Annotated in this window: 58 protein-coding genes and 2 pseudogenes; 32 read left to right on the top strand and 28 right to left on the bottom strand. The window is 70.3% G+C overall.

All coding sequences use genetic code 11. The features are described from left to right. Positions 1-344 precede the first annotated feature (344 nt). Positions 345-581 (top strand): hypothetical protein, encoded by a 237-nt coding sequence (locus tag AB0J69_RS48230; RefSeq protein ID WP_364132571.1) that lies wholly within the window; start codon positions 345-347, stop codon positions 579-581. Between the two features lie 137 nt (positions 582-718). Here AB0J69_RS48230 and AB0J69_RS48225 read toward each other — a convergent pair whose 3' ends face one another. The 4 genes and pseudogenes from AB0J69_RS48225 to AB0J69_RS48210 form a co-directional block, all read right to left on the bottom strand. Then, positions 719-1,768: an alpha/beta hydrolase gene (locus AB0J69_RS48225; protein WP_364132570.1), complete on the bottom strand. Its 1,050-nt coding sequence runs from the start codon at positions 1,766-1,768 to the stop codon at positions 719-721. Then, complete coding sequence (locus AB0J69_RS48220; RefSeq protein WP_364132569.1) at positions 1,765-2,256, bottom strand: MarR family transcriptional regulator; 492 nt, start codon at positions 2,254-2,256, stop codon at positions 1,765-1,767. The genes AB0J69_RS48225 and AB0J69_RS48220 overlap by 4 nt, the downstream gene beginning before the upstream one ends. Positions 2,257-2,487: 231 nt before the next feature. Beyond that, positions 2,488-2,613: pseudogene (locus AB0J69_RS48215) on the bottom strand (FAD-dependent oxidoreductase); the annotation flags it as partial. Between the two features lie 52 nt (positions 2,614-2,665). Next, complete coding sequence (locus tag AB0J69_RS48210) at positions 2,666-3,214, bottom strand: TetR/AcrR family transcriptional regulator (protein ID WP_364132567.1); 549 nt, start codon at positions 3,212-3,214, stop codon at positions 2,666-2,668. 119 nt (positions 3,215-3,333) lie between these two features. On the opposite strand from AB0J69_RS48210, the gene AB0J69_RS48205 reads away from it, so the two are divergent. Continuing rightward, positions 3,334-3,555: a hypothetical protein gene (locus AB0J69_RS48205; RefSeq protein WP_364132565.1), complete on the top strand. Its 222-nt coding sequence runs from the start codon at positions 3,334-3,336 to the stop codon at positions 3,553-3,555. Positions 3,556-3,693: 138 nt separating this feature from the next. Continuing rightward, the gene (locus AB0J69_RS48200; protein ID WP_364132564.1) at positions 3,694-4,527 is read left to right on the top strand and encodes an endonuclease/exonuclease/phosphatase family protein; all 834 of its coding nucleotides are present in this window, start codon (positions 3,694-3,696) and stop codon (positions 4,525-4,527) included. Positions 4,528-4,637: 110 nt separating this feature from the next. Here the strand turns inward: AB0J69_RS48200 and AB0J69_RS48195 are convergent, their stop codons facing one another. After that, positions 4,638-5,219, bottom strand: a complete 582-nt coding sequence (locus AB0J69_RS48195; protein ID WP_364132562.1) for a TetR/AcrR family transcriptional regulator — start codon at positions 5,217-5,219, stop codon at positions 4,638-4,640. A gap of 95 nt (positions 5,220-5,314) precedes the next feature. Here AB0J69_RS48195 and AB0J69_RS48190 point away from each other — a divergent pair, with 95 nt between their 5' ends. The 6 genes from AB0J69_RS48190 to AB0J69_RS48165 all read left to right on the top strand — a co-directional run bounded on the left by AB0J69_RS48190 (position 5,315) and on the right by AB0J69_RS48165 (position 10,741). Then, positions 5,315-5,794 (top strand): hypothetical protein, encoded by a 480-nt coding sequence (locus AB0J69_RS48190; protein WP_364132561.1) that lies wholly within the window; start codon positions 5,315-5,317, stop codon positions 5,792-5,794. Between the two features lie 134 nt (positions 5,795-5,928). Then, positions 5,929-6,888 carry a nitronate monooxygenase gene (locus AB0J69_RS48185; protein ID WP_364132559.1) on the top strand — a complete coding sequence of 320 codons (960 nt, stop codon included), beginning with the start codon at positions 5,929-5,931 and terminating at the stop codon, positions 6,886-6,888. Beyond that, positions 6,882-7,523, top strand: a complete 642-nt coding sequence (locus AB0J69_RS48180; protein ID WP_364132558.1) for a hypothetical protein — start codon at positions 6,882-6,884, stop codon at positions 7,521-7,523. The genes AB0J69_RS48185 and AB0J69_RS48180 overlap by 7 nt, the downstream gene beginning before the upstream one ends. Before the next feature lie 18 nt (positions 7,524-7,541). After that, positions 7,542-8,219 (top strand): response regulator transcription factor, encoded by a 678-nt coding sequence (locus tag AB0J69_RS48175; RefSeq protein WP_364132556.1) that lies wholly within the window; start codon positions 7,542-7,544, stop codon positions 8,217-8,219. After that, a complete protein-coding gene (locus AB0J69_RS48170) occupies positions 8,216-9,619 on the top strand; it encodes a HAMP domain-containing sensor histidine kinase (RefSeq protein ID WP_364132554.1) in 1,404 nt (467 codons plus the stop codon). The genes AB0J69_RS48175 and AB0J69_RS48170 overlap by 4 nt, the downstream gene beginning before the upstream one ends. A gap of 69 nt (positions 9,620-9,688) precedes the next feature. Further along, the gene (locus AB0J69_RS48165) at positions 9,689-10,741 is read left to right on the top strand and encodes a serine hydrolase (RefSeq protein WP_364132552.1); all 1,053 of its coding nucleotides are present in this window, start codon (positions 9,689-9,691) and stop codon (positions 10,739-10,741) included. A gap of 196 nt (positions 10,742-10,937) precedes the next feature. On the opposite strand, the gene AB0J69_RS48160 is transcribed toward AB0J69_RS48165, so the two are convergent. Then, positions 10,938-12,380 (bottom strand): OmpA family protein, encoded by a 1,443-nt coding sequence (locus tag AB0J69_RS48160; protein WP_364132551.1) that lies wholly within the window; start codon positions 12,378-12,380, stop codon positions 10,938-10,940. Positions 12,381-12,681: 301 nt separating this feature from the next. Here AB0J69_RS48160 and rph point away from each other — a divergent pair, with 301 nt between their 5' ends. After that, positions 12,682-15,330, top strand: a complete 2,649-nt coding sequence (gene rph, locus AB0J69_RS48155; protein WP_364132584.1) for a rifamycin-inactivating phosphotransferase — start codon at positions 12,682-12,684, stop codon at positions 15,328-15,330. A gap of 103 nt (positions 15,331-15,433) precedes the next feature. Here rph and AB0J69_RS48150 read toward each other — a convergent pair whose 3' ends face one another. Continuing rightward, positions 15,434-15,880, bottom strand: coding sequence for an ester cyclase (locus AB0J69_RS48150; protein WP_364132550.1), 447 nt, complete (start codon positions 15,878-15,880; stop codon positions 15,434-15,436). 886 nt (positions 15,881-16,766) lie between these two features. On the opposite strand from AB0J69_RS48150, the gene AB0J69_RS48145 reads away from it, so the two are divergent. From AB0J69_RS48145 to AB0J69_RS48130, 4 genes are all read left to right on the top strand, one after another. Continuing rightward, positions 16,767-17,357 carry a Chromate resistance protein ChrB gene (locus AB0J69_RS48145; protein WP_364132548.1) on the top strand — a complete coding sequence of 197 codons (591 nt, stop codon included), beginning with the start codon at positions 16,767-16,769 and terminating at the stop codon, positions 17,355-17,357. Continuing rightward, the gene (locus tag AB0J69_RS48140) at positions 17,354-17,782 is read left to right on the top strand and encodes a DUF1232 domain-containing protein (protein ID WP_364132547.1); all 429 of its coding nucleotides are present in this window, start codon (positions 17,354-17,356) and stop codon (positions 17,780-17,782) included. Before AB0J69_RS48145 ends, AB0J69_RS48140 begins: the two co-directional genes overlap by 4 nt. 7 nt (positions 17,783-17,789) lie before the next feature. Beyond that, the gene (locus AB0J69_RS48135) at positions 17,790-17,963 is read left to right on the top strand and encodes a hypothetical protein (RefSeq protein ID WP_364132546.1); all 174 of its coding nucleotides are present in this window, start codon (positions 17,790-17,792) and stop codon (positions 17,961-17,963) included. A gap of 67 nt (positions 17,964-18,030) precedes the next feature. Continuing rightward, positions 18,031-18,771, top strand: a complete 741-nt coding sequence (locus AB0J69_RS48130; RefSeq protein WP_364132545.1) for a MerR family transcriptional regulator — start codon at positions 18,031-18,033, stop codon at positions 18,769-18,771. 192 nt (positions 18,772-18,963) lie between these two features. Here AB0J69_RS48130 and AB0J69_RS48125 read toward each other — a convergent pair whose 3' ends face one another. Beyond that, complete coding sequence (locus tag AB0J69_RS48125; RefSeq protein WP_364132543.1) at positions 18,964-20,004, bottom strand: NAD(P)-dependent alcohol dehydrogenase; 1,041 nt, start codon at positions 20,002-20,004, stop codon at positions 18,964-18,966. A gap of 96 nt (positions 20,005-20,100) precedes the next feature. Here AB0J69_RS48125 and AB0J69_RS48120 point away from each other — a divergent pair, with 96 nt between their 5' ends. Beyond that, positions 20,101-20,688 (top strand): TetR family transcriptional regulator, encoded by a 588-nt coding sequence (locus tag AB0J69_RS48120; protein ID WP_364132541.1) that lies wholly within the window; start codon positions 20,101-20,103, stop codon positions 20,686-20,688. A gap of 92 nt (positions 20,689-20,780) precedes the next feature. On the opposite strand, the gene AB0J69_RS48115 is transcribed toward AB0J69_RS48120, so the two are convergent. The 3 genes from AB0J69_RS48115 to AB0J69_RS48105 all read right to left on the bottom strand — a co-directional run bounded on the left by AB0J69_RS48115 (position 20,781) and on the right by AB0J69_RS48105 (position 22,788). Further along, positions 20,781-21,704 (bottom strand): SDR family oxidoreductase, encoded by a 924-nt coding sequence (locus AB0J69_RS48115; protein WP_364132539.1) that lies wholly within the window; start codon positions 21,702-21,704, stop codon positions 20,781-20,783. Between the two features lie 134 nt (positions 21,705-21,838). Next, positions 21,839-22,315: a DUF488 domain-containing protein gene (locus AB0J69_RS48110; RefSeq protein WP_364132583.1), complete on the bottom strand. Its 477-nt coding sequence runs from the start codon at positions 22,313-22,315 to the stop codon at positions 21,839-21,841. A gap of 77 nt (positions 22,316-22,392) precedes the next feature. Then, a complete protein-coding gene (locus AB0J69_RS48105) occupies positions 22,393-22,788 on the bottom strand; it encodes a RidA family protein (protein ID WP_364132582.1) in 396 nt (131 codons plus the stop codon). Between the two features lie 131 nt (positions 22,789-22,919). Here AB0J69_RS48105 and AB0J69_RS48100 point away from each other — a divergent pair, with 131 nt between their 5' ends. Then, positions 22,920-23,894 carry a WYL domain-containing protein gene (locus AB0J69_RS48100; RefSeq protein WP_364132537.1) on the top strand — a complete coding sequence of 325 codons (975 nt, stop codon included), beginning with the start codon at positions 22,920-22,922 and terminating at the stop codon, positions 23,892-23,894. Positions 23,895-23,929: 35 nt separating this feature from the next. Here the strand turns inward: AB0J69_RS48100 and AB0J69_RS48095 are convergent, their stop codons facing one another. From AB0J69_RS48095 to mdcA, 9 genes are all read right to left on the bottom strand, one after another. After that, entirely contained in the window at positions 23,930-24,961 is a 1,032-nt protein-coding gene (locus AB0J69_RS48095) for a glycerophosphodiester phosphodiesterase family protein (RefSeq protein ID WP_364132580.1), read from the bottom strand. Between the two features lie 142 nt (positions 24,962-25,103). Further along, positions 25,104-26,174 (bottom strand): phosphate ABC transporter substrate-binding protein PstS, encoded by a 1,071-nt coding sequence (gene pstS, locus AB0J69_RS48090; RefSeq protein WP_364132535.1) that lies wholly within the window; start codon positions 26,172-26,174, stop codon positions 25,104-25,106. Between the two features lie 90 nt (positions 26,175-26,264). Further along, positions 26,265-27,224, bottom strand: coding sequence for an acyltransferase domain-containing protein (locus AB0J69_RS48085; protein ID WP_364132533.1), 960 nt, complete (start codon positions 27,222-27,224; stop codon positions 26,265-26,267). Further along, positions 27,209-27,829: a malonate decarboxylase holo-ACP synthase gene (locus tag AB0J69_RS48080; protein ID WP_364132532.1), complete on the bottom strand. Its 621-nt coding sequence runs from the start codon at positions 27,827-27,829 to the stop codon at positions 27,209-27,211. The genes AB0J69_RS48085 and AB0J69_RS48080 overlap by 16 nt, the downstream gene beginning before the upstream one ends. Continuing rightward, a complete protein-coding gene (gene mdcE, locus AB0J69_RS48075) occupies positions 27,820-28,626 on the bottom strand; it encodes a biotin-independent malonate decarboxylase subunit gamma (protein ID WP_364132531.1) in 807 nt (268 codons plus the stop codon). Before mdcE ends, AB0J69_RS48080 begins: the two co-directional genes overlap by 10 nt. Then, on the bottom strand, positions 28,623-29,498 hold the full coding sequence (locus tag AB0J69_RS48070) for a biotin-independent malonate decarboxylase subunit beta (protein WP_364132530.1): 876 nt from the start codon (positions 29,496-29,498) through the stop codon (positions 28,623-28,625). The genes mdcE and AB0J69_RS48070 overlap by 4 nt, the downstream gene beginning before the upstream one ends. Next, positions 29,495-29,788 (bottom strand): malonate decarboxylase subunit delta, encoded by a 294-nt coding sequence (locus AB0J69_RS48065; RefSeq protein WP_364132529.1) that lies wholly within the window; start codon positions 29,786-29,788, stop codon positions 29,495-29,497. The genes AB0J69_RS48070 and AB0J69_RS48065 overlap by 4 nt, the downstream gene beginning before the upstream one ends. Next, complete coding sequence (locus AB0J69_RS48060; RefSeq protein ID WP_364132527.1) at positions 29,776-30,690, bottom strand: triphosphoribosyl-dephospho-CoA synthase; 915 nt, start codon at positions 30,688-30,690, stop codon at positions 29,776-29,778. The genes AB0J69_RS48065 and AB0J69_RS48060 overlap by 13 nt, the downstream gene beginning before the upstream one ends. Before the next feature lie 4 nt (positions 30,691-30,694). Beyond that, entirely contained in the window at positions 30,695-32,362 is a 1,668-nt protein-coding gene (gene mdcA / locus AB0J69_RS48055; RefSeq protein ID WP_364132525.1) for a malonate decarboxylase subunit alpha, read from the bottom strand. A gap of 198 nt (positions 32,363-32,560) precedes the next feature. Here mdcA and AB0J69_RS48050 point away from each other — a divergent pair, with 198 nt between their 5' ends. Together AB0J69_RS48050 and AB0J69_RS48045 are read left to right on the top strand one after the other, a co-directional pair. Continuing rightward, the gene (locus AB0J69_RS48050; RefSeq protein ID WP_364132524.1) at positions 32,561-32,935 is read left to right on the top strand and encodes a VOC family protein; all 375 of its coding nucleotides are present in this window, start codon (positions 32,561-32,563) and stop codon (positions 32,933-32,935) included. Between the two features lie 187 nt (positions 32,936-33,122). After that, positions 33,123-34,340, top strand: coding sequence for a low temperature requirement protein A (locus AB0J69_RS48045; protein ID WP_364132522.1), 1,218 nt, complete (start codon positions 33,123-33,125; stop codon positions 34,338-34,340). Positions 34,341-34,408: 68 nt separating this feature from the next. On the opposite strand, the gene AB0J69_RS48040 is transcribed toward AB0J69_RS48045, so the two are convergent. Continuing rightward, on the bottom strand, positions 34,409-34,996 hold the full coding sequence (locus AB0J69_RS48040; RefSeq protein ID WP_364132521.1) for a TetR/AcrR family transcriptional regulator: 588 nt from the start codon (positions 34,994-34,996) through the stop codon (positions 34,409-34,411). A 114-nt stretch (positions 34,997-35,110) separates the two neighbouring features. Between AB0J69_RS48040 and AB0J69_RS48035 the strand changes: the two genes are divergently transcribed. From AB0J69_RS48035 to AB0J69_RS48015, 5 genes are all read left to right on the top strand, one after another. Next, positions 35,111-35,758, top strand: coding sequence for a class I SAM-dependent methyltransferase (locus tag AB0J69_RS48035; protein WP_364132519.1), 648 nt, complete (start codon positions 35,111-35,113; stop codon positions 35,756-35,758). A 213-nt stretch (positions 35,759-35,971) separates the two neighbouring features. Beyond that, a complete protein-coding gene (locus tag AB0J69_RS48030) occupies positions 35,972-36,253 on the top strand; it encodes a metal-sensitive transcriptional regulator (RefSeq protein WP_364132517.1) in 282 nt (93 codons plus the stop codon). Positions 36,254-36,270: 17 nt separating this feature from the next. Continuing rightward, positions 36,271-36,480, top strand: a complete 210-nt coding sequence (locus AB0J69_RS48025) for a cation transporter (RefSeq protein WP_364132516.1) — start codon at positions 36,271-36,273, stop codon at positions 36,478-36,480. After that, positions 36,477-37,454 (top strand): hypothetical protein, encoded by a 978-nt coding sequence (locus AB0J69_RS48020; RefSeq protein WP_364132514.1) that lies wholly within the window; start codon positions 36,477-36,479, stop codon positions 37,452-37,454. Before AB0J69_RS48025 ends, AB0J69_RS48020 begins: the two co-directional genes overlap by 4 nt. 32 nt (positions 37,455-37,486) lie before the next feature. Beyond that, complete coding sequence (locus tag AB0J69_RS48015) at positions 37,487-39,706, top strand: heavy metal translocating P-type ATPase (RefSeq protein WP_364132512.1); 2,220 nt, start codon at positions 37,487-37,489, stop codon at positions 39,704-39,706. Between the two features lie 116 nt (positions 39,707-39,822). Here the strand turns inward: AB0J69_RS48015 and AB0J69_RS48010 are convergent, their stop codons facing one another. Together AB0J69_RS48010 and AB0J69_RS48005 are read right to left on the bottom strand one after the other, a co-directional pair. Beyond that, the gene (locus AB0J69_RS48010) at positions 39,823-40,773 is read right to left on the bottom strand and encodes a M56 family metallopeptidase (RefSeq protein ID WP_364132511.1); all 951 of its coding nucleotides are present in this window, start codon (positions 40,771-40,773) and stop codon (positions 39,823-39,825) included. Then, positions 40,770-41,144 carry a BlaI/MecI/CopY family transcriptional regulator gene (locus AB0J69_RS48005; RefSeq protein ID WP_364132509.1) on the bottom strand — a complete coding sequence of 125 codons (375 nt, stop codon included), beginning with the start codon at positions 41,142-41,144 and terminating at the stop codon, positions 40,770-40,772. The genes AB0J69_RS48010 and AB0J69_RS48005 overlap by 4 nt, the downstream gene beginning before the upstream one ends. Before the next feature lie 175 nt (positions 41,145-41,319). On the opposite strand from AB0J69_RS48005, the gene AB0J69_RS48000 reads away from it, so the two are divergent. The 4 genes from AB0J69_RS48000 to AB0J69_RS47985 all read left to right on the top strand — a co-directional run bounded on the left by AB0J69_RS48000 (position 41,320) and on the right by AB0J69_RS47985 (position 43,888). After that, entirely contained in the window at positions 41,320-41,715 is a 396-nt protein-coding gene (locus AB0J69_RS48000; RefSeq protein WP_364132507.1) for a DUF6153 family protein, read from the top strand. A gap of 166 nt (positions 41,716-41,881) precedes the next feature. Then, positions 41,882-42,406, top strand: coding sequence for a DUF305 domain-containing protein (locus AB0J69_RS47995; protein WP_364132506.1), 525 nt, complete (start codon positions 41,882-41,884; stop codon positions 42,404-42,406). Positions 42,407-42,829: 423 nt separating this feature from the next. Next, entirely contained in the window at positions 42,830-43,270 is a 441-nt protein-coding gene (locus AB0J69_RS47990) for a DUF4396 domain-containing protein (RefSeq protein ID WP_364132504.1), read from the top strand. Between the two features lie 237 nt (positions 43,271-43,507). Continuing rightward, entirely contained in the window at positions 43,508-43,888 is a 381-nt protein-coding gene (locus AB0J69_RS47985; protein ID WP_364132502.1) for a VOC family protein, read from the top strand. Between the two features lie 19 nt (positions 43,889-43,907). Here the strand turns inward: AB0J69_RS47985 and AB0J69_RS47980 are convergent, their stop codons facing one another. Beyond that, complete coding sequence (locus AB0J69_RS47980) at positions 43,908-44,906, bottom strand: Ppx/GppA family phosphatase (protein WP_364132501.1); 999 nt, start codon at positions 44,904-44,906, stop codon at positions 43,908-43,910. Positions 44,907-44,982: 76 nt separating this feature from the next. After that, the gene (locus AB0J69_RS47975; protein WP_364132499.1) at positions 44,983-45,168 is read right to left on the bottom strand and encodes a cytochrome c oxidase assembly protein; all 186 of its coding nucleotides are present in this window, start codon (positions 45,166-45,168) and stop codon (positions 44,983-44,985) included. A 759-nt stretch (positions 45,169-45,927) separates the two neighbouring features. On the opposite strand from AB0J69_RS47975, the gene AB0J69_RS47970 reads away from it, so the two are divergent. The 3 genes from AB0J69_RS47970 (at position 45,928) to AB0J69_RS47960 (ending at position 48,886) form a co-directional block, all read left to right on the top strand. Continuing rightward, on the top strand, positions 45,928-47,010 hold the full coding sequence (locus AB0J69_RS47970) for a hypothetical protein (protein ID WP_364132498.1): 1,083 nt from the start codon (positions 45,928-45,930) through the stop codon (positions 47,008-47,010). 608 nt (positions 47,011-47,618) lie between these two features. Continuing rightward, a complete protein-coding gene (locus tag AB0J69_RS47965; RefSeq protein ID WP_364132497.1) occupies positions 47,619-48,398 on the top strand; it encodes a hypothetical protein in 780 nt (259 codons plus the stop codon). A gap of 173 nt (positions 48,399-48,571) precedes the next feature. Beyond that, on the top strand, positions 48,572-48,886 hold the full coding sequence (locus tag AB0J69_RS47960) for a hypothetical protein (RefSeq protein WP_364132495.1): 315 nt from the start codon (positions 48,572-48,574) through the stop codon (positions 48,884-48,886). A gap of 387 nt (positions 48,887-49,273) precedes the next feature. On the opposite strand, the gene AB0J69_RS47955 is transcribed toward AB0J69_RS47960, so the two are convergent. After that, positions 49,274-49,759 (bottom strand): hypothetical protein, encoded by a 486-nt coding sequence (locus AB0J69_RS47955; RefSeq protein WP_364132494.1) that lies wholly within the window; start codon positions 49,757-49,759, stop codon positions 49,274-49,276. Between AB0J69_RS47955 and AB0J69_RS47950 the strand changes: the two genes are divergently transcribed. Then, entirely contained in the window at positions 49,740-50,249 is a 510-nt protein-coding gene (locus AB0J69_RS47950) for a hypothetical protein (RefSeq protein ID WP_364132492.1), read from the top strand. The genes AB0J69_RS47955 and AB0J69_RS47950 overlap by 20 nt on opposite strands. Positions 50,250-50,532: 283 nt before the next feature. On the opposite strand, the gene AB0J69_RS47945 is transcribed toward AB0J69_RS47950, so the two are convergent. Together AB0J69_RS47945 and AB0J69_RS47940 are read right to left on the bottom strand one after the other, a co-directional pair. Next, positions 50,533-51,075 carry an SUKH-4 family immunity protein gene (locus tag AB0J69_RS47945; RefSeq protein ID WP_364132490.1) on the bottom strand — a complete coding sequence of 181 codons (543 nt, stop codon included), beginning with the start codon at positions 51,073-51,075 and terminating at the stop codon, positions 50,533-50,535. A 70-nt stretch (positions 51,076-51,145) separates the two neighbouring features. Beyond that, positions 51,146-52,678 carry an ISL3 family transposase gene (locus AB0J69_RS47940; RefSeq protein WP_364132488.1) on the bottom strand — a complete coding sequence of 511 codons (1,533 nt, stop codon included), beginning with the start codon at positions 52,676-52,678 and terminating at the stop codon, positions 51,146-51,148. Positions 52,679-53,012: 334 nt separating this feature from the next. On the opposite strand from AB0J69_RS47940, the pseudogene AB0J69_RS47935 reads away from it, so the two are divergent. Beyond that, positions 53,013-53,538: pseudogene (locus AB0J69_RS47935) on the top strand (transposase); the annotation flags it as partial. Positions 53,539-54,382: the final 844 nt, after the last annotated feature.

Raw genomic sequence — 54,382 nt, 5'->3', positions numbered from 1 at the left:
ACCGGAGGTTGCGCATCATGGATGGTGCCGCTGCCCACCGCTGCGTCCACGAAACGAAAGGCGCCGGGGGACGGGTGCCGTGGAGAACCTCGACTCGCACGCGGAAGGAACGAGGACCGCCGTCGAGTCCGGTTTCCAGGAGGGGATGGCGCGGACATCGCGTACGAACTCGGCATGGAGGTCGCGCACCGGCCCGACCGCACAAGACCGATGGGCCGGACACAGGAGGTGGCCTGGCGAAGGCATAGGACCCCGACATTGGGAAAGGGGGAGCCCTCAGAGCGGCCGCGCGAGAGCGCCGGCCGGCGAGGCGAACCCGACCAGTCGAGGCAGAGGAAAAGCAGATGGATCCGACACGACAGGAGACCGGCGGCGTCACCGGAACTCAGGACAAGGACTACAACCTGATCTGGTTCGTCGAGCAGTGCCTGAGCAACGTGCTGCGGTTGGAGAACTACATCGCCGACGCCGAACGCGCCGGGGACGACAAGCTCGCTGACTTCTTCCGCCGCGCTCAGGCCGAGAGCCGCAAGGGAGCCGAGCAGGGCAAGGACCTTCTGCGCCAGCACCTCGCCGGGTAGTGCGGCATGTGCTGACGACGCCGAGAGCCTCTCCCCGTCCGGGGTGGAGGCTCTCGACGGGTCATGGCGGGGGTGACGGATCGAAGGGGCACGCGACTGGCCAAGCGCTGGTTTCTCTTACTCTGACCTGGTCTTCTCTAGGCGCGTCGAGCACCATCCCCCGCAGGGGCCGTCTCCGACAGGAAGGTCTGGACCGCGTCCACGAATTGGCGTGGTCGGAACATGTGGATCACGTGGTTGGCGTGAATCTTCTTGTACTGGCTGTGCGGTACCAGCTGCTTGATCCGGGCCGCGTCATCGTCGTCCATCGCGCCGATGAGACCGTGCGAGGGCAGGCGACGCCAGTCGGCGTGAAGCACCAACAGCGGGCAGGAGACGCGGGAGAGGGCGTCGGCGTGGTCGAGCCCGTCGTAGAGGCGGCCGTCGACGAAGGCGCGCGCGAAGTCTGGGTCGAACATGGACAGCGACTTGAGCAGGAGGCGCAGGTTTCGGGGAAAGAAGCGGATGTCCACCGGCCGGCCGGGGTGGCGGGTCTGGAAGGCCCGGATGCGTCGGGACAGGAACGATACGAACCAGTCCGGCACGCTCCGCTCGCGCGTTTCGGAAACCGGCAGGGTCAGTCCGCGAAGGTAGTTGGCCAGGTCGCGTTCGTGCAGGTTTCCGAGGGTTTCCACGAGGTGTCGCAGTCCCTGGTACACGTAGCGATCGCGGTCGCGGAAGCGGGGCATCTCGGCCGAGAAGACCGGGGCATCCTCAAGGATCACGGCGGCGACCCGATCGGGGATGTTGGCCGCGCACCAGAGTGCGACCAGCCCGCCGGAGGAATTGCCGGAGATGACGGCCGGGGCCCGTACGACCTCGGTCAGGAAGGCGGTCATGTCCGCGCCGAGGTGCCGCCACGAGTATGCGCCCGGGGTCCAGCTCGACTTGCCGTGGCCACGTACGTCGACCGCGTAGACCCGCCACCGGCGTGACAGCGGCCGCAGGACCCGTTGGTAGCTTTCCCAGGTCCCGGTCTGCGCCGGCACCAGGACCAGCGGGGGACCCGTGTCCGGCCCCTCGACGTAGTTGATCCGCAGAGTCCCGGTGTCGAACCGGCGCTCGTGGAAGCCGGCGTCCCGGACGGCCCGGATGCCGATCGTCCCGGACAGATCCTCGAAGGGGTTGCGGTACTGCTGCGTGTTCATGGTCGCTCCTCGTCGGTACGGCCTGGAGTGGCGGTGGCTGCCGGGCTCTGCGGGATCCCGGACGACATGAGCTCGATCAGTTCCATCAGGGCAGTGGCCAGCGCGTCGCGTCCCTGCGGGCTCATCCGGCCCAGGATCGCGGCGAACCTGTCCGTCGACCTCCGGTCCACCGCGGTCAGCATCTGCTCGGCGTCGTCGGTGAGTTCCAGCCGGACCCGCCGGCGATCCTCCTGGTCGGGCACGTGCCGCAGCAGCCCGGCGCGGACCAGCCGGTTCGCCAGGGCGGAGGCCGCCGCGAGCCGCTGTCCGAGGCTCTCGGCCAGCTCCGACACCGTGCAGCCGGATCGCCGCCGGACGGCGAACAGGGCACGCAGTTGCGGCATCGTGAGGTCGAGTTCCAGCCAGGCGCCCTGCTGTTGCAGGACCAGGCCGCGCAACTGCCCCGCAAGCCCTGCGACATCAAGATCACGACCATCTTTACTCTCCATGAGAGAGATAGTCTACATCGCGTTGAGTATTCTGCTCCATGCCTCCACCCCGCCGACAGCCGCGGCTGGACGGCGGGCAGGCAGGCGGCCGCGGCCCGGATCGCACCGCGGACGGCCGGGGGGATGTCCCGGGCTCACAGCACACCGCCGCTGAGCAGCGGGGCGGGGCGGTCGGTGGCGAAGCTCCGCAGCCGGCCGCCGGTGAGGATCGCTGTTCGCCCGGACACCGGCACCACCTGGCCGGCGCTCGGCTTCGAGCACGGTCACCTCGATCCCGGCGACGGCGAGCCGGTGGGCGGCCGTCAGCCCGGCGATGCCGGCGCCCACCACGACCACGCGTTCGGCATCGCCGGTCATCCGTGCGCACCTGCCGCCCGTCGCGCTGGTCCGGCGGGCGGCAGGAGCCGGTTCACGAGATCGGCTCCTCGGCGCGCAGGGTGTCGATGGCGGCCCGGCTTCCGGCGGTGAGGTCCACCCCGAGCGCCTGCAGCATCACCACGAGCGCGCCGTCGGCGAGGTTTCGCGCCAGGCCGTCCGTCCCTGCGTCCGTCAGCCGCGCGGCTTCTGCCAGGACGCCGGAGATGACGGCGCGGCAGCGCGCTGCCACCGTCTCGTCCCTGCGGGCGGTGGCGCATGCCTGCAACCACAGGCCGGTGATGACCCCGTCGGTGAGCATCTTCCGGAAGCCGGTGCGCATCGCGGGCAGCGGGTCGTCCGGGGAGGTCGCCGCGGCCTGCCGGAAGACCTCCCGCACCTGACGTTCCAGCTCGTCGAGGCAGGCCAGGAAGAGTGCTTGCTTGCTGCCGAACAACCGGAAGACGTACGGCTGCGACACCCCGATCTCGTCGGCGACCTGCTGGATCGATGAGGTCGTCAGCCCGTGGTCGGCGAAGGCCCGCATGCCGGCCGCGATGGCCTCCGCGCGTCGTTGGTTCGCGGTGCTGTGTCGCGCTTTCATGGTCACATAGTAACCACTTACTAACAATGCGCGTCGGCAGCGACATCGGCCTTTCATTGAGGTCTATGTCACTCTGCAGAATGTTGTTAGTAAGTACTTAATAGCTTCATGATGCACCCATGGGATCCATGCGGGTAAACCATCTCAATTGCGGCACGATGCATCCCGCCAGCCGACGCCTGACCAACGGGACGGGCGGCCTGTTCGCGGCGGCGACCCTGGCTCTTCTGCGCGAACTTCACGCCTCGCACCCGCCTCGGCTTGAGGTGTTCTGTGCCCACGACCCGGTCGAGCTGGCGCGGTACGACCAGAACCCCACGGAGGACCTGTCATGCCCATGATCGAGCTCGCCACCGGCATGGGCGCGTTGACCGAGGACGCCAAGCCGTGACGGGCAGGCGAGCCGTCGACGATTCGCACTCGAAGTGGAGGCCGTGCCGGCGAGCACGTCAGCAAGCGAACGCGAGCAGGTGAGCAGTTTGATCCGGATACTGACCTGGAACGTGTGGTGGCGATTCGGCCCCTGGCAAGCTCGGCGGCAGGCGATCGCGGCCACCCTGGAGAATGCCGGTTGCGACCTCATCGGCCTGCAAGAAGTCTGGGCGGATGCCGATGAGAACCTGGCCGAATGGCTCGCCGACCGGCTTGGCATGCACTGGACCTGGGCGGCCTCGGACCGGCCCGGCCGCTGGCACGAACGGCTCGGCGATGCGACGGCCGACGTCGGCGACGCCATCCTCAGCAGGTGGCCGATCATCGACCGCGCAACGCTTCGGCTGCCCACCGCGGGCGGCCGCGACGATGGCCACCAGGTCTTGTACGCCCTGGTGAACGCCCCCGTACATCCGGTCGCCTTCTTCACCACCCACCTCAACTCCGCCCCGCACGAATCGGCGGTCCGGTGCGCCCAGGTCACCGCCTTGGCCCGGTTCGTCGCCGCCCGGCAGGGCCACACGGTCTTTCCCGCCGTGGTCACCGGCGACCACAACGCCCTGCCGGACTCCGACGAGATGCGGCTGCTGGCCGGGTACAGAACCGCCCCCGCCGTCCCCGGCCAGGTCTTGCTGGACGTGTGGGAGTACGCCGATCCCGCCGCGCCCGCGGTCACGTGGGACCCCATCAACCCGTACGCCGGGCGCACATGTGAACCGCCCGGGCGCATCGACTACATTCACGTCGGCCCGCCGGGTCCCGGCGGCCTCGGCCACGTCCGCTCCGTACGCCGTGCAGGTGATCGCCCCGTCGACGGCGTGTGGCCCTCCGACCATGCTGCCGTGCTCGCCGACCTGGCCACGCAGCCCGGCGAAGAGTGATCTCGCCTACGCCGTCCCACCACACCACCGCCGGGCGTTCGTCATGAACGCCGCTCTGATCGTCAACGGGTTCCCGCGCGACGGTGATGATCACCACGCGGATCCCGAGGTCAGTCAGGGTCCGGGGCGAACCCCGACGGGAGGCGGTTGAGCAGCAGGTCGGTGGCGCGGGCGAGGACCTGGGCTCGGGTGCGGTCGCCGTGGTCGGCGGCGAGGAAGTGCTCGCCGATCGCTACGCAGAACGCGAGCAGGCTGCGGGCCTCGACCTCGTCGGCGTCGGAGCAGAAGGTGCCGATCATTTGGCGCAGCAGTGCCATGCGCCGGTTGTCCACCCGCCGCAGGCGCTCGGCGACCGCCTCGTCGCGCCGGGCCCAGTCCCGGATCGCGAGGTCGATCGGCAGCAGGCGGTCGCTGGAGAAGGTGAGCACGCCCGCGCGCCGGATCTTGGTCCGCGGATCGCCGCCCTCGCGCTCGACGCGGTCGATCACCTCGTCGATGCTCTCCCGCTCCCAGGCGTCCAGCATGGCCTCCAGCAGCGCGTCGCGGTCGGCGAAGGACCCGTAGAACCCGCCTTTCGTGACGCCGAGCCTCTTCGCCAGCACCTCCACGCGGACGGCATCCGGGCCGCCGGCGGCCAGCGCCCGCAGGCCCTCCTCGATCCACCTGTCACGCGGCGTGCGAGTCGCTCCCATGATGTGTCTCACCCACCTCCCCCCTATATACGCCACCGTATAAATGGGCTAGCCTGGTTTTATACGGCATCGTATAGGTGAATGGAGGCAGTGGGATGTCCGTCGGCTTTGTCGTCAGTGCGGTGGGGACGCACAACATCCCCGAACCCGTCCGCGCGCTCACCTCGTTGCCCGGCATCGACTACGCCGACCGATTCACCCTCTCCGCGGACGTGGACGCGACACCGGAGGAGTGGGCCCGGGCGATGTTCGGTGACGCTCCCAGCGCCGCGGAAGTGCTGATCTGGCGCGGCCTCCTCGGCCTCCGCCTCAGCCGGGGACGATCGCCGGCCACCGTGGGCGGATGGCGGATCGGCGAGCGTGGCGCGGGTTGGATCCGGCTCGAGGCCGCTTCCTGGTTCCTGACCGGCAACTTCCTCGTACACACAGCCGCCGGGCGGGTGTCGCTGGGGACCTTTCTGCACTACGACGGGCTCCTGGGCCATGGCTGGTGGCCCCCGTTGTCCGTCATCCACCGGCGGCTGATCCCCGGATTGCTCCGCGACGCCGCGGCGAGGATTCGAGCATCCCGATGACGGTGGCCGCCGAACCGGGCACGGGGGCCGGTTCGGTGGTGGCCGGTTCGGCGGGCGGGGCATGGCCGGTCGCGGTGGGCCGGCCGGCGCTGCCTGATGTCCTGTCCATCGGAGTTCGGAGATGAGTGGTTCAGGTGTTGTCGACGCAGTTCACGAGGTTGTTCGGGGTGCGGCAGCCGATCGCGCTGGCGCCGATGGGCGGCTCGGCCGGCGGTGCGCTGGCGGCGGCCGTCTCGCGGGGCGGCGGGCTCGGGATGCTGGGTGCCGGGAACGGGGATCGGGCGTGGCTGGACCGTGAGGTGTCGATCGTCGCGTCGAGTACCGATCAACCGTGGGGTGTCGGTTTCCTGACATGGGCGATCGATGTCGATGCGGTGAAGCACGCGCTGGAGTACGCCCCCCGGGCGGTCATGTTGTCCTTCGGCGACCCGAGCCCGTTCGTGGAGCCCATCCGTCAAGCGGGGGCCGCGTTGATCATTCAGGTCACCGACATGGAGGAGGCGCGGCGGGCCGTGGACCTGGGCGCCGATGTCATCGTGGCGCAGGGCACCGAAGCGGGTGGCCATGGCGCCGGGCGCGGGCGGTCCACGTTGCCGTTCGTACCCGTCGTGGTGGATCTCGCGGATCCGGTGCCGGTGCTGGCGGCCGGCGGGATCGCCGACGGTCGCGGCCTGGCCGCGGCCCTGGCCCTGGGTGCGGCCGGAGCCCTGATCGGCAGCCGTTTCCAGGCCACCGTCGAGGCTCTGGTCGACCCCGCGATCGCCAGGGCGATCGTCGAAGGACAGGGGGAGGACACCGAGCGCAGCACCGTGCTGGACATCGCGCGCGGCTCCCGATGGCCATCGAAGTACCCCGCCCGCACCCTCGGCCACCCCTACCTCGACCGATGGCGCGGCCGCGAGGCGGAGCTCGCCGACGACTCCCAGGCCAGACAGGAGTACCAGAACGACGTGGCGCGAGGCGCCATACCTGCGCTACCGGTCTGGGCCGGCGAGGCCATCGACCTCATCACCGACCTGCCCTCAGCAGGAGACCTGGTCACCACCTTGGCCACGCAGGCCGAGGAGGCCCTGGCCAGGGCCGGAAGATGCTGACCGGCGATGACCCCATGTCGCGATCGCTGACAGCGAGGGCGGGTCTACCGGAGAACGCTTCCCTGGCGGAGGTCGTGGAGGCGGTGCGCTCGATGCCCTACGGGCGTCCCACGAAACGAAGCGCGCAAGGGGCGCTCGCCGAATGGCGAGGAACGTGCTCGACGAAGCACGCGCTGCTGGCAGCCGTCCTGGCGGAACACTGGCCGCACACGGAACCGCGGCTGGTCCATCGCGTCTATCGGTGCACGCCCGAGGACGCCGCCCGCCGCTTCGGCCCGGCCGCAGCCGCCGCGGTGCCGGAGGAAGGCTTGTGGGACGTGCACCGCTACCTGACCATCAACCTGAACGGGAACCGGGTCGTCATCGACGTCACCTTTCCGTCCGGTCCGGGCTGGGACGGAGCCGGCTCGATGCAGGTCGCGTGCGGGCGTGGCACCGACCACGCGGCTGGGTCCGACCCCGACGCGGACAAGCGAGCCTTGGAGGAGGCCCACTGCGACCCCCGCGTCCGCGAACCCTTCATCGCCGCCCTGGGTGACTCGTCCGGCCCAGGGGCCCAGGATCGCGGTGACGATGACCATCTGGGGCTCGGCGCCGCAGCCACGGCAGGGCGATCGGCATCGCGGCGGGTCTGACCCGTTTAAACTGCGGCGATGACGGCGTATCGGATCCTGGCCGTGGACGACGATCCGGCCATCCTGCGCTCGCTCCGCCGTGGCCTGCGGCTGGAGGGCTTCGCCGTGGACACCGCGGAATCGGGGCGGCAGGCGCTCGAGCGGGCGGCCGGGCGGCCCGACGCGATCATCCTCGACGTGTCCATGCCGGAAATGTCGGGCATCGAGGTGTGCAGCCGATTACGTGAGTCAGGGTCGCAGGTGCCGGTCCTGATGCTGTCGGCCATGGAGGAGGTGGCCGACCGCAGGGCCGGGCTGGCGGCGGGGGCCGACGACTACGTCGTCAAGCCCTTCGACCTGGGAGAACTGGTCCTGCGCCTGCGCGCCCTGTTGCGCCGCGCCGGACGCGCCCCGGGCACGGCGGTACGGGTCGGGCCGCTCGTCGTCGAGCCGGACGCGCGCCGGGTCACGTTGCGAGGCCGTGAGGTGGAGGTGACGCGGCGGGAGTTCGACCTGCTGGAGGTGCTGACCAGGAACGCCGGCGTCGTGCTGACCCGGCCCGTGCTGCTGGAGCGCGTCTGGGGCTACGACTTCGAGGTGACCGACAACGCGGTGGACACGTTCGTCGGCTATCTGCGGCGCAAGCTGGAGACGGGCGGCGAGCCGCGCATGCTGCACACAGTGCGCGGCGTGGGGTTCGTGCTGCGAGAGCCATGAAGCTGTCCACGCGTTTCGCGCTCTGCCTGGCGGTCGCCATGCCGCTGCTGGTCGCGTTGGCCGGCCTGGTCGTGCTGGGGTTGGTCGCGCGGGACCTGCGCGACCAGCGTGACGAACAGCTCACGTCGCAGCTGAAGGCGCTGAGCCCCATGGCGGGGTCGTTCGCGTGGCGGGCCCGCGTGCTGCCTGCCGTACCACCCGGCTTCCTCCAGCAGCGGCTGGCCGCGGCTGCCGGCGCTGGAGGGGTGTGCGTCGCGGCGGGCGGCGAGAAACTCCTGGTCATCGGGGACGTACCGGACAGCCTGCCGTCCGGTGCCGGTCCCGGCGACCACGCCGAAGGGGCGCGGCATTGGCGGTTCGCGGCCGTCGAACTGGGGCGGCAGGGGGAGGCGCGGCTGATCCTGTTCGAGCCGCACGAGCGCCTCAGCGACCAGATCGCGCTGCTGGCCCACCGGCTGGTGTCCGTCACGCTGGCCGCCGCCGTCGTGGGCGTGGTCACGGGGCTGGCCCTCGGCAGGTTCGCCGTACGGCCGCTGTCGCGGCTGGGCGGTCAGGCTCGGGCGATCGACACACCCGCCCGTACGGAGACGCGCCTGGCGACCACGGCCGGCGTCGCCGAGATCGACGAGCTGGCCCGCCTCCTCAACGACCTCCTCGACCGGCGCGACGCGGCCGTGACCCGCACGGGCGAGGCCCTGGAGACCTCGCGCGCCTTCGCGGCCACCGCCGCGCACGAGCTGCGCACGCCGCTCACCAGCATGGGCACCAACCTCACCCTCCTGGACCACCCCGATCTCGGCCCCGCCGACCGCGCCGAGATCGTCGCTGACCTGGTCGCCGAGCACGGGCGCATCCAGCGCCTGATCACGATGCTGAGCCGCCTCGCGCGTGGCGAGCTGCTCGACGCCACCTCCTTCGCCGAGACCGACCTGGCGGCGATCGTCGACGAGGCGGCCGAGGACGCCCGGCGCCGCCACCCCCACGCCACGATCAGCGCCCGCACGGCTGAGGGCGCCCGGGTACACGGCTGGGCGGAGGGGCTGCGCCTGATCGTCGACAACCTCCTCGACAACGCCGCGGTCCACGGCGCCGACGCCTCCGGCCGCGCCGCGATCACCGTGACCCTGGATGTGGGGGAGGAGATCGCCCTCGCCGTCCAGGACACGGGCTCCGGCATCGCGCCGGAGCACCGCGACGCGATGTTCACCCGCTTCCGCCGCCGCTCCGGCAGCCCAGGATCCGGGCTCGGGCTCACGCTGGTCAGGCAGCAGGCGGCCCTCCACGGCGGCATCGCCACGCTGAGCGCCTGCCTCGAAGGCCCGGGGACACGCGCTGAGGTACGCCTGCCCATGACCGGCCAGGAACCCGCGCGATCCGCCGCACGGTCCTGGCTGGAGTAGCTCGTTTGCCAGAGAGATGCCAGAAAGGTGCGTCACGATCCGCCGGAGCGATCCTTCGGAGGAGATGACATGCGCATCATCCATTACGCGGCCGCGCTGGCGCTCATGCTGGCGGCGCCGGGTGTGAACGCGGCCTCGGCCAGGACCGCCGACGTGCTGAGACCGTCGGCACATCCGGTGGAGCTGCGTACCGCCCCGAGAGAAATCGCGGTGACCTACACCTACAAGGGGCAGGAACGAACCTTGGACGACTTCCTCAGCCGGACGAAGACCAACGGCTTCCTCGTGCTCGACGGCCAGGACATCGTCGTCGAACGCTACACCGGTGCCAGCCGGGTCACCCGGTTCCAGTCCTGGTCCGTGGCCAAGTCGTTCACCTCGGCCGCCGTCGGCATCGCGCTCGGCGAGGGGCGCATCCGCTCGATCGACGATCCCGTGGACAGATATCTGCCCGAGCTGGCCGGCTCCGGCTACGCCGGAGTGCCCATCCGCGCGTTGCTGCGCATGTCCTCGGGCATCGACTGGGACGAGGCACGAGACGCGCCGCGCCTGCAGGTCGCCGCCAACAAGGGTTACCCGATCAAGAAGATGGCCGCCCGGCAGGAGCGCGGGTGGGACTGGGGCGAGAGGTTCGAGTACACGAGCATGAACTCCTTCGTCCTGGCCCGGCTCGTCAGCAAGGCCACGGGGGTTGCGTACCACGACTACGTGGAACGGAAGCTCTGGCAGCCCGCCGGCATGGAGTACACAGCCACCGTGGGCAACGACTCGCACGGCGACGGTCTCGGCTACTGCTGCTACCACGCCACCGACCGCGACTTCGCCCGCTTCGGCCTGCTCTACCTGCGCGGCGGCAAAGCCAACGGCCGCCAGGTCGTGCCGGCCTCCTGGGTCAAGGCGTCCACCAGGCCGTCCCCTGCCAACCCCCGGTACGGCCTGCACTGGTGGCTCGGCGAAGGCGGGGACTTCACCGCCGCCGGGTTCGGCGGCCAGTACATCTACGTCTCTCCCCGACACGGCGTGGTCATCGTCAAATCGACCACCGCCGCGATTCGCCCCGACCAGGAAGAGGCCCTGACCGCCTTCCGCGCCGTGGCCGCCGAGGTGGCCAGAACCCGCTGACGCCGTGCTCTCCCGTCACGCGTGCAAGGCCACCGCACTACCTTGATCACCATCTGGACGCAGGAAGGGCGGGCCCGGCCGGTCGGCTCACCGGCCGGCCGGGATGAACAGCGTCGCCGGGCTCTCCACCGGCCGGCCACTCCGACCGCCTCCCGATCCCAGCGCTGACCCAGCCCGGATGATCGGTCGGCACGGCTCAGATTGTCGTGGAAACGACCACCCGGCGGTTCTTGGCGCGTCCTGCCGGATCGTCCGAGCCGTTCGACTTGGTGTTCGGCGCGACCGGCTTGGCCTCACCGTATCCTCGCGCCTTGAGCCGTGACCGCGCCAAGCCGCCCTCAGCAGCCAGCCACTCGACGACCGCCTGGGCTCGTCGTTCGGACAGCGGCTGATTGTAGGAGTCCTCGCCCTTGGCGTCGGTGTGCCCGTCGACGGCAATCGGCGCGCCTGCCTCTGCCTTCTCCTCGATCTCCTGGGCGATGCGCCTGAGCTCGGCGGCGGCCGCCGGCTTGATGGTTGCCTCGTCGAAGTCGAACAGCACGTCGGCCTTGATGCTGAAGGCGATCGAGTCGTCCCCCTGCAGGACCTCGCTCTTGCCGACCTCGTACGACTTCAGCTCCGCCGCCGGAATCTCCACCGCGCCCACCTCGACCGCGGGCACTTCGACCGCGGGCACCTCGACGGCGGGGACGCATTCGTTGCGATCGTTGCAGGCGCCCGGGCGGATCACAAAGGGCCGGATGATGAATGGTCTGATGATGACCGGGCGGATGATGAACGGCCTGATCACGTACGGCACGGTGCCCCCGGCCTTCGGTTCGACCTGGCACACCTCGGGCGTCGACACGCCTTCGGCGTGCTGCTCCTCGGCCCGTCTCCCGTCGGCCCGAACCGGGTCGAGCTTGATCCCACCCGCGTTGACGCCGGGAATTTCGACCGGCGGAATCTCCACGGCGGGAATCGACACCGGTGGGATCGACGCCGCGCCGAGGCAGCCTCCAGGGGCCGAGGCGATCTCGGTGCACTGGGCGGGAATGTGCAGGGCGGGGATGTCGACGCCGGGGATGGTGACGGCGGGAATGACCGTGCCGCCGACCTTCGCCTCCGGGATGACCACCGGGTCGGCATGCACCGCTGGGCTGTCCACCGCCGGGATGAGCTTCCCGTTCGGGCAGCTTGCCGGCTCGGCTCCGGTCGGTGTGGGCGCCGGCGAGGTCGGGCTCGTCGGCGGATCGGTCGTCGTGGTGGCACTTTGCGAGCTCGCGTTCGCCGGTGTCTGACGCTCCTCCCCGCCCCCACCGGTCGTACCAACGCCACACGCGGCCATCACCAGGACCAGCAATGGTGTCAAGAGCCATGTTCTCGTCATGATGGATCTCTCCGATGCTGCCCACATGAGCCTTGACGGTAGAACATCCACCTTCAGAATTCGCATAGTGCGCCGTTGACCGAGCTCGGCGAGCTTCAGGACACCTGCCTCGCACAGGCACAGGTGGCGAGCGGCGAGCCCGACCGTGCGGCGGCCGTCGCTCGCGAGCTCGGTATGCCACGTGTCCTCGCGGACGTGCGGCAGCAACAGGCCCACCTCACCGGCGACCCCGACCTGCACCACGAGGCACTGGCCATTCGCGTCGCCCACGGGCTGCGCACGTTCTGGGTGGACAGCCTGGACGCGATCGCCGCGAATCGCCTGTCGCACCGGCCGCCAGCAGACGGCGCCCGTCCAGTTGCCGGCCCAGCGGAGTGTTCGCACCGGTCGACGCCTGGAGTTCGGCCATGGTGCCGGGGGAAGGGGGTCAGGCTGCGCAAGCGGCGCGCACCTTTCCTCACCATTTTCACTGTATAGCAGATTCGCGCGCCTCATGAGGCGCCAGAAAGTGCTTCATACTTGCCCGTTGCGAACGACCCCAACGAACGATGGAGCAACGGAATTGGGCTACGTGCTGGGTTTCGAGCAGATCGACTCGACGAATGTCGCAGACGTCGGCGGAAAGGGAGCGCATCTGGGCGAGCTCTCCCGAATCGATGGCATCCGCGTGCCGGACGGCTTCTGCGTCACGACGGACGCCTTCCAGCGGGTCCTGGCAGAGGTGCCGTCGATCGACGCTCAGCTTGATCTGCTGTCGCGCGTGGAACCGGACGACCACGCGGCGATCCGCACCCTGAGCGCCGATGTCCGCCGCGCCGTCGAAGGTGCCGCGGTGCCCGACGATCTCGTCGCCGCGATCAGCGAATCGCTCGCCCGGCTCGGGGAGCAGGCCTCCTACGCGGTGCGTTCCAGCGCGACGGCCGAGGACCTGCCGACGGCGTCCTTCGCCGGCCAGCAGGATTCGTACCTGAACATCGTGGGGCCGGCGGCGATCCTTCGGCACGTCCGGCGGTGCTGGGCCTCGCTGTTCACCGAGCGGGCAGTGACCTACCGGCTCCGTAATGGCTTCGACCACCGGAAGGTACGGATGGCCGTGGTCGTACAGCGGATGGTGTTCCCGGACGCGGCCGGGATCCTGTTCACCGCGGATCCCGTGACCTCGAACCGGAAGATCGCCACCGTGGAAGCCGGTTGGGGGTTCGGCGAGGCGCTGGTCTCCGGTCTGGTCACCGGGGACGTCTACACGGTGCGCGACGATCGGGTCGTCACCGCAGCGGTCGCCACCAAGCAGCGGTTCGTCCAGGCGTCGCCGGGAGGCGGCACCCAGGACGTACCGGTCGAGCCGCGGCGGCAGGCGCGGCCGGCTCTGACGGATGCCCAGGTCGTGCGCCTGGTGCGGCTGGGCCGGCGTATCGAAGCGCACTTCGGCCGGCCCCAGGACATCGAATGGTGCCTGGTCGGCGACGACTTCCACGTCGTCCAGAGCCGGCCGATCACCACCCTGTTCCCCCTCCCCACGACCGATGACCAGGAGAACCACGTCTACATCTCCGTCGGTCACCAGCAGATGATGACCGACGCGATGAAGCCGCTGGGACTCTCCCTGTGGCAGCTGACGACTCCACGGCCGATGCACGAGGCGGGCGGACGGTTGTTCGTGGACGTGGCCCCCACCCTGGCGACGCCTGCGGGCCGCGCGAACATCCTCGGGGCCCTGGGGAAGTCCGACCCGCTGATCCTGGACGCGCTGCAGACCGTCCTCGACCGCGGCGACTTCATCCGCTCGCTTCCGGACGAAGATTCCGGCGCCGCCCCCGCACCCGCCGGCGCCGCACCCGCCGCCCCCGCACCCGCCGGCGCCGCTCCCTCCGGTGACTCACCCGCCCCGATCGAGACCGATCCGGCCGTCGTCACCGAGCTGATCCGACACAACCAGGCGTCGGTCGCCACCCTGCGGCGCGAGATCCAGGGTCTGTCCGGGCCGGCGCTGCTCGGCTTCATCCTGGCCGACATCGAGGAGCTGAGGCGCATCCTGTTCGATCGCCGGAGCTTCCAGGCGATCATGGCGGGGATGGAGGCGACCTGGTGGCTCAATGACCACCTCGAGGCGTGGCTGGGCGAGAAGAACGCGGCCGACGCGCTCACGCAGTCCGTCCCGCACAACGTCACGTCGGAGATGGGGCTGGCGCTCCTCGACGTCGCGGACACGATCCGACCGCACGCGGACGTCGTGGCGTTCTTGCACCGCGTCGTGGACGAAGGCCGCGAGGGCGACGGCTTCCTGGACGAGCTGGCCGGGCTGGCCGGCGGACGGGAGGCACGTGAGGCCATCCGGGGCTACCTCGACGAGTACGGCATGCGCTGCACCGGCGAGATCGACATCACCAGGACGCGCTGGAGCGAGGATCCCGTCACACTCGTGCCCACCATCCTCGGCAACGTCAAGAACTTCGAGCCGGGCGCCGGCAAGCGACACTTCGAACAAGGACTCCAGGAGTCACGACGGAAAGAGCAGGAACTGCTGACGCGATTGCGCGCCCTGCCCGACGGGGAGCAGAAGGCCGAGGAGACCAAGCGGATGATCGACCGCGTCCGCACCTTCGCCGGATACCGGGAGTACCCCAAGTACGGCATGGTCAGCCGCTATTTCGTCTACAAGCAGGCGTTGCTGCGGGAAGCCGATCGCCTCGTCCGGTCCGGCATCCTGCGCGAGAAGGAGGACATCTTCTTCCTCCGGTTCGAGGAGTTGCAGGAAGTCGTGCGCACCGACGACGTGGACGCCGAACTGGTTCGGGCGAGGCGGGAGGCGTTCCGGTCGTACGAGGCGCTCACACCGCCCCGGGTCCTCACGTCGGACGGCGAGGCCATCACCGGCCAGTATCGGCGCGAGGACGCCCCGCCCGGCGCGCTGGCCGGCCTCCCGGTCTCGGCCGGGACCGTCGAGGGCCGGGCCCGTGTCGTCACCGACATCGCCCGGGCCGACCTCGAGGCGGGCGACATCCTGGTCACCGCCTACACCGACCCCAGCTGGACCCCGCTGTTCGTCACCGTCGCCGGACTGGTGACGGAGGTAGGCGGCCTCATGACGCACGGGGCGGTGATCGCGCGTGAGTACGGCTTGCCGGCCGTGGTGAGTGTGCAGCACGCCACCCGGCTGATCCGGGACGGGCAGCGGATCCGCGTCCACGGCACCGACGGGTACGTCCAGATCCTCGACTGAACCGTCCCACCGGACCCCGCAGCGGGACGTCGACGCGGCGATCGCGACGCGCGCTGGGGCGCTGGGTGTCCGTCGTGATGGCAGGGCGTTTCGTGCGCCTGCGTTATCTGGTCGGGATCCGGTCGAGTTCCACCAGGCCGAAGCCCAGCTGGCTGTACAGCTCGAGCTGGTCGTAGTACTCACGGTGCGAGTCGATCTTGCCGTCGGAGACATGGGCGCTGCAGGTGGCTCTGATGGCGATGCGGCGGCCCGTTCCCGCTATCGTGCGCCCGTCGGGCAGCAGGAGCGGGCCGGTATGGGTGCCGGTGTAGGTCCATTCGGTGACGGCCGGGTTGTCGCAGTCGCCCAGCTCGAACCACGCTGCCATCTGAAAGTCCGGGAACCCCTGGAAGAGCTGCTGGTACAACCAGCTGATCTCGTCGTGTCCCTGCGCGACGCCCGCCGGCGTGACGAGGACGGCGTCCGGGCTGTAGCAGTCGAGCACGCCCTGCAGGTCGTGCGCGTTGACGGCGTCGCAAAATCGGTGTTTGAGCTCCCAGTAGGTCGACACGGGGCACCTCCAAGCGATTCGAGCGGGTGAGCGAGTCCGTACGCCCCGGCGAGCGTCACGGCCTGGGTGGAACGTACGGGAAGGTCGTGGTCGGGCGGCTGGTGACCGATTCCTGGTCGATCCCCAGCGTGACGGGTGTGTTGGCGGCGAAGGAGAACATGACGTCGGGCGCGTTGTCGGTCCGGGCACGGCCGTTCCAACAGCGGGTGGATCACCGACAGCCCGGCGCGGTCGATCGGTCGCCGGCCGCCCGCGTCGGTGGCCAGGCTCGCCGGCGCCCACACCCCGATCCGGCGGTCCTGCCCGGCGGCCGGAAGCAGTTCGGCGTCGTCGAGTTCCAGCGCGTCGCCGTTAGCGTCGATCTTGAACCCGTACCTGCCCTCGGGGTGCAGGCCGCGCGGGGAGCCCTCGCCGGCGGCGGACCGGCTGTGGTCGCTGACCAGGACGGTGCCGCGTTCCTTGCGGAAGACGTACAAACCGGTGATGTCCAGACGTGGGTCCTGGTGGGCGATCGGAGAGTCGAGGTGATGGGACATGGTGGCGCTCGTTCCTCTGGGCTCGGGTTCGGGAGCCGGCATGCGGGCATCGAGAGGCGTTCGGCCTCACGGATGTCACCCGCGCGGCCGCGCGTCCTCGCCGACGCTTTCGTCGTTCCTCTAAGTCTCGGCGCGAGGGGCTGGACGGCGCTGCCAAGCGCCCGTCAAAATCGCCTTCCCCGTCGGCCCGGTACGCAATTGCGAAGTCATCATCCGGTCGGTCTCGTCAAGTTCCAGCATGTTCGTGCCCGCCGTTTCCCTTGGGGCCGTCGTCGTCACCGGCGGCGGACCGTGTTCCAACCAGAACGACCCTCCGTTGCGCGTCGTTGTTACGGATGTAACATGGGAGTGTGGCGGACAAGCCGGATGTGTCGGGCTGGTTGCTGGTCAGCGTGTCCACCGCCGGGGCCGCCCCGACCCTGCGCGTGCAGGTGTGGCGCAAGTTGCGCTCGCTGGGCGCGCTGTATCTGCAGCAGTCGGTCTGCCTGCTGCCCGAGCGCGAGCAGACCGTGCGGCAGATGCGCCGGCTGCTGGACCGGGTGCACCAGCAGGGCGGCTCCGGCCGGATGCTCCATGTGGCGCTCACGGATGTGGGCGAAGAGCGGCAGATCGTCGGCGAGTTCAACGCTGCCCGCGATGCCGAATACGCCGAGGTGCTGGAGCGGCTGCCTGCCTTCCGGCAAGAGCTGGCCGCGGAGCGGGCCCGGGGCCGGGCGACGTATGCCGAGGTCGAGGAGTCCGAGGCCGACCTGGAGCGCTTTCGCTCCTGGATGGCCAAGATCGCGGCCCGTGACTACTTCGCCGCCCCGGCCGGTGCCGTGGCGCGGGCCGCGGTCGAGGACGCGGCCGCCGATCTGGCCGCCTTCGAGCAGGCCGCGCTCACGGCCGAAGACCCCGCCGAGGCGATCGAGACCGGCGAGCAGGAAGGCGGCCGGCGGTGACCGGAGCGTGGGGATGGGATCTGCTGATCGGGCTCGCCGTCGCGTTGCTGGTCGCGTGGCTGGCGCTGATCGCGATGCTGGCGATCGTCCGGCCGCGCGGCGGGCTGCTGCGTGAGGCGCTTCGGCTGCTGCCGGACGTGCTGCGCCTGGTGCGGCGCCTGGCCGCCGACCCCGACCTGCCCCGCGGTGTCCGCGTCCGGCTCGTCCTGCTGCTGGCCTATCTGGCCTTCCCGATCGACGTGGTGCCCGACTTCATCCCGGTCCTGGGCTATGCGGACGACGCCATCATCGTGGTCGCCGTGCTGCGCTCGGTGGTGCGCCGCGCCGGGCTGCAGGCCGTACGCCGGCACTGGCCCGGCACCGACGACGGCTTCACCGTCCTGACCCGGCTGGCCGGGCTCGGCAAGCCGCCGGCCGTTCCCTGATCCCACCATGGACTGCACGCTCGGCTCGTTCAACGACGTCGGGCCCCGGGACGTCACCTTCGACACCGGCGGCTCCCTCGACTTCGCCGGACGCGCCGGAATCGAGCTCGGCGGGCCCGAGCAGGGAAGGGGCGGCGAGCGTTGTGGCAGGTGGAGCCCTGTGACCGTACCGCGATGCTGAACGCACCTCGGGGTGCCGCCGTTCTGGAGTTGCGGCTGACGCGACGTCAGGTCATAGCGTCCCTGCTGTGACCGAACAGTGCTGGAAGATCGGGGAGCTCGCCACCGCGACCGGGCTGACAGTGCGGACCTTGCGCCATTTCCACCAGATCGGGCTGCTGTGTCCGGCCGGCCGCTCGCCGGCCGGTCATCGCCTCTACACCGGCGATGACGTACGCCGCCTCTACCGGATCCTGGCGCTGCGCGAGCTGAACATGCCGCTGGGTGAGATCGCGAACCATTTGGACGGCGACGGCGCCGATCTGCCGGCGGCCATCGAGCGGCAACTCGCCCAGGCCGAACGGCAGATTGAGCTGCACCGCAGGCTGCACCGGCAGCTCCAAGGTCTCGTCCAGGCTCTGCGCGAGGCCCGTGAGCCATCGATCGACCAGCTCATCCAGGCAATGGAGGCGATGATGCAGGCCAAGCACCTATCTCCCGAACACTTCGCCAGCCTCAGGCGGCGGCACGTGGAGGTCGGCGACGCGGGGTTCGCCCGCTGGCGCGATCGCATGGCGGAGCTGGCCGCGCGGGCGGCCGAATATGCCGAGCGCGGCACGGACCCGGCCGATCCAGAGGTTCAGGACCTGGCGGGGGAGTGGTTCACGGCGGTCACCGAGATGACCGGGGACGACAGGAGCGTGCTGTCCGCGCTCTACTCCAAGATCGATCGGCAGGGGGCGGAGGCCGCGACGAAGGGTCTGCTCACGACAGCGGCCTGGGAATACCTCAAGCGGGCCTTCAGCGTGGGCTTCGGAGGCTCCCGGTGATCACGGTGCGCGACGCATGAGGCGCGGCCGGCCCCGTTCGCTGCCACCACGACGGCCCGGCCGGCACAAGGAAAGCACGGTCTGGTCGAAGCGCGACATGAAGGGCCTCGGGTCCTCCGGCAGGACCGGCCCGCGCCAACGTCGCCGGACGAGGTCCCGCGCTCGCCGCAGGAGCCTTCGCGCCCGGCCCGCTCAATTCAGGTCGGACAGGTCGAGTACGAAGCGGTAGCGGACGTCGTTGCGACGGAGGCGGTCGAGGGCCTCGTTCACCTGGGCCGAGGGGAGCAGTTCGATCTCGGCGGTGATGCCCTTGGCGGCGCAGAACTCCAGCATGGCGGCGGTCGCAGGACGGCCCCCGCTGCCTGCGGAGCTGAGTTTCTTGCGGCCCAGGAGCAGGTCCATGGTCTCCACGGAGACCGGTCCGAGATATCCGAGGCTGCTGAGCGTGCCGTCCATGGCGACCAGGCGCAGATACGGGCCGAGGTCGTGCGGGGTGGCGATGGTGTCGATGACGACGTCGAACCCGTCTCGGGCCGCGGCCATCTGTTCCGGGTCCGTGGACACGACGAACGAGTGGGCGCCGAGACGGCGTGCGTCGTCGGCCTTGTCGGGTGAGCGGCTGATGACCGATGTGGTGGCGCCGAGGGCCACGGCCATCTTGACCGCGAGATGCCCCAGGCCGCCCAGCCCTGCCACGGCGACGCGGCTGCCGGGACCCACTCCCAGAGCGTGCAGTGGTTCCCAGACGGTGACGCCGGCGCAGAGCAGAGGAGCCGCGGCGGCCGGGTCCAGGCCAGGGGGAAGCGGGTAGACGAACCGGTCGCGGACGACGTACTCGCGGGAGTACCCGCCCAGAGTGGTCGATCCGTCCTGCCGGTCGGTGCCGCCGTAGGTCAGGGTCGGGAAGGAGTGACAGAAGTTCTCCTGACCGGCCCGGCACATGGGGCACTCGCCGCATGAGTCGACGATGTTGCCGACCGCGACCCGGTCGCCGACGGAGAAGCCGGTGACCGCGGGCCCGGTCTCGGTCACCACGCCCGTGAACTCGTGCCCCGGCACCAAGGGACCCGCCGCGCCGTCGTGGTCCCGGAGCGCATGCACGTCGGTGTGGCAGACGCCGCAGTAGTCGATCTGGACCGCGAGATCGTCGGGGCGCAGGTCGCGGCGCTCCAGCAGCGTGCGCCGCAGCGTCGCCGTCGGGCCGTCCACCTGCCAGCCGGTTGTCGTCCGCATGACATCACTCCTTAAACAGACTGTTCGGTCTATTGGATCGTACGCACACTCCCTCGAGTAAACAAACCAACTGTTCTGTCTGGTAGCGTCGTGGGCATGGCGGACCAGCCTCTGACCTCGCGTGGAGCCGCGACTTACCAGCGCATTCTTGATGTGGCAACCCAGGAGTTCGCCCAGCACGGCATCGCCGGTGCGCGCATCGAACGGATCGTGGCCGCTGCGCGCACCAACAAGGCCCAGCTCTACGCCTACTTCGGCAACAAGGAAAAGCTCTTCGACACCATCTTCTTCGGCTCGCTGGAGCGGATCGTGAACGTCGTCCCCATCGACGCCGCCGACCTCGCGGACTGGGCCGTACGCCTCTACGACGAATACCTCCGCCGCCCCGACCTCATCCGGCTGGCCACCTGGGCGCGCCTGGAGCGCCGGCCGACCGGCCACCTCGTGGAGGACCACGACCGCCTCGAGGATCACAAGCTGCGTGCCATCGCCGAGGCCCAAGCCGCCGGGCGAGTGCGCCAGGGAGACCCCTTCGACGTGATGGCCCTGGTCATCGCCATGTCCATGGCCTGGTCACCGGTCAGCAACGTCTACGCGGCGACTGCCGAGGAGCCCGCCGAGACGCACGAACAGCGCCGCACCCTGCTCCGCGAATGCGTCCGGCGTGCCCTCGCGGCCGACTGACCACCGGTAGTGCACGGCGTCACCCCTCACCGGTGCCGGCTGGTCGAGCCGGAAGCTCGTGGAGAGGGTCACCGGAGAGAGCTACGCCGAGGTCAGCGGTAGCCGGTGGTGTCCGCCGGTCTGCCCGGGTCCTGGACCTCCACCAGGTAGCGCCAGCAGTCCGGTTGTGAGCCGTCCACGTCAGTGAAGCCGTACTCGCGGGCCAGCCCGCCGCTGGACAGCGACTGGCCGGTCCAGCGCATGGCGTCCGGGTCGCCCGCCAGCGCGGCCACGGCGCGGCCGACGTACCGGGGTGACTCGGAGATGGCGAAGTGCGGCTCGCGGGCGGTGGCGTCGCGCCAGTTGTCCTCCCTGACCTGGAAGTGGTCCAGCATGAGCTCCGACCTGAGCCACCCGGGTGTCAGCGTCACGGCCGCGCACTTGTACGGACGCAGCTCGTGCGCCTGCGCGAATCCGAGCCTGATCACGGCGCTCTTCGCGTGGTCGTAGAAGAACGAGACGCGGTAGTTGTGGTCGTTGTAGTCCTTGGTGCCGTCGGTCATCTCCACCACCAGGCCGCCCGGCCGCTTGATCAGCAGGGGGAGGGCGTAGTGGCTGGTGATGATGTGGGTGTCCACGGCCAGTCGGAGGAGGCGGAGGCCGCCGTTCAGGTCGTGTTCCCACAGGGGTGTGTCCCATTGGGCCAGGAGCTCGCCGCCCCAGATGTCGTTCACGAGGACGTCGAGGCGCCCGTGGTCACGTTCGATGCGCTCGACGAGGGACTTCACCTGGTCGTGCTCCAGGTGGTCGACCTGGACGGCGATGCCCTCGCCGCCCGCCCGGTTCACCAGGTCCGCGGTCTCCTCGATGGTCTCCGGCCGGTCGTACTCGGATCGGCTCCGGTGGGTGGTGCGGCCGGTCACGTAGACGGTGGCGCCGGCCGCACCCAGCTCGACGGCGGTGCCGCGGCCGGCGCCCCGGGTCGCGCCGGCCACGAGGGCGATCTTGCCCCGCAGATCCGGGATGGTGGTGTTCATGGTGCGAAGCTAACGAGAAAAGCCGACAACGAGTGTCATGTTCTGAGCGTGGCGAACTCCTGACGTTGAGTAGTCGACGCCGGTCGGAGCGGCGGCGGCCGGCACCGCTGCCGCGAACCCTGGGAAGTGACGTGTCACAACGGGCGCAGGTGCTCGATCGTGACGTGGTGCCGCTCGGTCAGCCGCTGGGCGATCAACGAGCGGTGGCAGGCCTCGGGGTCACGCTCGACACAGAGCAGCGCTGCGATCCCGCTGCCCGGCAGCTCCGACACGATCACCGTGAGGTCGGCGCGGTCGAGGATCTCGGTGGTGTAGCGGCGGGTGTACTCGGTGGCGAGTTCGCGGCGCGAGCGCTTGCCGACCCCTTGGCGGTCGTCCTCGGCGTACTGGAGCCGGCGTAACTCGGTGGTCGGGGCGAGCTCGGGGTGGTGCTCGTAGGCGATCCGAGCCTGGGCCAGGGCGGCCTGCAGCCGGCGTGAGTTCGCCCAGGCGTACTCGGGTCCGCGGACACCGCGGCGCTGGCGTACGTCGAGCAGCAGGCGGACGTCCGCGTGCCGCAGGCGTTGCAGGAAGGACTCGCCGCCGAAGCCGTAGACGCCGATCGTCACCATTCTGAGCACCGGAAATCACCCACCCGTCGTCCGCTCGTGCCGCCTCCGGCAGCCCTGCCGGAGGCGGCGAGGTCGCATCACGCGACGGCGGTCCCCTCAAGCTCGACCATCAGATCGGGGATCGCCAGCCGTGCCACCCCGAGCATCGTGGTGGACGGTGCCACCCCGGCAGCGCCCAACCGCGACGCCAGCACGCCGTAGTGCTCGAAGAGCCGATCGACGTCGGTCGTGTAGACGTTGAGCCGGACGAGGTCCGCGAGGGACATGCCGGCCTCGCCGAGCACGGCCTCCAGGTTGTCGAGGCTCAGCGCCAGCTGCGCCGCCATGTCACCGGGATGCTGGGGCTTGCCGTCGCCGCTCATCGCGGTCTGCCCGGCGCAGTAGAGGGTCCGGGTGTGCCCGGAGACGATCTCGCCCTGGTTGTACCCCATCTCCACCGACCACGCCCACGGGTTGACCGCCGTTCGCTCCATCGCCACATCAGCTCCATTCGGTTCGTTCGACATTGCGTACGCCCATCGGCGCGCCGGCGCCCCTGGTCGTGGTGATGAGCCTCCCAGCAAACCACGACATCCTGTGTCGTATATTCCGGTAACGTTCTCGCATGCGCGCCGACCGGCTGGTCTCGCTGGTGCTGCTGCTGCGGCAGCACGGCCGGCTGTCCGCGGCCGCGCTGGCCCGCGAGCTGGAGGTGTCCACCCGCACCGTGCTGCGCGACATCGAGGCGCTGTCCGCGGCCGGAGTCCCGGTCTACGCCGAACGCGGCCGGCACGGCGGGTTCGCGTTGTTGCCCGGCTTCCGGACCGAGCTCACCGGACTGAACCACGATGAGGCCCTTGCGCTCCTGGTCGCCGGATCGCGGCGCGGCGCGCAGGCATTCGGCCTCGGCTCGGCGCTCGCCTCGGCGATGCTCAAAGTGGTTGACGCGCTGCCCGAGAGCTATCGGGACACCGCGGCCGGCGCGTCCGAGCGATTGCTCATCGACCCGGAGACCGACCTCCTCTCGCGCCGCCTGGTCGATGAGGAGGTGCCGGACGCCGTCGTGGCCGAGGTCCTGCGCGCGGTGTTCGCCGGGCACAAGCTGCGCATCCACTACGCGGCCCTGGACCGGACCCCGAAGTGGCGCACGGTGGACCCGATCGGCCTGGTCACCGTGCGCGACCGGGGTTACCTGCTGGCCACGAGGTCCGGCGCGGACCGCACCTACCGGCTGTCCCGGATCCTGGCCGCCGAGGAACTCGCCGAGCCCGCACAGCGGCCGGACCGGGTCGATCTGGACCGGGCCTGGCAGGAACGCAGCACGCGGTTCCGGACCGGGGGCGACCAGGTCACCGTGCTGGTACGGGTGCACCCGGCGCGGCGGGAGGACCTGGTGGGCACCGCGCTGGCCGTCCGCACCGAAGAAGCCGACGCGGACGGCTGGCTGCGGCTGGAGGTGACCTTCCAGGATCCGAGACACGCCGAATGGGCGCTGTGGCAGCTCACCACGAACGCGGAGGCCCTGGCCCCGCAGTGGCTGCGCACCTCCCTGCGCGACCGCGCCGCCGCGATCGCCACCCGCTACGGAGAGTCATCCTGAGAGTGGGCAGCCGCCGGCGCGTTTCGGAACCACCATCAACGCGGCGCGTAGGCCTTCGGCAGCCGCATGCCGCGCTCGGCCATGAGCTCCCGGACGCGGTTCGGGTAGTCGGTGATGATGCCGTCGACGCCCATGTCCATGAGCGCCGCGATGGTGGCGGGGTCGTCGCAGGTCCACGGGATGACCTTCAGGCCACGCGCGTGCGCGCTCGACACCATCGCGGGATCGACGTAGAAGCGGAAGCCCGGGTCGCCGATCTTCCCGTTCTGCGGGAAGCCGTAGACCGGAGAGAGCGCCGTGACACCCGGGACGGCGGCGGCCGCCCTGACGAAGTCGCCGCCGAAGTCGTCGGCGTCGATCCCGCCGAGCCACGGGGAGGCGCCCGGCTTGCCCACCTGGAGGAAGTCGTAGTTGGTCAGCGCGACCAGCGGCCAGCTCGGCGCGAGCCGGTGCATCTCCTGCAAGGCGCCCCAGTCGAAGGACTGGATGGTGACCTGCTTCTCGATGCCCGAGGAACGGATCTCCTCGTACACCCGGCGGACGAACAGCGCACGCGGCGCGGTCTGCTCCGGCGCCCCCGCTTCGACCTTGGTCTCGATGTTCAGCTTGACCTGCTTGGCCTTGTAGCTCTTGACGAGATCGAACACGTCCTTGAGCTCGACCATCCGGAAGCCGCGGACCACCTCCTGCTCGGGGAAGCCGGGTAGCTGCTGGTATCCGCAGTCCATGGTCTTGAGCTGGGCCAGGGTCAGGTCCTTGATGTACTTGCCGACGTACGGGTACATCGGGTCGCCGGGCGTGACGGGCGCCGTGTCACGACATTTCTGGCTGCTGATCTGCCGATCGTGGTTGACGACGACCTTCTCGTCCTTGGTGACGTGGGTGTCCAGCTCCAGGGTGCTGACCCCGAGACGCAGGGCCTTGGCGAAACCCTCGAGCGACTCCTCGGTCGTCATACCGAGGCCACCGCGGTGGGCCTGCAGGTCGAAATGGGTCTTCTGGGGCAGCACGCCGGGATCTGTGGTCGCCGACGCGTGAGCGGCTGACGGCACGGCGAGCGCGGGCACGATGGCCAAGCCTGCCAGGACATGGCGGAGGTTCAACGGAAAATCCACTCAGTGAGGTAGAAAACGACCTTCCGGAGCGTAGATTTCCGGCCGACCCGCAGCGCGGCGGTGCCGTGATCAAACTGTGAACGTTCAAGGAACGTCAGGTCATGGCGCCGAGCTGCGTGCGTACCTTGGCGAGGAGGTCGTGGGGGAGCGGGGCGTAGCCGTACAGGGGGAGGTAGGACTGACCGGCGTCGCTCGCGGTGTAGTTCAGGAAGCTGAAGACCAGCGGGTCGGAGTTGTTCGCGCAGACGATCTCGTACGTGACCAGGATGAGCGGGTAGGAACCGGGGGCCGTGCTCAGATGGTCCAGCCGCACGATGAGATCATCCTTGCTCCCCACGCTCCGGGCGCCTTCCACCGCCTTGCTGGCGCTCTCCTGCGAGAGCGCGACGAACTGCCCGGCGGCGTTACGGATCTTCGCGACCTTCAGCCGGGCATTGCTCGCGGAACCGTATTCCACGTACCCGATCGCCCCCCGGGTGTGCTGGACCGCCTGCGTGATGCCGCTGGTGCCCACCACACCCTGCCCGGAACCGGTCCATGTCATGGACGGCGGGTGCGGCCATCGGCCGGCCGCCTTCAGGAAGGAGAGGAAGTTGTGGGTGGTGCCGGAGTCGTCGGAGCGGTGGAAGACATGGATGCCGGTGCGCGGCAGGCGGCTGCCACGGTTGTCCGCGGCGATCTGCGGCGCGTCCCACCTGGTGATGCGTCCGCTGAAGATGCCGGTCACCGTGGTCGGTGAGAGTTTCAGATCCGGTACGGACGGCAGGTTGTAGGCCAGCGCGATCGGGCCCACGACCATGGGCAGGTGCATGGCGCGGCCGCGACAGCGCCGGTCGGCCTGCACCTGTTCCTGGGGGCTCATCGGTACGTCGGAGCCGGCGAACGCGCTGCGGCCGGTGATGAAGTCGCGGATGCCGGCCCCCGAGCCGTTGGCGTCGTAGGCCACCCGCAGCCCGGGATGGACGCGCTGGAACTCGGCACGCCAGGCGTCCATCGCGCCCATTTGCGTCGTCGATCCGGAGCCGCGGATCGAGGCGACGATCGGCGCGCTGCTCCGCTTCTTGTCGGTGTTGAGCAACAAGGCCACGCTCGCCATGGCGACTGCGGCCGCGATGACGATGGCGGCGGCCACGACGGCCCCGGCGATCCAGGTCGACCTTGCCATTTTTCTTAGGTTAGGGACAGAGCGGCGTGCAGCGCCCCTGTCCCGTCTCAAGTTTCGGGTTCGAACGGTTTTATCGTCGTCAAGTGCTGGTCAGCGATCCCCGTCCGACCCGCCGCGTCCACGGTCGCGGCGGATGTAGGTCGCCGTCTCGGCGACGTCCGTGTCGGCCAGAGCGAGGACGCGGGCCCGGGGGTGTGCCGCACGCGCCATGCGGGCGAGGACGTGCCCCGGGGGCGCCTGGACGAACAGGGTGGTGCCGAGTTCGCCGAGCAGGGCGATCGCGTCGCGCCATCGCAGGGTGCCCGCGATGCTGCGGGCCAGGTCGTCGAGGACGGCGTCGGCGTCGTGGAGGAGGCGGCCGGTGGCGCCGCTGAGGTACGGCACGGCGAGGCGGCGCCGGGGCACGGTCCCGAGGTGGGCGGCCAGGGCGTCGGCGACGCCGGCGAGCAGCGGGCAGTGCGACGGCACGCCGATGTCGAGGCGCTGCACGCGCCGGGCGCCGGCCCGCTCGGACGCGGACGTGAGGCGCTCCAGCGCGCGCAGGCTGCCGGAGACCACGACCTGCTGATCGGTGTCGACGACGGCGACGTAGGCGGGATCGTTCACCGTAGTGATCATTTCGACCACGCGCCTGACCTGCGGGACGCCCAGCCCCAGGACAGCGGCCATGCCGTACCCCGAGGGGTAGGCGTCGAGCATCAGCTCACCGCGCAGCCGCACGGCCTCGAGGGCCTCGCCGAACGTCAGCGCCCCGGCGGCGACCGCCGCGGGGAACGCCCCGACGGAGTGTCCCGCCACGGCGTCAGGAGTGCCACCCTCGTCGGCGAGCGCCCTGGTGGCGGCGACCCCCGCGATGCAGAGGGCGGTCTGCGTGGTGACCGTCGACCGCAGCGCCCGCGCGCCGTCCTGCCGGGAGGAGCCGGGCAGGAGATGTTCGGCCTCGGCGAGGGTCGCGGTGACGGCGGGGCGGCCGGGCAGGTCATGCAGCATCCCGGGGCGCTGGGTGCCCTGGCCCGGGTAGAGGAAGGCGACCTTCAGGCCGGTGTCCACGGATCGTCCACCAGTTCGGGGCCGTGCCAGGTGCGGGCCATGACGGGGCCGCCGGTGCGGGCCCACTCGGCGAGGCTGACCCCGCCGCTCGGCGTCTCCAGCTGGCAGTCGACCGGACGGGGAAGGGTGCCGAACGCGGCCAGGAGCCGGGCGGCCAGATCGGGCGGCATCCGGTGCGGGGCCCGGATCAGCAGGTCCACATCGCTGTCGCGGTGGGTGACCGGGTGCCCGGTGGCGAGTTCGAAGCCGACACCGCCGATCGGTCCCCAGGTGGCCCCGTCGCCCACGTCGGCGGACAGGCGCAGCTCGGCGGCGGACAGCGTGGCGGCGAGAGCGTCGGACAGCCGGGGCGGGCCCCGCCGGTTCAGCTGCTCGGGCGGCACCCGGCGGAGCACCGCCGCCTCGGGGACCAGCGCGGCGTGGCGCTGGCAACGCCGGGCCCCGCGCACGCCGACCGGGATCAGGCCGGGCGGATGCGGCGCCCGCCGTACGACCGCCCAGGGACAGGCGGCGAGCGACGCGGAGGCCCAGCCGGGGAGCGCGGCGTCGGGTACCGCGCCTGCCCTGAGCCGTAGCAGATCATGCGGGCGCGGCGTCAGTCCCATTGGGCGGCCAGCGCTTCGCGGATGCGGCGCGAAGCCGTCCTCGTCTGCTGGGCGCCGGGCGAGGTGAGCCGGTTGCTCAGGTCGCGGGGACCGCGGCGGGCACGCTGGACGGCCGCGGTGAGCGCGTCTTTCGCCCGCCGGACGTCCCTCTCGGTCGGATCGTCGGCGTCGTCCACTTTCAGCAGGTCGTCGCACAGGCCGAGCTTCGCCCAGTCGGCCACGTCGTACGACAACGGGGGGACCCGCTTGGCCAGCTCGTCCAGCTCCGCCACGGACCGCAGGGTCACCTTGGCCGCGGCCTGCTTGTGCATCGCGTGGATCACCACGCCCGGGTCGTCGAGCGCCAGGATCTGACTGGCCTGCAGGCCGTGCGCGAGCAGGCCGCCGGAGAGCGCGGTTCCGACGACGAGAGTGATCACGGGGTGGCCGGTGGTGCGGGCGCGGGCGTAGGCGTCCACGGCGGCCGCCAGCGCGTGGTGGAGCCCGGCCAGCTCCTCGACACGCCCGTACGCCTGGCTGGGCAGGTCGACCACGGCGACGACAGGGCGGCGGCGGTCGTCGGGCAGCGGCGAGTCCTCGGCGACGACCGCGGTCACCGCCTCGGCGAGGGCGAGTCCTTCACGCAGGCCGACCTCGCCCTTTCTGGCGCGGTGGTAGGGGCTGCCGGGGTCCGGGACGACGGTGACCAGACGGGCGGTGTCGTCACCCAGCCTGCTCTCCGCCGTGATCACGGACGGTACGGCGGCGTCCACGGGCCCGTCGGCCAGCGCGCGCGTCCAGTTCAGGCCACGGCTCATCGTACGGCTCCCTTCCGCGGCGTGGCCCCGGCCCAGACGTCCGCGAGATCGGCGGGCTCGGGCGGGCGGGCCGGGTCGAGCGCTTCGAGGCGGGCACGCAGCTCGGCGATCCCCTGTGAGCGGTGCTCGGCGGGGACGCCCTGCCGCACGGCCTCGATCACGGCCGACCGCAGTGCGGTGACGTCGTCGAGGACGAGCGCGTCCGCCAGGCCGGTTCTGACGCGCTGCCTTCCGCCGTCGATCGACCAGATGAGCGCGTGGTCACCGGCGTCGAACTCGGCGACGCCGGCCTCCGACTCGATCACTTCGGGGCCGTCGAGCCCGAGCCGGCCCTCCTCGGTCATGATGAGCCTGGTGCACAGCCCGGCGGCGATGCTCATGCCGCCGAAACAGCCCAGCGCCCCGGCGATGACGCCGACGACGGGCTGGAGGGCGCGCAGTTCCAGCACCGCCGAGCACACCTCGGCCACCGTGGCCAGGCCCAGGTTGGCCTCCTGCAGCCGTACGCCTCCGGTCTCCAGCAGCAGCACCGCGGGAGTCGGGGTGCCGTCGCGGCTGTCGCGGGCGGCCAGGGACAGCGCCGCCGCCATCTTCACGCCGGAGACCTCGCCGATGCCGCCGCCCTGGAAGGCCTGCTCGATGGCGATCACGACCGCGGGCCGTCCGTCGAGCCCGCCCTTGACCACGATGACGCCGTCGTCGCACTGCGGGACGACGCCCTGGGGCTCCAGCCACGGTGACTCGATACGGTCGAAGGGGCCGCACAGTTCGCGGGCGGTGCCGTCGTCGAGCAGCGCCCTGGCCCGCTCCCTGGCAGCCAGTTCGATGAAGCTCGTACGACCGAGCATCGCCGGCCAGTCGGTCAGCGTCATACGTTGCCCTCCTCGATGGCCTGCCGCAGGCGCAGATGGACGACGCCGGGCGTGGCTCCGGAATCGTTGAGCTCGAAGCTCGCGGCGACGGGGTGGCGGGCGAAGAAGCGCTCCAGCACGGTTCGCCACACCGTGTCGAACCCGTCCACGCTGGTGCGCACGCTCACCCGCACGCGGGCACCGTCGGTGGGCGTCATGAGGATCTCCAGGTCTCCCGAGCCCACGACGCCGACGTGCGTCCGCCGGGCGGCCGGGAGATGCGCGGGAAACTCGTACGTCAGCGTCTGCATGTGAGCACCTCCTGCTCGGCGCCGGCAGGGCGGTCCGGCCACCGGATCATGTCGAGAAACAGCGCGGCGGCCAGCAGGTCGCCGCTCCCGCCCGGGGACAGCCGCCGCCGGCGCAGCAGCCCGTCCAGCGTCAAGAGCGCCGCGCGGCCGTGCTCGGTGCCGGCGCCTCCCTCGGCCAGCACCCGCTCGGCCCCCGCCTGGACGAGCCGGAGACCGTCGCGGCCGCCACGGTGCAGGACACAGGTGTCGTCCAGGAGGCTCATCACGTCCAGCAACGCGTTCAGCCGGGCCACCTCCTCGGGGAGCCCGGCGGCCCTGCAGCGGCGCAACCGCGGCAGTGCCACGTAGATGACGTGCGGAAAGGCTGCTCGTGCCTCGCCCACCGCGCCGGGCGAGCCGTAGCGCCGCCGGACCCGCTCTCCGTGGGAGGGCGCCTGCGCCGGCGCCCGGCGGTCGGGCGTCGCGGCCAACCGGCCCGCGGCGCGGGCGGCGGCCGGCGCGTCACGCGCTCCGCCGGCGACGGCGGCGACCAGCAGCCCCAGCGCCCACAGCGCGCCCCGATGGGTGTTGACGCCGCCGGTGGCCCGCGACATCGCCCGCTCCGCCTCGCGGCCGAGCAGGCCCAGCTCCTCCCGGAGGCCCACGCCGGGTGCCGTGCGCCCGGCCGCGCAGGCGATCTCCGCAAACGCCGGGCGCAGCGCCTCCGCGGAGGCCAGCAGGAGCGGCAGGTCCATGTCGTCGTGCGCGCCGCCTCCGCGGCGGTCGACCAGGCCGGGTTTGGGGCTCAGCCGGGCCTCGGCGCGCAGCGCCCGCACCGCCGTGTCGGCGAGCGCGGCGGGCGCGGCGGGCGCGGCGGGCGCGGGCGCGGGCGCGCGCACCTCGAACCGGTCAGCGGTCACCACGCGATCACCAGGTCCGGAACTGGGCGGGCGGATCGTACAGCCCCCCTGACCAGGCCACGAGATCTTCGATGCTGCGGGCGGCCAGCAAGGAGCGCTTCGCCCTGCGGACGTCGACCTTGAGGTCTTCCGGCAGCGCGACGAGACCGTCCCGGCGCAGCGCTTCGACGTGGCGCTCGTCGATGGAACGCCCGATCGGCGTGGCGCCGGCGATCGCCGCCACCGCCTCGCGCCGCTCGGCAGGGCCAGAAGCCTTGTAGAGGTAGGCGACCCCCTCCTCGGTCACCACGTGGGTGACGTCGTCGCCATAGATCATGATCGGTGGGATGGGCATGCCGGCGTCCTTGCCCACGGGGACCGCGTCCAGGGTCTCCACGAACGCCGGAGCGCCGCCGGAGCGGAAGGTCTGGGTGATCTGCGCGACGAGCTTGCGCCCGCGCAGCGCCGGCGCCTCGCCGGTGAGCAGGCCCAGCCACGCGGGGGAGGCGTGCCTGCGGCCATGAGGATCGTGCCCCATGTTGGGCGCCCCGCCGAAGCCGCTCAGCCGGCCCTCGGTGACCGTCGAGGAGTTCGCGTCGGCGTCGATCTGCAGCGACGACCCGATGAACAGGTCCACGGCGTACTGACCCGCGAGCTGGCACAGCACGCGGTTCGACCGGAGCGAGCCGTCCCGGCCGGTGAAGAACACGTCCGGCCGGGCGGCGACGTAGCGCTCCGTGCCCGGTTCGCCGCCGAAGCAGTGCACCGACTCGACCCAGCCGCTCTCGATGGCGGGGATGAGCGTCGGGTGCGGGTTGAGCGCCCAGTGCCGGCAGATCTTCCCGCGCAGGCCGAGCTCCTCGCCGTACGTGGGCAGGAGCAGCTCGATCGCCGCGGTGTCGTAGCCGATTCCGTGATTGAGCGTGGTCACCGTGTGCCGCTCGTAGATCCCGCGCAGGGCCAGCATGGCCATCAGGATCTCCACCTGGCCGATGCGGCGAGGGTCGCGGGTGAACAGCGGCTCCAGGATGAACGGCCGCGGGCTCCGCACGATCAGGTCCACCCAGTCGCCCGGGATGTCCACCCTGGGCAGCTTGTCGACGATCTCGTTCACCTGGACCAGGGTGATGCCGTCGGAGAAGGCCGTGGCCTCGGCGATGGTCGGTGTGTCCTCGGTGTCCGCCCCGGTGTACAGGTTGCCGTCGTGATCGGCCTGCTCCGCGCAGAGCAGCGCGACGTCGGGGATGAGGTCGACGAACATCCTGGCGTACAGCTCGACGTAGGTGTGGATGGCCCCGACCTCCACCTTGCCGTCGGCCAGCAACTGCGCCATGCGGACGCTCTGCGGCCCGGCGTAGGCGAAGTCGAGCCGGCGGGCCACGCCCCGCTCGAACACGTCGAGGTGCTCTCGCAGGCTGATCGAGGAGATCAGCAGGTGCAGGTCGTGCACGGCGGCCGGATCGCACCCGGCCAGCGCTTCGGCCAGGAAGTCGGCCTGTTTCTGGTTGTCGCCCTCCAGCGCCACCCGGTCTCCCGGACGCAGCAGCGCCTGCAGGGCCTCGCGCATGCTCCCGGCTTCCACCATCCGGTCGGAGACGAACGGCCGGACCGCCTCCAGCCGCTCTCGCTTGGCGGACCGCCGCTGGGTCCAGCTCCTGCGGGTCGGGTTTCCGGCGGAAACGTTCGTGACAGCCATCGCAAGCCCCCATTCGTGCGCTGGCTACCGTCATGTGCCTCGAAAGGCGTAGAGCTAACGCAAAGCCGCCTAAAAACGGCGAGCGGCACCGCGGGGACCCCGCCACGCCGACGTTTCCGCGCGGCGGGGAGGGGCCCGCCATCGCGCATGATGGGGGCTGCAGGGTGGGCCCCAGGCGCGCCCGGTAGGGTGCCGATCATGGCATGCCGAATTTCCGAGCTGGTGATCGATTGCCGGGATCCGCAACGGCTGGCGGAGTTCTGGTGCGAGGTGCTGGGCTTCGTCGTGCTCGACACCGAGGATGACGGCGCGGTGGAGATCGGGCCGCGGGAAGGGTTCGGCGGACTGCAGCCGACTCTGGTCTTCAGTCCCACCACCGAGCCCAAGGCGGGCAAGCTGCGGCTGCACTTCGACGTCAACGCCACCGACCGCGATCAGGACGCCGAACTCGAACGCCTCCTGCGGCTCGGGGCGCGCCCGGCCGACGCCGGCCAGACCGGCGAGGAGCCCTGGCACGTCCTGGCCGACCCCGAGGGCAACGAATTCTGCCTCCTGCGAACCCGCCTGAGCTGAGCACCGTCCGGACCACGCCCTCGGAGCGCGCTCGACGGTGTGCGACCTCCGCTGGACCAGTCGTCCGAGGATTCCGGTGCCGACCTGTCACGCGCCGGAACGCTGCCTTGTCTTACCTGGCAAAGCGGCCCCATGGAGCGACAGGAGCGAGACCTTGCCACCAGCCAGCATCCGGATCCGGATCCGGATGAGCGCGCGTCCCATCGATGAGCCGAACCGCGCTGCCAGCCAACTGGAGCTGCTGTTCGACCTCACCTTCGTGGTCGCGGTCGCGGCCGTCACCGCCCAGTTGGCCCACGAGATCGCCGCAGGGCACGCCCTGGCCGGGATCGTGCCGTTCTTGCAGGTCTTCTTCGCGATCTGGTGGGCGTGGATGAACTTCACCTGGTTCGCGTCGTCCTACGACACCGACGACGTCGTCTACCGGGTGCTGACCATGGTGCAGATGGCCGGCGTGCTGGTCCTGGCCGCCGGTGTGCCGGCCGCGATCGAGCACGCCGACTACAGCGTCGTCACGCTGGGCTACGTCATCATGCGGATCGGACTCGTCCTCCTGTGGCTGCGGGCCGGTCTGGAGGATCGGGCGCGCCGCCGTACCGCGCTGCGCTACGCCGTCGGCATCTCCGTCATCACGGTGGGCTGGATGTACCACTCGATGGCGGCGCCCGTGACCGCCGAGCTGCCGCTCTTCGTCATTTTGGCGGTCCTCGAGCTGGCCGTGCCCCGGTGGGCGGAGCGGGTCGAACCCACCACCTGGCACCCGCACCACATCGCCGAGCGTTACGGCCTGTTCACGATCATCCTGCTCGGCGAGAGCGTGCTCGCCGCGTCCAGAGGCGTCACGGGAGCGCTCGAGACGAGCGAGATCAGCAGCCCCTTCGTCATGATCGCCGTCTCGGGCCTCGTGGTGCTGTTCGCTCTGTGGTGGTTGTACTTCCTGGTGGAGGCCGGTGAAGGGCTCCGCGACCGCCGAGATCGTTCATATGTGTGGGGGTACGGCCACTACGGCATCTTCGCGGCCCTGGCCGCCCTCGGTGCCGGCCTCGAAGTCGCGGTCGAGCAGAGCGGGCACGCCGTCACGGCCGCACCGCTCACCGTCGGGTACGCCGTCGCGATCCCCGTCGGCGTGTTCCTCATGCTGCTCTGGATGGTGCACGCGCGGATCGTGGGGGAGTCCGTGCTCCATGCCGTTCTGTTGTCGGTCTGCGCCGCCGTCGTCCTGGCGCTGCCGCTCGCGACGCCCTGGATCGGCGTGCACGGTGTGGTCGCGGCGATCGCGGCGAGCTGCGTCCTGTTGGTCACCGTCACGATCGCGTTGAACAAAGCCCGCGTGCCGGCGCCGGATTCCGGGACCCGCCGTGGCCGGGGGCGGATCGGGGCCGCCGCTCAGGAGACCTCGCAGTGATCCTGCGCCGGCCTGCCCGCCGCGCAGCCGGCAGGCGAGGCGTTCGCGGAGCCCGGCCACGCCCAGGACTACAGGGGCGAGCGCGACGCCTGCTGCCGGCGGCTCTCGCCCAGCACGGCACACACGCCGGGCTCGACGGCGGCGCGGAAAGCGGCGTCCAGCTCGGCGGGCGTGGCCGGCGTCTCTCCGTCCAGCCACGCCCGTAGCAACCCCATGAACGCGCCCACCACGCACACCACCAGCAGGTCGAGCCCGGCCGACGGCCGGGCGCCCGCGCCCAGCAACTCGTCCCTGACGACGGCGGCGAGCAACTGCTCCCCGCGCGCATACACCGGCCCGCCGCCGCGCCGCCCCAGCAGCGCCCGTACCAGCCGCTCCTGCTCGCGCACATGCTCGAACATCGGCAGGCTGAACGCCAGCAGCCGGGCCGGCCGGCCGTCGGCCGGCGGGCGGTGCAGGGCGGTGAGCTCGTCGAGATTGCTGAGCAGCACGTCCTGCTTGTCGGTGAAGTGTGAGTAGAACGTGGAGCGCCCCACGTCCGCGCGCTCGATGATGTCGGTGACAGTGACCGCGTCGTAGCCCTTGTCCAGGATCAGCGCCACCAGCGCCTCCTGGATCAGCCTTCGCGTACGGCGCACCCGCCGGTCTCCGGACACTTTCCCGCCCCCTGTTCAGTACGGCACAGCGCGGCCGATCTGCTCGTTGACCCGTCCCAAGTATGAACGCATCATTCGTAACTGAACACCTTGTTCGACAACGGAGGTAGCGTCATGAGCTTGGGAAAACTCCTGCACCGCCACGCCGAGCACGGCGAGGCCGGTGGCACCATCGATCGGCCGCGAGCCTACGAAGTCTTCGGCTCGATCGCCTTTCTGGGCGCCCGCCGGGCCGCCTTCCTGCGCGTGGCCACGGCGGCCCGGCCGCGCGCCGGGGACCGGGTCCTGGACGTCGGCTGCGGCACCGGCTACCTGAGCCGCATCCTGGCCCCGGTGGTCACGTCCAGCGGTCACGTCACCGGCCTCGATCCCGCGCCGGAGATGGTCGACTACGCCACCCGGCGTGCTCCGGACAACTGCACCTACGTCCGAGGCGAGGGACAGAATCTGCCCTTCCCGGACAGCTCGTTCGACCTGGTGGTCTCCAGCCTGGCGGTGCACCACATGCCCGTCGACGCGCGCCCGGAGGCCCTTCGGCAGATGCTGCGCGTGCTGCGACCTGGCGGACGGCTGCTCATCGCCGAGTTTCGCCCGCCGGCCAACCACCTGGCCCGGCACGTCATCGGCGTACTGTCCGGCCCGGCCATGCGTCATGACCCCCGCGATCTGCTCGGCACCATGATCCCGGATGCCGGTTTCACGGTCGAAGCCGAGGGGGACCTGCCGTACCTGCTGTACTACGTCCGCGCCAGGAGGCCATGACGCCACCCCCACGGGCTGGGCGGGGGTGCTCACCACCGCCAGGGCGGGCGCGACGCCGACCAGGCTGAGGGACGGCCCCCCTCCTCGCTTGCAGCGGTCGCGCCCGCATCGCGGTGACTGCTTCAGCGCCGAAACAGGTCCTCTCCCGGTTGGCAGAAATACCATAGGGGGGTATGGTGTTGTTCTGAGCGACCGACAAGGAGAGGGGTGGACATGGCCGGATACAGCGGCACCAAGCAGGACCACGCGATGCGGCTGCGCCGTATCGAAGGGCAGGTCCGCGGGTTGCAGCGGATGGTCGAAGACGACAAGTACTGCATCGACATCCTCACGCAGGTGTCGGCGGCGACCAGCGCGCTGAAGTCGTTCTCCCTGTCGTTGCTCGAGGAGCACCTGGCCCACTGCGTCGCCGAGGCCACCCGGAAGGGCGGGCCGGAGGCGGAGGCCAAGGTCAAGGAAGCCTCCGACGCCATCGCCAGACTTGTCCGTTCTTGATTGAAGGAGAGATCGCCATGAGCACTGTCACCTACACCGTCAAGGGCATGACCTGCGGCCACTGCGTCAGTTCGGTCAAGGAAGAGGTCAGCGAGGTGGCCGGTGTCACCAGCGTCGAGGTGGACCTGGCGAGCGGGTTGCTGACCGTGGACAGCGACGGCCCCGTTGACGCGGCGAAGATCGTCGCCGCGGTGGAGGAGGCCGGTTATGAGGTGGCGAACCAGTGAACACCGCGACCAAGCTTGGTTCTTACGTCCTGGGGCTGGCCGTCGTGTTCGGCGGCGCGCTGGGCGTGGGTAAGGTGGTGGGGCCGGTCGGGTCGCCCCCGGCGGAGGACCACGCCGCCATGGCGGCGCCCGTCGCGAGCGCGGCGCACGGTGACGAGCACGGTGTCCAGCCGGCGGAGAACGATACCCCCGGGGGGCTCCAGGTGTCCGAGAACGGCTACACCTTCAATCCACTCACCACGACGCTCAAGCCGGATGAGCCCACCGACTTCCGCTTCGCAGTGACGGGGCCAAACGGCGAGCCGGTCACCGACTATCAGGTTGAGCATGACAAGAAGCTGCACCTCATCGTCGCCTCCCGCGACCTTGGGACGTTCCGGCACGTGCACCCCGAGATGGCGCCCGACGGTGTCTGGTCGGTCAAGCTGACCTTGCCCAGCGCGGGTGCGTACCGTGTCTTCGCCGACTTCGCGCCCACCGGCGGCAGCGCTCTCACGCTGGGCGCGGACCTGGTCGCGACCGGCGACTACCGGCCCGAGGCGCTGCCCGAGCAGAGCCGCACCGCGAAGGTCGACGGATACACCGTCAATCTGGACGGCGAGCTGACGCCGGGGCGGTCCAGTAAGCTCACCCTGAAGGTGAGCAAGGACGGCGAGCCGGTCACCGACCTGCAGCCCTACCTCGGCGCCTACGGCCACCTGGTGGCCCTGCGTGCCCGTGACCTGGCCTACCTGCACGTGCATCCGGACGGGGAGCCGGGCGACGGCAAGACCGAGGCGGGCCCCGAGATCGTCTTCTACGCCGAGGTGCCCAGCACCGGCGACTACCGGCTGTTCCTCGACTTCCAGCACGAGGGGAAGGTCCGCACCGCGGACTTCACCCTGGGCGCGGGCGAGCGACCGGCCATCCCCGAGGCCACGCCCACACCCGCGCCGACGTCGAGCGGGCACGCCGACGACGGCCACGGCCACTGAGCGGCCACTGAGCGAGAGAAAGGAGAACGGTGATGTCCCAGGTCACCGATGACCGGCAGAACGCGGTCGAGCTCTCGATCGGCGGCATGACCTGCGCCTCGTGCGCCAACCGCATCGAGCGCAAGCTGAACAAGATGGACGGCGTGAGCGCCACGGTCAACTACGCCACCGAGAAGGCGAAGGTCACCTTCCCCGAAGGCGTCGACCCGCAGCAGCTGATCGCCGAGGTCGAGAAGGCCGGCTACACGGCCGCGCTGCCCGCCCCGCCCAAGACCGAGACCGATCCCGTCGAGCGGGAGCCGGAGGACGCGCTCCAGCCGCTGCGCCAGCGTCTCATCACGTCCGTGGTGCTGTCGGTGCCGGTGATCGCGATGGCGATGATCCCGCCGTTGCAGTTCGCCAACTGGCAGTGGTTGTCGCTGGTGCTGGCGGCTCCGGTGGTGGTGTACGCGGGCTGGCCGTTCCACAGGGCCGCCTGGACGAACCTGCGGCACGGCGCCGCGACGATGGACACGCTGATCTCGATCGGCACCATCGCCGCTCTGGGCTGGTCGTTGTGGGCGCTGTTCTTCGGCACGGCCGGCACGCCCGGCATGACGCATCCGTTCGCGTTCACCATCGAGCGCAGCGACGGCTCCGGCAACATCTACCTGGAGGCGGCGGCGGGCGTCACCGCGTTCATCCTGGCCGGGCGTTACTTCGAGGCGCGTTCCAAGCGGCGCGCCGGTGCCGCGCTGCGGGCGCTGCTGGAGCTGGGCGCCAAGGATGTGGAGCTGGCCGACGGCCGGCGGGTGCCGGTCGATCAGCTCACGGCGGGGGACCGGTTCGTGGTCCGGCCGGGGGAGAAGATCGCCACGGACGGTGTGGTGGAGGAGGGCTCCTCGGCGGTGGACGCCTCGATGCTCACCGGCGAGTCGGTGCCGGTCGAGGTCGGCGCGGGCGACGCGGTCACCGGCGCCACCGTGAACGCCGGAGGCCGGCTGATCGTCCGGGCGACCCGGGTCGGCGCCGACACCCAGCTCGCCCAGATGGCCAAGCTGGTGGAGGAGGCGCAGACCGGTAAGGCGCAGGCGCAGCGGCTGGCCGACCGTATCTCCGGGATTTTCGTGCCGATCGTGATCGCGCTGGCGCTGGGCACGCTGGGTTTCTGGCTCGGTACGGGTGACGGGGTGGGTGCGGCCTTCACCGCGGCGGTGGCGGTGCTGATCATCGCCTGCCCGTGCGCGCTGGGGCTGGCCACTCCGACCGCGCTGCTGGTGGGCACCGGGCGGGGCGCCCAGCTCGGCATCCTGATCAAGGGTCCCGAGGTGCTGGAGTCCACCCGCCGGATCGACACGGTGGTGCTGGACAAGACCGGCACGGTCACCGAGGGCCGGATGGCGCTGGCGGCCGTGCACGTGGCGGAGGGGGAGAGCGAGGAAGAGGTGCTGCGCCTGGCGGGCGCGCTGGAGCACGCCTCGGAGCATCCGATCGCTCAGGCCATCGCCCGCGCGGCCGCATCCGATGCCGTCGTGGAGGACTTCGCCAACGTCGAGGGCCTGGGCGTGCAGGGCATCGTGGACGGCCACGCCGTGCTGGTCGGCCGTCCCCGGCTGCTGGCGGAGTGGTCGCAGCACCTCCCGGCGGACCTGGAGCGGGACCTGCACGAGGCCCAGGCGGCCGGCCGTACCGCAGTCGCGGTCGGCTGGGACGGCCGGGCGCGGGCGGTGCTGGTCGTGGCCGACGCGGTCAAGCCGACCAGCAAGGAGGCCATCGCGCAGCTGCGCGCCCTCGGCCTGACGCCGGTGCTGCTGACCGGCGACAACGAGGCCGTGGCCAGGACCGTCGCCGCGGAGGTGGGCATCGACGAGGTCATCGCCGAGGTGTTGCCCGCCGACAAGGTGGAGGTGGTCAAGAAGCTGCAGGCCGAGGGCAAGGTCGTGGCCATGGTGGGCGACGGCGTCAACGACGCCGCCGCGCTGGCCCAGGCCGACCTGGGGCTGGCCATGGGCACCGGCACCGACGCCGCCATCGAGGCGAGCGACCTGACCCTGGTCCGCGGCGACCTGCGGGTCGCCGCCGATGCCATCCGGCTGTCCCGCAGGACGCTCGGCACGATCAAGGGCAACCTGTTCTGGGCCTTCGCCTACAACGTGGCCGCCCTGCCGCTGGCCGCGATGGGCCTGCTCAACCCGATGATCGCGGGCGCGGCGATGGCGTTCTCCAGCGTCTTCGTGGTCAGCAACAGCCTGCGGCTACGCCGCTTCAAGTAGCACCACCGGGATGGCTCCACACCGAACGGCGTGGAGCCATCCCTCTTTGGTGGCGTGCCGCACCCCGGGCATCGAGCCGGCGGCAGCCGCTCTCTACCATCACCCTTAGTAGAACGTCAGAAGGAGAGCAGGGAGTGGCAGTGGTGCACCAGGAACGCCGCCACGCCCGGCGCCAGAGCCAAGGTGGCGGGACCGGCCAGCAGCGCCGTCACCGCGAGCCGCCCGGCGACGCGCTCTCGGCGCGCGAGCGGGGCCTGCGGGTGCAGCATCCGGCGGACGCGGGTCAGCGCCGTCTCGCCGCCCGCGCCCAGCGCGAAGGCCGGAACCCGGCCCGTCGCCAGGCCGACCAGCGCCGCTGCGATGTGGATGCGCTGGTGGCGGCGTGCCGCCACATCGTCGGCCAGCATCTCGACCAGGCGGGTGACCTCGACGCGGGCCTGCTCGAACAGGGGAACGCGCGGGAACGCGCGCGCCAGGGCCTCGGCGCCGGCGAGCACCAGGTGGTGGCGCCCGCGCAGATGCGCCCGCTCGTGAGCGAGCACGGCGGCCACCTGCTCCGGGGCGAGCGAGCGCAGCGCCCCGGTGGTGATGACCGCGTGCCCCTTCCGGCCGGGCAGGCAGTACGCCAGGCGCTCGTCGTAGTCGACCACGAGCGCGTCGAGGTCGTGGTCGTGCCTGCCCAGGAGAGCGAGGGCCTCGGCGTGCCGGTGGCGTTCGCGGCGCGCCCGCAGCACGACCGCCGACCCCGTGTACGCGACGCGGGCGAGGACGAGCCCGCCGACGATGAGGCCGGCCCAGGTGGTGGCCGAGCTCATGGTGACCACGTCGTGGAACAGAGCGGCGCAGGCCTCGAACAGCTCGGCCAGCCCGTGTCCCACCACGGAGGCCGGCACGGCGACCGCGAACGCCGACAGCAACGCGGAGATGACCACCGATGCGGCGGCCGCCTGCCACAGGGCGATGGCCAGCCGGGGCGCCCGGTCGGCCCAGGGCGCTCGCCTCAGCAGGCCCGGCAGCACCAGGGCCGCGAAGACGCCGTACAGAGCGAGGACGATCGCCACGATCACGAGTCGCGTCCCCCTGGCGGGTAGACCTGGAGGGCCGCCTCGAGGGCGCTGGCCTCCTCGGGGGTCAGCCGCTCGAGGAAGTGGACCAGCGTCGCCGCCCGGTTGCCGCTGCCGGCCAGGGACTCGCGCATCACGTCGGCGGTGTAGGCCTCCTTCGACGACACCGCCTCGTAGATGTAGGCCCGGCCGACCGGCTCGCGCTTGAGCAGCCCCTTGGTGTGGAGCTTGTCCATCACGGTCATGACCGTGGTGTAGGCGAGGGTGCGTTCCTTGCGCAGGTGCTCCAGAACGTCCCGCACCGAGGCCGGTTGCTTGATGGCCCACATGCGATCCATGATCGTGGACTCGAGCTCTCCAAGGCCACGCGCCATTGACTCCCCCTTCGCCTGCGGTCGGCTCAACGCTACCGGCGATCGTAGCCACGCGGGATTGGGAGCCGGGCGTCGTGCACCTGCTTGTGGCGGCATTCGCGAGAGATTCTACGAGCCGAGTTAGTAGACTGCCAAGGCCGTGACGTGCACGTAGGTGAGGAAGGCGGTGCGACCTATGCGGAGATTTCGTGCAGTTCGGGTCGCGCGCGCCGTCCTGCTCGTGGCCCTCGCCCTGGGCGTGTGCGGCATGCACACGCTGGGACATCTGGACGGCCGGCACGGTGGTCCGTCCCCCGGCGCGCACGCCATGGAGGGCTTCGCCCCGGCGGCCCATCAGGCGGAACTTCCGGCATACGGTCCCGATCGCGGGATGCCCGGGTTCGACCCGACCGACGTCTGCCTGGCCGTCCTGATGTCGATCATCGTCCTGCTGCTGGGCGCTGCCCGGATCAGAGCGGGCCGGCGGACTGGTGCCGGAGGTGGGGCACTCTCGTCCGTCCGCCAGGTCGCCCGGCCGCCACCGGAGCTCACGTCCCGGCGCCTGGCGATTCTCTCGATGTTGCGCATATAGGCCGACGGCTCATGCGGGCCGGGCTTCGAGCCCGTCCGCGAACAGGCCGACGGTTCCCACACGATCGAGAGAACAGACAGCAATGCGTATCAACCGCAAGACGTCCATCGCCGTGACCGCAGGAGCCCTCGCTCTGGCCGCCGCATGTGGTGGAAACGGTGACTCCATGGCCACACACGGGGCCATGGGCGGCAGCAGCGCGCCCGCCGCCACCAGCGCCACCGCCCAGCCGTCGAGCGTGGTCAACGACGCGGACGTCATGTTCGCGCAGATGATGATCCCGCACCACGAGCAGGCGGTCGAGATGGCCGACCTCGCGCCGGCCCGCGCGGCGGACCCGGAGGTCAAGGAGCTCGCCGCGAAGATCAAGGCGGCGCAGGCCCCGGAGATCCAGACCATGAAGGGCTGGCTGACCGGGTGGGGCAAGTCCGCGCCCGAGGCCGGGATGGGGCACGACATGCCCGGCGTCATGTCCGAGGAGGACATGGCGAAGCTCAGGGCGGCCAAGGGTGCGGAGTTCGACAAGCTCTTCGCGCAGCAGATGATCGCCCATCACGAAGGCGCGATCGAGATGGCCCGCACCGAGCAGGCCGACGGAGCGAGCCCGCAGGCCAAGGAGCTCGCCAGGACCATAGAAACCACCCAGCGGGCCGAGGTGGAGCAGCTGCGGAAGCTCCGCGACCGGCTCTGAGCCGATGACCCGTCCGAGCGCGGCCGGCGCGCTCGGACGGGTCACCGCTCGGCCGCGCGTTCACACCTCCGGACGAAGAGCCTGCCCGGTGCGATGGGGCATCGGATGCGTACGCGGTGGCGTGGTGGACCGCGTCGGCGATCACCGGCACCACGCCCGCGCGTCCACTGCCGGGGCGCGTCTCAACTATATTCCGTAGTAGGTGTGCGGGCGCTTGCCGGGAAGGCGGTCGGAACGGGCCGTTGCCGATATACGGGTAGGGGGTATACGTTTGGTGTGTCGATATGACTTATTGAGATAAGGGTGGCAATGTCCGATTCGATGCACCACGGCGAACACGACCATGGGTCGCATGCTTCCGGCCCCGACGTGCACGGTGGCCACGCGCAAGCCCAAGGCGCGGACCACGGTCACCATGGGCCGATGAAGGCGACGTGGGGAGTGGCGGCATCGGCGACGCTGCACTGCCTCACCGGGTGCGCCATCGGCGAGGTGCTCGGCATGGTGATCGCCACCGCGCTGGGCTGGCACGACCTGCCCAGCATCCTGCTGGCCGTCGTCCTGGCGTTCATCTTCGGCTACGCGCTCACGTTGCGCGGCCTGTTCCGCGCGGGCCTCAACTGGCGTACGGCGCTGCGGCTCGCGCTGGCCGCCGACACGCTGTCGATCCTGGTCATGGAGATCGTGGACAACGGCATCATGCTGATCATCCCGGGGGCCATGGACGCCGGTCTGGCCTCGGTGCTCTTCTGGGGTGCGCTGGCGTTCGCGCTGCTGGTCGCGTTCCTGGTGACCTGGCCGATCAACAAGTGGATCATCGGCCGCGGCAAGGGCCACGCGGTGGTCCACGCCTACCACCACTGACCAGCCGACCGGATCGCCGCCGAACCCCGGGCGCCCGTTCCGCGCGCTGCCACTGTCCGCGGCCTGCGCCACGTGGGCCGGGGACCGGCGAGCCGGTCAGCCCCTCTGATGCGCGCGGCGGGAGCCGGAGCAGCAGGAGCCGTGGTGCGGAAAGGGCCGTCCGTCTGCGGTACGCGTGCGTGGCGGGGATGTGGGTACGCGTGGGCGAAGGACGAACAGCGATGGAGGGCGGCTTCCGTGACGAGCCGGTTCGCACAGTGGACCCTGGACGTGCACGACACCCGGAAGATGGCGGCGTTCTGGTCGGCGGCACTCGGTTACGAGGTCGAGCACGACGGCGAGGCGCCGCACCTGTGGCCGCCGCCGGACGCGCCGCGCAACTCCCTGACGGTCTGGCTCCAGCCGGCCGACGCGCCCAAGCGTGGCAAGAACCGCAACCACCCCGACCTGTACGTTCCCGACGGCGGCGATGTCGAGGCCGAGGTCGAGCGGCTGGTGGGGCTGGGCGCCACCCGCGTGGACGTCGGCCAGCGGGGCGACGAGGGGTTCGTCGTGCTGGCCGATCCCGAGGGCAACGAGTTCTGCCTGCTCCATCGCCGTCATCCGCAGGGAGCCTGAAAGCCGGCGGTCGTCCTGCTCAGGCGCTCTGGCTCTGAATCGCGGCCAGATGCCGGGTGCGTCGGGCCGAGTGGTGGAGCTGGTCCAGCAGGATGCCCTCGCGCAGCGCCCAGGGGCAGATGCGTACGCGCGGCAGGTTGAGAGCGGCCAGGGTGGCGTCGGCGACGATGGCCCCGGCGAGGATCTGCCGGGCGCGGGGGGCGGAGACGCCGGGAAGCTGTGCGCGTTGCGCGGGTGTCCGGCCGGCGAGGAGTTCGATGGCTTCGCGCAGGTCGTCGCGGCGGAGCTCGCGGGTGGCGTGGGGCCCGGCCTTGGCCTTCGGCGCCCCGCACAGGCGGGCGAGCTGGTAGAACGTCCTGGACGTGGCGACCGCGGTGGCCTGGCCGATGCGGTGCCTGGCGGACATGTCGCCCACACTCCTGGCGAGCACGGATTCCACGTGCTCGCGCAGCCGCCGGCGATGCTTCTTCTTCACCCGGTCGGGGTCCGGCAGGCGGTGGCGGGTCAGCCGTCCGGCTCCCAGGGGGAGGGACAGCGCCAGTTCGGGGGTTTCGCCGGTGCCGTAGGCGAGCTCCATGGATCCGCCGCCGATGTCGGCCAGCAGGATCGGGCCGGCGGACCAGCCGTACCAGTGCCGTACGGCCAGGAACGTCAGCCGGGCCTCCTGCACCGCGTCCAGGTAGCCGACGCGGACACCGGTGGCGGCTTGGATCTCCGCCAGGATCGGTTCGCGGTTGGCGGCGTCGCGGACGGCGGAGGTGGCGAACGGCAGCAGCCGGTGCACCCGATGATGCGCCGCGACCGCGACGGCCTCGCCGACGGCCTCGGTCAGCCGGTCGATCGCCGCCCGCCCGATGACGCCCTCCCGGCTGATCTCCTCGGCCAGCCGGATCTGGCGCTTCAGCGTCGCCACCGGCAGTGGCGGGTGGCCCGCCGTGACATCGGTGATGCGCAGATGAGCGGCGTTGGAACCGATGTCGAGCACGGCTAATCGCATGACCAGGTCGCTACCCGTCACAGGCGAGATCAATCTCCGGAATCGTGCCCGTACGGTGGCCGCTGCCGGTTCCCCGCCATGCCGACCGCGATCAGCATCATGGCCGGCGTGCATCAAGGCGCAGAGGCGCCGGCATGCCGATGAGCAGGTGCTGCAGCGTGTGGCCGCGGAAGTCGGTCGCGGCCAGCACGGCGATCGGCCCGGTCGTGGCGGCGGCCAGCAGCGCCACGCCGGTCAGGAACGCCGCCGCGCGCCACCGTCCGGGCTTGCCGTGCGTCGCCACCGTCCGGGCTTGCCGTGCGTCGCCACCGTCCGGGCTTGCCGTGCGTCGCCACCGTCAGGTAGCCGGCCGCGGCCACGGCGACCACCAGCAAGGCCGGTGCCGTGCCGCCGTGGTGCGTCATGCGGCCGGCTCCTCGTCCCGGCACAGGCCGAGCCGCCCGCCGGTGCGCTGCAACGCCCAGCCGCCGATGACGAGATCGTCCCAGCAGGAAACCGAGGTCCCACCAGAGCTGGTACGGTCCGGTGCGGACGTGGTGGATGCCCAGCAGGGTCTTGTACGAGGTGTGGGACTCCACGCAGGGCAAGAAGTCGGCGGCGGCTCTCGTCCGGGAAGGGCTACCTGCCCCCCAGAGGGGGCGAACGGCGAGCTCTCTCAGGAAGGCGTGGCCTGTTCGAGAAACCTGGCCCGATTCCGACAGCTCACCGACTGAACAGCCTGCGGGAGGCCGGCGCACACGAGCAGGTCGCCACACTGGTCGAACGGCTACCTGTTGCAGGGCCATTCAAAGCCGCTGACATCCGACTGTCACGCAACACCTGTCGGTGTTCATCTGGACCTGTCGGCACCTGTGTCGGTGTCCGGGTGGGGTTGTCGAAGCGCAGGTCTGTCAGCGGAAAGAGCGCGATGTTGAGTGCGGTGTAGATGTCCGGTTTGGGGACGGCCGCTCGGTCATACTGGGCTCTTATGAAGATCGCGTGGCTTGCGGCGTCCGTCGTGCTGTGTCTCGGCACGGCGGCCGGGTGCTCAAGACAGGGGACTGTGCTGTCGAGCCCCGCGACCGTCACGCCTTCGGCGACCGCGGGCGCCGGGACCTGGATGGTGGAGCCCCGCTCCAAGCGGTGGAAGGAGGTCGCGGGTCCGCGGCTCCGGGCGAGAGCGGAGCTCGTCGACGTGGTCGCCGATGGGCCTCGGCGGGCGTGGGCGGTGGGCTTCGAGGACGGCGCCGAGGACCGCGAAGGGACCGTGGTCGTCGAGCGGTGGAACGGCGCGGCGTGGAAGAAGACTGCTCTCGATCGCGAGCTCTACGTGAGCGGGTTCGACGTGGGCGGACCCGGCGACATCTGGATCGTGGGGGATGGCGTCGCCATCCACTGGGACGGGCGGCGCTGGTCGTACCCGCGCCCGTCCGGGCTGGGAGCGTCCTGGTTCACCGACGTGTCGATCGACAAGGGGCGGGCGGTGCTGGTGGGTACAGACCTGACCAGGGACACCTCCCTTGCCCTTGAGTGGACTGGCCGGAAGTTTGAGAAGCGGGCCGCCGTCCAGGGCGTGTTCGCCGCGGTGACGGCCCGGCACGATCAGGTGTGGGTGGTCGGCACCGCGCTCCGCGACGGCTGCTCCGGCATCAGGCCTACGGTCTGGCACGCTGCCCAGGGCGGGACGTACACCGAGATGCCCCTCCCTGACGTGCCGGGAGGCTACCTCAAGCAGGTGTGGGAGATCTCGCCGGACGACGTGTGGGCCGTCGGCGGGATCGGGGGCGAGCATGCGCCGTCGTTCGCCTGCCAGACCAAGATCGAGGGTTCCGGGCCGTCGGAGACGCTCATCATGCACTGGGACGGGTCCTCATGGCAGCGGATGGCCGTGCCCAGCGGTGACGGGCCGCTGGAGAGCGTCACCGCGTTCGGGCCGGACGACGTGTGGGCGGTCGGGTACGGCAGTGGCGACACCACGGTGGCCCTGCACTTCGACGGCCGGACCTGGACCCGTGAGCGCATCTACGACTACCCGTTGGGCCGCGTGGCGGTGACGGCGATTCCCGGCACATCGGAGCTGTGGGTGGTGGGGGCCGCCAACCATAAGGCCGACTACGGCAAGGACGTCATCCTCCGGCGACGGTAGGGCTGACCAGCGCCTCATCGCCTCGCGGGCCGCGCAATCCGCCAGGTCGAGGTGAACAACCGGGACCGAACCGTGCACCCGTACTTGTCGAACCCCAGTTCAGTGCGTGCCGCCGCCGACATATTCATCCGGGAAGGACGCGAGCCACAAGGCACCTGTTGGGCGGGCAGTCCGGCGCATGGCCGACCCGGGCCGGCGCAGCGAACAGCACCCACCCACCCGGAATATCACTCTCCGTAGACAGCGCATCGCTTCCGGAGCATTGGTGGGTCGCGAGGCAACGACCTGAACTGTGACGGAGTCTCTAGGCACCGGACGATCAAGAACGGTGCTCGTTCGTGTACACGACAGGCATGGCATCCGGGGCGCGGGCACCGGGCCGGAGCGCCAGGGGACTGCGCCGGTTTACCTAATAACCCTTGAGTTCCTTCGGCGTTCTTCGGTCTCTCTAGCCCCAGAACCTGGGGCTATCTGCTGGTACTCCGGCTCTTCGGTTGTTGATGAGATTTCGGGGATTCTGAAGGTCTATCGTCCTGGTCGTTCGTCTTGCTGCGATGGTGAAGGCGAGGTGGCCAGAGTTGGCGCTGGCGGTAGTGAAGGATCTCCGAGTGGCGCGGGCCCCGGCCACTGTGGAGGACCTGGAGGCGCTGGAGACCGACGTGCTGGCCGGGTTCGTGCTGGCCCGGGCCGCGGCGGGACTGTCGGACGGGACGATCTCCTCCGACGTGGTGCACCTGGAACAGGCACGGGCCTGGTTCGGCCGGTCGCTGTGGGAGATGGACCCGGCCGACACCGACGCGTACTTCGGCAAGGTGCTGCGCTCCGCTGCGAAGGGCACCCGGCTGGCTCGGGCCCAGGCGATCAAGACGTTCTTCCTGTTCCTGGAGCTTCGTCACAAGGTCGAGATTCACCAGATGACCGGCCGCGTGGTCGAGTGCCCGATCGATGAGATGAACCGGCCGCGCGGCGGTCCGCTGGGCAAGCTGCGTATCCCGCCCACCGTCGAGCAGGTGAGCCGGTTGTTCACTGGGTGGCGGCAGGAGCTGGCGAGTTGCCGGAAGTTCGCCCCGACCGCCCGCAACTACACCGCCTGCCGCCTGATATCCGAGGTCGGGCTGCGCGTGAACGAGGCGTGCAAGCTGGACCTGGCCGACATCAAGTGGGACCTGGGCCGCTTCGGCAAACTGCATGTCCGTCACGGCAAGGGCGCCCGCGGATCCGGACCGCGCGAGCGAATGGTGCCGCTGATCAACAACGCCGCGGCGACACTACGCTGGTTCGTCGAGGACGTGTGGGGCCAGTTCGGCGACGACGATGGTTATCTAGCCATGTCAAGCGAACCTGCTGGTCAGATGGTTGAGTGCGTGTCAGGCACGTCAGGCAAGTAGTCATCCTGTGGGTGCCGGTGGGTTGGTGCCGTTGAGCGGTCCATGAGCCGTGTCAAAACCCCGCCGGATGGACCGGCGGGTTATGGCACTCAGGTGTCGCTTTGAGCCTTGAGCGACTGGTCAACGTGGAGAAACGGCCGCGGCCAGGTCAGCCCGGTGTCAGGATCGAGGGCATGCACCCGCTGATGAACGCTGATCACATCGTGATCATGACGGGGAACCCCGAGGATAAGGACGGCGTCCGCACCCTGTTCACGCTGAAGCGAGACCCCGACCCGTCTCCATTCTTCCTGCTGGTCCCGCTGGAAGAGGAATGTCCGCGGGCAACGATCGTCCCCAACGGGCGAGGCTGGCGGCTGCGCCCGGCCAATGACGCCACGGAACATGTCACGGAACGCGTCGGAGATGATCTGCTCACCCTGGCCGCTGAGTGGGTGACCGACCGGTATGGGCTTCCCCGCCCAGGCGGTCTGCTCTCGGGGAGTTGACCCTGCGAGGGGTAGGCGTGGCGTTCCGGGACGCCTATGCGTCAGGATCGGTCGTCGGTCAGAAGTCCGAGGGGTCTCGGGCGCTTCCCAGGCGGTGAGCTGCCGCTCAGGGTCGCTTTCCTGTTGCGAGAACTGGTGAATCAGGTCGGCGAGGGCTTGCCGGTCTTGCTCGGACAGGTCCTGCAGCAGGACGGCCACCGGTTCGATCACCTGCATCGTGGCTGCGGCGTGATGGCGTCGTCGTTGCTGAGGTCCAGTCTGATGACGACCTCGGTGAGAGCTTTGGCGAGGGTGTGTTCGAGTTGGGTCATGACGGGGCTCCTGGGCTGGTTGCTGGGCGTGTGGCGTGTCCGGGGACGGCTGCGTATGGCGTGAAGGCGGCCCTGGTCAGTCTGCTGCCGGTTCGGTGAGCCGGGCTTCCAGCTCGGTGATCATCTGGGTGAGCAGGCTGGTGTTCTCGTGCCGGACCGCCTGGGGGCCGACCACCTCGAGGCCGGCGACCTTGGTGATGCACTCGTCGGCGGCCTGGGCCATGGTGGCGAACTCCTTGCGGGCGATGGAGTGCGGGTTGGCGGCCTCGAAGGTGGTGGCGCGTTGCATGTCCTTGACCGAGGTCATCGCCGCGCGTGCGCTGAACTCGTCGCCGTGGCCGGAGCGCATGTAGCGGGTGACGAAGACCCGGCGCCGGCCAGCATCGCGCCGGGCAGGGTCGGTCGACGGCATGAACCGCTCCAGGCGATCGCCGCGGTTGGCCACGATCACGCGGACGACCCGGACGGCCCGCCGCAGCCGGGCACCGTTCGGAAGGCCGACGCCGGCGGCGATGTCGGCGTAGCTGAGTTCGCGTCCGTGGTTGCCGCGCAGCCAGATCATCACCTCCGCGACGTCGTTCTCGGCCTGCGTCCAGCCCATCGCGTCCCGCCGCGGGCTCATAGCAGCCCGCCGGGTCGTCGAGGAACTTCGCCAGCGCGGCGTCGTCCAGCGCCGAGCCGGTGGCCAGGTCCCGGACGGCGGTGATGGCCGCCTCGGCGCCGTCGCAGAGCTCGGCGATGGCCTGAGCGCGGTCGGCGGTGAAGTGGATCTGCTGCTTGTGCAGCAGCGCCAGCGCCCGCGAGGCGGCCATGCGGATCTCGGCCATGGCGTTGAAGACGTGCATGGACGCCTCGGCCTCGCCAGCTTGTCCCGGGCGATGCCGGCGATCTTCTCCATGGCCTGGATGTTGTCGTCGAAGTTGCGGATCACGCACTCGTCGACCTCCCAGGCGATCGCCGTCTCCCGGTCGGCCCGCATCGCCGCGATCTGCTCGTCCATGGCCGGCAGGTGTGAGGGGTCGGGGACGAAGAACTTGCAGGCGGCGCACTGATAGCGGACCGCGCAGGCCTTCCCCCCGGCTCTGATGTTGGCCGGCTCGGTGCAAAGGCCGAACGGCACCGCCACCGACCGCTCCTCATAGGCGACGCCGGAACAGGCCGGCCGGGCCCGGCCGGTCCGATCGAAGCTGTGGCGGCTGACCACCTCGACCGCCTCCCGCTTCCGCTTGAGGGAGACTAACGGCATAGTCGGATATTGGAACTGTCTGAATGCCCGCTCGTGAGCGGTCCTTGGACGGTGCTAGCCAGCTTGAGGACAGACTGGAAAATAGGCAGTTACCACAGCCATCGATCGAGGAACTCGGCCCAGATGAACCCGCGGTAGCCTTCGAAGGCCGGTGGGTCGATCTCCTTGAGCTTCTGCGCGAGTTCGGCAAGCTCGGCCAGCGCTTCGTCTTCGTGGTCGTCCGCGTCGTTGAGGATGGGGGACTGACTAACGTGGAGTCCGTAGTGATGCAGCGTGCGCAGCCAGTGGCCGATCGTCGAATTGGCGAACCACGCCTCCCCACCCGGTAGGACGTAGCGGACCCTCCCGGTGTGCGGCTCGGCGCCGAAGGCCCACCGCAAGCCAGACACGATGTCACCGTGGTGGTTGCCGGTGAGCCGGTAAAGCGTAATCCCTGAGGTGGTCTGAAGCACTGGGTCAGGGGCCGCCTGGAAGTCGACGTACTCGATAAGTTGATCGACGACAGGAACGCCGACGTTCACAAGCAGCGACTTTTGTCCCTCGGGGATCCTCCATCCGGCCACGATGCCCGGATCAGCTCGGCTGATGCGTTCGGCGCCGGCCCATCCGGCCAGGTCTTCAAAGGTCAGCATGGGGCCCCTCCAAAGGGGTCGCGTCCGAGATGCGGCTCTGTCGCGGAAACGGTGGTGACTGATCGTGATGTCACCCGAGCAGGATCCGATGGCGTAGCAGCCGGAAGCCGGCCCGACCGTACATCTGGCGCTTGATCATCTTGGTCTTGTTGTTGACGCCTTCGGTGCCGCCGTTGTGATGCGGGAGGGTGAGTCCGGCCTCGACGGCGGCCCGGTCCTGGTCGAGGCCGGTGCAGAAGCTGTGCAGGTGCGGCAGGTCCGCGGCGCGGACCATGAGGATCCAGGTGTCGAGGCGTTCGTCGTTCTTGGGGTCGGGTTTGAGCTGGGCGGCGAAGTCGCGGATAGCGGTGACGAGGACGGTCATCTCCACGCAGCTGGAGCTGAGCCGTTCGGCCAGCTCACGGTCGGCGTCGGTGAGCTTGTCGGGGTTGCTGAGCAGCAGCCGGGTGACCCGCTTGGCGGAGATCGTGGGCCGGTCGGCCTCTACTCGGCCCTGGTTGATGTAGCGGTAGAGGAGGTTCTGGCTGCCGGTATACCCGAGTTTCTTGATCTCGGTCAGGAGCGTCTGCACCGGGATGGCCGGTTCCTCGGCACGCCGAGCGCGTAGGTGGTCGCGGGAGGGGTCGACCAGGGTGGGGCGGTATTGCGGGGCGCGCCGCATGCGCTCGGGTTCGCTGGCTCGGGCGTAGCGTTTGACCGTGTTCAGCGCCAGTTGCAGGCGGCGGGCGGTCTCCAGCAGGCCGACGCCGGCATCGATCAGCTCATGGACCTGCCTCCACCGCTCCAGCGTGGTGGCCGCGCGCTTGCCGTCCTGCAGCGGCGGCCCGTGTTGGGCCCAGCAGGAGCTGTGAGCACCGACCTCCTTGCGGACCGTTTCGCCCAGGCCGTTCCACAGATGCCAGCGATCACTGACCTGCACCGCGTCCGGGAGCGCGTCACGGATGGCCTGGGCGTAGGTCGTCGAGCCGTCCCGGCACACGACCTCGACCCCGGGATGGGCACGCAGCCAGTCGGTCAAGGTCTCGGCCTTGCGGCCGGGCAGCACGTCGATCCGCTGATTCGTCTCAACGTCGATCAAGATTGTTGCGTAGACGTCGCCCTTACGCAGGGCGAAGTCGTCAACGCCCAGGACCCGCGGTGCGGCGGCCAGCGGCAGAGGCAACGCCAGCAGCATGCGCAGCGCCGTGAACCGTGTGACCGGGATGGCCATCACCTGCAGCGTGCGCGCGGCGGCCCGCCCGGCTAACTCCTTGACCACCGCGGCGACCTGCGTGGCCAAGCGGACGGTTCGGCGTTGGTAGCGCCGCAGCAGTCCGGGAATCTGCTCGCGAAAGGTTCTCCTGCAGCCTGCGGTGGCGCACACCAGGCGACGCACGCGCACCTCAAGAACGACGGGGCGGGCGTCAACAGCGACGTCGGCAACGATGCGCTGGTGATAGCCGTGCACTCTGCTCGTCGTGGTGCCACAGTCCGGGCATGCACCTGGATGATCTGGGGTTCGCATGCGTAGCCGTATCGCACGGTCCTCATCGGTTACATCCTGGACGATCAGCGGCGACAGTCCTGCAAACACCGTGCTCACCAGTACCGTGGCATCGATCATCGCTCACTGTGACATCCACAGACGATCAGTCACCACCGTTTCTGCGACAGAGCCCGAGATGCGGTGTAAATAGATCACGAGCGTAGGTTCCGTGTTGAACCGCCAAGTTCGCACGAAGAAAGGCCCCACGCTCGTGACCCGTCGAGTATCGCCCATCCAGGCCATCCGTGCCGAGATCGACGCCCTGTTCGCCTCCGACCGTGACCTGGTCGAGGTCATCGAGGACGCTGCCCGGCTCGGCGCCCGCCTGATCATCCAGACTGCCGTCGAAGCCGAGGTCGATGCCTTCCTCGGTCGCGCCCGCTACCAGCGCACCGCCGCCCTCACCGCAGCCGGCGCCTGGGTGGCCGAACTGACCGGCCTGCTGGAGTTGCCGGGCTGGCCCAAGGGGATACGGGTCATCGCCCGCAAGGAGCGTCCGCATCCCGGAGCCCAGTTGCGCTTCACCGACGTCGACGGATGCCGCGTCACCTGCTTCGTCACCAACACCCAAGCGTGGTCAGCTCGCCGACCTGGAACTGCGGCACCGCCGCCGGGCCCGCGCCGAAGACCGCATCCGCTGCGCCAAGGACACCGGCCTGGCCAACCTGCCGCTGCACCACTTCACCCGCAACCAGATCTGGTGCGAACTCGTCGCCCTGGCCTGGGAACTCCTGGCCTGGATGCAGATGCTCGCGCTGCCCGGCACCGCCGCCCGCAGCTACGAGCCCAAACGCCTGCGCCTGCGGCTGTTCGCGGCGGCCGGACGACTGGTGCACGGCGGCCGACGGCTGCGCCTGCGCATCGCGGGGCGATGGCCCTGGGCCCGTGACATCCTCACCGCACTGACGCATCTGCAGGCGCTACCAGCCCCGCCCTGACCAGCCATAACCCGCCCCTACAACCAGGAAAGGACACCCGCGGGCCCGTGGAACCCCGCCCACTCGGCGCGACAGCCGGGCCAGCGTGCTGACCACAGCACGCATTCCACCTCCAGCCGAACCGTTCAACCGACCACGCCGAGATCACGAAAGATCGAGGCTAGGACCCTGACAGGAAATACCGCCGCGGGGACCGCGATCGCACGTAAACGCGCGGTGCTCTACAACGTCCTGGACTACGCGGGGAGCCCGGTCAAGCTCCTGACAAGCAACCCGCTGGTCCGGTTTTACAGAGCACGGTCTACCGAGCCATCTAGTAGGGCTTGACCTGCGGAGATTTCTCTTGCATGGCTTGCCGACCTGTTATGGCGACGCGCATACGACGCACGAGGCGTCTCGGCTCACCTTTTGAGCAGTCCTCCTGGATCCGACCGCCTGACGCTGTACATCACTGGAGACTCGACGGCGGCAGCGGCCGAAGATCGTGCAATCTGGCGATCAGCTGGGTTGCCGACGCATCTGGCCGCTGATCGCCGTCACCCCCAACTCCTTCAGCATCACTGCCAAGACAGGCGCCCCCGGCAAAGGGGCTCCGCCCGAAGTCATCTCTCGATGCCAGATGACCAGGCGTATTCCGGTCGTATTCCACGCTGCTGCCGACGCGTGCAACGATCACTCCACTGAATTTCGGCCCGGGGATCGCTCGTGTCAGTCAGGGATTCGAGCATGACGAAGCCTCGTCGGAGGCTGTATTCCACCCCCTGGCACCAGGCGCTCCGGCGGGCTGATCTTCGTCCGAGAGAAGGAAGAACGATGAACCCGCTCAAAACGGTCACCGTCGGCG

It is taken from the genome of Nonomuraea sp. NPDC049709 (assembly GCF_040674815.1).
GTDB lineage: Bacteria > Actinomycetota > Actinomycetes > Streptosporangiales > Streptosporangiaceae > Nonomuraea.
This window is presented reverse-complemented; position numbering and strand designations above follow the sequence as displayed.

What these genes read in the sequence shown, in the direction of transcription:
- AB0J69_RS48230 (WP_364132571.1), top strand. Translation starts at nt 345, where the DNA reads ATGGATCCGACACGACAGGAGACCGGCGGCGTCACCGGAACTCAGGAC.
- AB0J69_RS48225 (WP_364132570.1), bottom strand. Translation starts at nt 1,768, where the DNA reads ATGAACACGCAGCAGTACCGCAACCCCTTCGAGGATCTGTCCGGGACG.
- AB0J69_RS48220 (WP_364132569.1), bottom strand. Translation starts at nt 2,256, where the DNA reads ATGGAGAGTAAAGATGGTCGTGATCTTGATGTCGCAGGGCTTGCGGGG.
- AB0J69_RS48210 (WP_364132567.1), bottom strand. Translation starts at nt 3,214, where the DNA reads ATGAAAGCGCGACACAGCACCGCGAACCAACGACGCGCGGAGGCCATC.
- AB0J69_RS48205 (WP_364132565.1), top strand. Translation starts at nt 3,334, where the DNA reads ATGGGATCCATGCGGGTAAACCATCTCAATTGCGGCACGATGCATCCC.
- AB0J69_RS48195 (WP_364132562.1), bottom strand. Translation starts at nt 5,219, where the DNA reads ATGGGAGCGACTCGCACGCCGCGTGACAGGTGGATCGAGGAGGGCCTG.
- AB0J69_RS48190 (WP_364132561.1), top strand. Translation starts at nt 5,315, where the DNA reads ATGTCCGTCGGCTTTGTCGTCAGTGCGGTGGGGACGCACAACATCCCC.
- AB0J69_RS48180 (WP_364132558.1), top strand. Translation starts at nt 6,882, where the DNA reads ATGCTGACCGGCGATGACCCCATGTCGCGATCGCTGACAGCGAGGGCG.
- AB0J69_RS48175 (WP_364132556.1), top strand. Translation starts at nt 7,542, where the DNA reads ATGACGGCGTATCGGATCCTGGCCGTGGACGACGATCCGGCCATCCTG.
- AB0J69_RS48170 (WP_364132554.1), top strand. Translation starts at nt 8,216, where the DNA reads ATGAAGCTGTCCACGCGTTTCGCGCTCTGCCTGGCGGTCGCCATGCCG.
- AB0J69_RS48165 (WP_364132552.1), top strand. Translation starts at nt 9,689, where the DNA reads ATGCGCATCATCCATTACGCGGCCGCGCTGGCGCTCATGCTGGCGGCG.
- AB0J69_RS48135 (WP_364132546.1), top strand. Translation starts at nt 17,790, where the DNA reads ATGGACTGCACGCTCGGCTCGTTCAACGACGTCGGGCCCCGGGACGTC.
- AB0J69_RS48125 (WP_364132543.1), bottom strand. Translation starts at nt 20,004, where the DNA reads ATGCGGACGACAACCGGCTGGCAGGTGGACGGCCCGACGGCGACGCTG.
- AB0J69_RS48120 (WP_364132541.1), top strand. Translation starts at nt 20,101, where the DNA reads ATGGCGGACCAGCCTCTGACCTCGCGTGGAGCCGCGACTTACCAGCGC.
- AB0J69_RS48115 (WP_364132539.1), bottom strand. Translation starts at nt 21,704, where the DNA reads ATGAACACCACCATCCCGGATCTGCGGGGCAAGATCGCCCTCGTGGCC.
- AB0J69_RS48110 (WP_364132583.1), bottom strand. Translation starts at nt 22,315, where the DNA reads ATGGTGACGATCGGCGTCTACGGCTTCGGCGGCGAGTCCTTCCTGCAA.
- AB0J69_RS48105 (WP_364132582.1), bottom strand. Translation starts at nt 22,788, where the DNA reads ATGGAGCGAACGGCGGTCAACCCGTGGGCGTGGTCGGTGGAGATGGGG.
- AB0J69_RS48100 (WP_364132537.1), top strand. Translation starts at nt 22,920, where the DNA reads ATGCGCGCCGACCGGCTGGTCTCGCTGGTGCTGCTGCTGCGGCAGCAC.
- pstS (WP_364132535.1), bottom strand. Translation starts at nt 26,174, where the DNA reads ATGGCAAGGTCGACCTGGATCGCCGGGGCCGTCGTGGCCGCCGCCATC.
- AB0J69_RS48080 (WP_364132532.1), bottom strand. Translation starts at nt 27,829, where the DNA reads ATGGGACTGACGCCGCGCCCGCATGATCTGCTACGGCTCAGGGCAGGC.
- mdcE (WP_364132531.1), bottom strand. Translation starts at nt 28,626, where the DNA reads ATGAGCCGTGGCCTGAACTGGACGCGCGCGCTGGCCGACGGGCCCGTG.
- AB0J69_RS48070 (WP_364132530.1), bottom strand. Translation starts at nt 29,498, where the DNA reads ATGACGCTGACCGACTGGCCGGCGATGCTCGGTCGTACGAGCTTCATC.
- AB0J69_RS48065 (WP_364132529.1), bottom strand. Translation starts at nt 29,788, where the DNA reads ATGCAGACGCTGACGTACGAGTTTCCCGCGCATCTCCCGGCCGCCCGG.
- mdcA (WP_364132525.1), bottom strand. Translation starts at nt 32,362, where the DNA reads ATGGCTGTCACGAACGTTTCCGCCGGAAACCCGACCCGCAGGAGCTGG.
- AB0J69_RS48050 (WP_364132524.1), top strand. Translation starts at nt 32,561, where the DNA reads ATGGCATGCCGAATTTCCGAGCTGGTGATCGATTGCCGGGATCCGCAA.
- AB0J69_RS48045 (WP_364132522.1), top strand. Translation starts at nt 33,123, where the DNA reads ATGAGCGCGCGTCCCATCGATGAGCCGAACCGCGCTGCCAGCCAACTG.
- AB0J69_RS48035 (WP_364132519.1), top strand. Translation starts at nt 35,111, where the DNA reads ATGAGCTTGGGAAAACTCCTGCACCGCCACGCCGAGCACGGCGAGGCC.
- AB0J69_RS48030 (WP_364132517.1), top strand. Translation starts at nt 35,972, where the DNA reads ATGGCCGGATACAGCGGCACCAAGCAGGACCACGCGATGCGGCTGCGC.
- AB0J69_RS48025 (WP_364132516.1), top strand. Translation starts at nt 36,271, where the DNA reads ATGAGCACTGTCACCTACACCGTCAAGGGCATGACCTGCGGCCACTGC.
- AB0J69_RS48015 (WP_364132512.1), top strand. Translation starts at nt 37,487, where the DNA reads ATGTCCCAGGTCACCGATGACCGGCAGAACGCGGTCGAGCTCTCGATC.
- AB0J69_RS48005 (WP_364132509.1), bottom strand. Translation starts at nt 41,144, where the DNA reads ATGGCGCGTGGCCTTGGAGAGCTCGAGTCCACGATCATGGATCGCATG.
- AB0J69_RS48000 (WP_364132507.1), top strand. Translation starts at nt 41,320, where the DNA reads ATGCGGAGATTTCGTGCAGTTCGGGTCGCGCGCGCCGTCCTGCTCGTG.
- AB0J69_RS47995 (WP_364132506.1), top strand. Translation starts at nt 41,882, where the DNA reads ATGGCCACACACGGGGCCATGGGCGGCAGCAGCGCGCCCGCCGCCACC.
- AB0J69_RS47990 (WP_364132504.1), top strand. Translation starts at nt 42,830, where the DNA reads ATGAAGGCGACGTGGGGAGTGGCGGCATCGGCGACGCTGCACTGCCTC.
- AB0J69_RS47960 (WP_364132495.1), top strand. Translation starts at nt 48,572, where the DNA reads ATGCACCCGCTGATGAACGCTGATCACATCGTGATCATGACGGGGAAC.
- AB0J69_RS47955 (WP_364132494.1), bottom strand. Translation starts at nt 49,759, where the DNA reads ATGATCTGGCTGCGCGGCAACCACGGACGCGAACTCAGCTACGCCGAC.
- AB0J69_RS47945 (WP_364132490.1), bottom strand. Translation starts at nt 51,075, where the DNA reads ATGCTGACCTTTGAAGACCTGGCCGGATGGGCCGGCGCCGAACGCATC.
- AB0J69_RS47940 (WP_364132488.1), bottom strand. Translation starts at nt 52,678, where the DNA reads ATGATCGATGCCACGGTACTGGTGAGCACGGTGTTTGCAGGACTGTCG.